Source organism: Streptomyces sp. NPDC002463, assembly GCF_042889835.1.
In the GTDB taxonomy this organism is placed as follows: Bacteria; Actinomycetota; Actinomycetes; order Streptomycetales; family Streptomycetaceae; genus Streptomyces; species Streptomyces nymphaeiformis.
In genome coordinates, this window is sequence record NZ_JBIARL010000005.1 from 339811 (window position 1) to 395429 (window position 55619).

55 protein-coding genes and 1 tRNA gene (1 of these 56 running past the window's edge) are annotated in these 55619 nt (G+C 71.9%); 25 read left to right on the forward strand and 31 right to left on the reverse strand.

The window, feature by feature from the left end; genetic code table 11:
* Nucleotides 1–2220, forward strand: partial view of a beta-glucosidase gene (locus ACFYX3_RS13735; RefSeq protein WP_389012255.1) — the 3' portion only. It extends 216 nt beyond the left edge of the window; the window shows 2220 of its 2436 coding nt (coding positions 217–2436); the start codon falls outside the window, past its left edge; its stop codon occupies nucleotides 2218–2220.
* Nucleotides 2221–2273: 53 nt separating this feature from the next.
* Here ACFYX3_RS13735 and ACFYX3_RS13740 read toward each other — a convergent pair whose 3' ends face one another.
* The gene (locus tag ACFYX3_RS13740; protein WP_376594104.1) at nucleotides 2274–3155 is read right to left on the reverse strand and encodes an SGNH/GDSL hydrolase family protein; all 882 of its coding nucleotides are present in this window, start codon (nucleotides 3153–3155) and stop codon (nucleotides 2274–2276) included.
* Nucleotides 3156–3415: 260 nt separating this feature from the next.
* Here ACFYX3_RS13740 and ACFYX3_RS13745 point away from each other — a divergent pair, with 260 nt between their 5' ends.
* Nucleotides 3416–3910, forward strand: coding sequence for a DUF3145 domain-containing protein (locus ACFYX3_RS13745; protein ID WP_376594102.1), 495 nt, complete (start codon nucleotides 3416–3418; stop codon nucleotides 3908–3910).
* 300 nt (nucleotides 3911–4210) lie between these two features.
* On the opposite strand, the gene fabF is transcribed toward ACFYX3_RS13745, so the two are convergent.
* The 5 genes from fabF to fasR form a co-directional block, all read right to left on the reverse strand.
* A complete protein-coding gene (gene fabF, locus ACFYX3_RS13750; RefSeq protein WP_376594738.1) occupies nucleotides 4211–5473 on the reverse strand; it encodes a beta-ketoacyl-ACP synthase II in 1263 nt (420 codons plus the stop codon).
* Nucleotides 5474–5567: 94 nt separating this feature from the next.
* Complete coding sequence (locus ACFYX3_RS13755; RefSeq protein WP_015033413.1) at nucleotides 5568–5816, reverse strand: acyl carrier protein; 249 nt, start codon at nucleotides 5814–5816, stop codon at nucleotides 5568–5570.
* A gap of 55 nt (nucleotides 5817–5871) precedes the next feature.
* Nucleotides 5872–6903, reverse strand: coding sequence for a ketoacyl-ACP synthase III (locus ACFYX3_RS13760; RefSeq protein WP_389012261.1), 1032 nt, complete (start codon nucleotides 6901–6903; stop codon nucleotides 5872–5874).
* A gap of 18 nt (nucleotides 6904–6921) precedes the next feature.
* Nucleotides 6922–7839 (reverse strand): ACP S-malonyltransferase, encoded by a 918-nt coding sequence (locus ACFYX3_RS13765; RefSeq protein WP_389012264.1) that lies wholly within the window; start codon nucleotides 7837–7839, stop codon nucleotides 6922–6924.
* Nucleotides 7840–7928: 89 nt separating this feature from the next.
* A complete protein-coding gene (gene fasR, locus ACFYX3_RS13770) occupies nucleotides 7929–9110 on the reverse strand; it encodes a fatty acid biosynthesis transcriptional regulator FasR (RefSeq protein WP_389012267.1) in 1182 nt (393 codons plus the stop codon).
* A 31-nt stretch (nucleotides 9111–9141) separates the two neighbouring features.
* On the opposite strand from fasR, the gene ACFYX3_RS13775 reads away from it, so the two are divergent.
* The gene (locus tag ACFYX3_RS13775) at nucleotides 9142–9858 is read left to right on the forward strand and encodes a pirin family protein (RefSeq protein ID WP_389012270.1); all 717 of its coding nucleotides are present in this window, start codon (nucleotides 9142–9144) and stop codon (nucleotides 9856–9858) included.
* Nucleotides 9859–9862: 4 nt separating this feature from the next.
* Here ACFYX3_RS13775 and ACFYX3_RS13780 read toward each other — a convergent pair whose 3' ends face one another.
* Nucleotides 9863–11035, reverse strand: a complete 1173-nt coding sequence (locus ACFYX3_RS13780; RefSeq protein ID WP_389012273.1) for an Ig-like domain-containing protein — start codon at nucleotides 11033–11035, stop codon at nucleotides 9863–9865.
* 211 nt (nucleotides 11036–11246) lie between these two features.
* On the opposite strand from ACFYX3_RS13780, the gene ACFYX3_RS13785 reads away from it, so the two are divergent.
* From ACFYX3_RS13785 to ACFYX3_RS13805, 5 genes are read left to right on the forward strand one after another with little or no spacing between them, the layout of a single operon-like run.
* Nucleotides 11247–12434, forward strand: coding sequence for a lipid II:glycine glycyltransferase FemX (locus ACFYX3_RS13785; RefSeq protein ID WP_389012275.1), 1188 nt, complete (start codon nucleotides 11247–11249; stop codon nucleotides 12432–12434).
* Entirely contained in the window at nucleotides 12431–14041 is a 1611-nt protein-coding gene (gene murJ / locus ACFYX3_RS13790) for a murein biosynthesis integral membrane protein MurJ (protein WP_389012277.1), read from the forward strand. Before ACFYX3_RS13785 ends, murJ begins: the two co-directional genes overlap by 4 nt.
* A 54-nt stretch (nucleotides 14042–14095) precedes the next feature.
* Nucleotides 14096–14779, forward strand: coding sequence for a response regulator transcription factor (locus ACFYX3_RS13795; RefSeq protein WP_116161187.1), 684 nt, complete (start codon nucleotides 14096–14098; stop codon nucleotides 14777–14779).
* Nucleotides 14780–14787: 8 nt separating this feature from the next.
* Nucleotides 14788–16290: an ATP-binding protein gene (locus tag ACFYX3_RS13800; RefSeq protein ID WP_389012279.1), complete on the forward strand. Its 1503-nt coding sequence runs from the start codon at nucleotides 14788–14790 to the stop codon at nucleotides 16288–16290.
* A complete protein-coding gene (locus tag ACFYX3_RS13805; RefSeq protein WP_389012282.1) occupies nucleotides 16287–16895 on the forward strand; it encodes a hypothetical protein in 609 nt (202 codons plus the stop codon). The genes ACFYX3_RS13800 and ACFYX3_RS13805 overlap by 4 nt, the downstream gene beginning before the upstream one ends.
* A 51-nt stretch (nucleotides 16896–16946) precedes the next feature.
* Here ACFYX3_RS13805 and ACFYX3_RS13810 read toward each other — a convergent pair whose 3' ends face one another.
* On the reverse strand, nucleotides 16947–17777 hold the full coding sequence (locus ACFYX3_RS13810; protein WP_389012284.1) for a serine hydrolase domain-containing protein: 831 nt from the start codon (nucleotides 17775–17777) through the stop codon (nucleotides 16947–16949).
* Nucleotides 17778–17829: 52 nt separating this feature from the next.
* Between ACFYX3_RS13810 and ACFYX3_RS13815 the strand changes: the two genes are divergently transcribed.
* Complete coding sequence (locus ACFYX3_RS13815) at nucleotides 17830–18249, forward strand: MerR family transcriptional regulator (protein WP_389012287.1); 420 nt, start codon at nucleotides 17830–17832, stop codon at nucleotides 18247–18249.
* Nucleotides 18246–19262: an aldo/keto reductase gene (locus ACFYX3_RS13820; protein WP_389012290.1), complete on the forward strand. Its 1017-nt coding sequence runs from the start codon at nucleotides 18246–18248 to the stop codon at nucleotides 19260–19262. The genes ACFYX3_RS13815 and ACFYX3_RS13820 overlap by 4 nt, the downstream gene beginning before the upstream one ends.
* Before the next feature lie 5 nt (nucleotides 19263–19267).
* Here ACFYX3_RS13820 and ACFYX3_RS13825 read toward each other — a convergent pair whose 3' ends face one another.
* From ACFYX3_RS13825 to ACFYX3_RS13855, 7 genes are all read right to left on the reverse strand, one after another.
* Nucleotides 19268–20464, reverse strand: a complete 1197-nt coding sequence (locus ACFYX3_RS13825) for an acyltransferase (RefSeq protein ID WP_389012293.1) — start codon at nucleotides 20462–20464, stop codon at nucleotides 19268–19270.
* Nucleotides 20461–21441 (reverse strand): alpha/beta hydrolase, encoded by a 981-nt coding sequence (locus ACFYX3_RS13830; RefSeq protein ID WP_376594724.1) that lies wholly within the window; start codon nucleotides 21439–21441, stop codon nucleotides 20461–20463. The genes ACFYX3_RS13825 and ACFYX3_RS13830 overlap by 4 nt, the downstream gene beginning before the upstream one ends.
* 157 nt (nucleotides 21442–21598) lie before the next feature.
* On the reverse strand, nucleotides 21599–22279 hold the full coding sequence (locus tag ACFYX3_RS13835) for a response regulator (protein WP_376594723.1): 681 nt from the start codon (nucleotides 22277–22279) through the stop codon (nucleotides 21599–21601).
* On the reverse strand, nucleotides 22276–23601 hold the full coding sequence (locus tag ACFYX3_RS13840) for a sensor histidine kinase (protein WP_389012297.1): 1326 nt from the start codon (nucleotides 23599–23601) through the stop codon (nucleotides 22276–22278). The genes ACFYX3_RS13835 and ACFYX3_RS13840 overlap by 4 nt, the downstream gene beginning before the upstream one ends.
* A gap of 417 nt (nucleotides 23602–24018) precedes the next feature.
* The gene (locus tag ACFYX3_RS13845) at nucleotides 24019–24939 is read right to left on the reverse strand and encodes a DUF4429 domain-containing protein (RefSeq protein WP_376589219.1); all 921 of its coding nucleotides are present in this window, start codon (nucleotides 24937–24939) and stop codon (nucleotides 24019–24021) included.
* 74 nt (nucleotides 24940–25013) lie between these two features.
* A complete protein-coding gene (locus ACFYX3_RS13850) occupies nucleotides 25014–26225 on the reverse strand; it encodes an alpha/beta hydrolase (protein ID WP_376589217.1) in 1212 nt (403 codons plus the stop codon).
* Between the two features lie 198 nt (nucleotides 26226–26423).
* Complete coding sequence (locus tag ACFYX3_RS13855; RefSeq protein WP_389012389.1) at nucleotides 26424–27053, reverse strand: TetR family transcriptional regulator; 630 nt, start codon at nucleotides 27051–27053, stop codon at nucleotides 26424–26426.
* Nucleotides 27054–27193: 140 nt separating this feature from the next.
* Here ACFYX3_RS13855 and ACFYX3_RS13860 point away from each other — a divergent pair, with 140 nt between their 5' ends.
* Together ACFYX3_RS13860 and ACFYX3_RS13865 are read left to right on the forward strand one after the other, a co-directional pair.
* On the forward strand, nucleotides 27194–28816 hold the full coding sequence (locus ACFYX3_RS13860; protein ID WP_389012307.1) for an MFS transporter: 1623 nt from the start codon (nucleotides 27194–27196) through the stop codon (nucleotides 28814–28816).
* Between the two features lie 141 nt (nucleotides 28817–28957).
* Nucleotides 28958–29353 (forward strand): peptidase inhibitor family I36 protein, encoded by a 396-nt coding sequence (locus ACFYX3_RS13865; RefSeq protein WP_389012310.1) that lies wholly within the window; start codon nucleotides 28958–28960, stop codon nucleotides 29351–29353.
* Here ACFYX3_RS13865 and ACFYX3_RS13870 read toward each other — a convergent pair.
* Entirely contained in the window at nucleotides 29334–30113 is a 780-nt protein-coding gene (locus tag ACFYX3_RS13870; protein WP_389012313.1) for a potassium channel family protein, read from the reverse strand. The two genes, ACFYX3_RS13865 and ACFYX3_RS13870, sit on opposite strands and share 20 nt — an antisense overlap.
* Before the next feature lie 259 nt (nucleotides 30114–30372).
* Nucleotides 30373–33105, reverse strand: a complete 2733-nt coding sequence (gene aceE / locus ACFYX3_RS13875; protein ID WP_389012316.1) for a pyruvate dehydrogenase (acetyl-transferring), homodimeric type — start codon at nucleotides 33103–33105, stop codon at nucleotides 30373–30375.
* A gap of 473 nt (nucleotides 33106–33578) precedes the next feature.
* Here aceE and ACFYX3_RS13880 point away from each other — a divergent pair, with 473 nt between their 5' ends.
* From ACFYX3_RS13880 to ACFYX3_RS13905, 6 genes are all read left to right on the forward strand, one after another.
* Nucleotides 33579–34001 carry a DUF3052 domain-containing protein gene (locus ACFYX3_RS13880; RefSeq protein ID WP_116161203.1) on the forward strand — a complete coding sequence of 141 codons (423 nt, stop codon included), beginning with the start codon at nucleotides 33579–33581 and terminating at the stop codon, nucleotides 33999–34001.
* Nucleotides 34002–34144: 143 nt separating this feature from the next.
* A complete protein-coding gene (locus ACFYX3_RS13885) occupies nucleotides 34145–34603 on the forward strand; it encodes a peroxiredoxin (protein ID WP_389012320.1) in 459 nt (152 codons plus the stop codon).
* 149 nt (nucleotides 34604–34752) lie between these two features.
* Complete coding sequence (locus tag ACFYX3_RS13890) at nucleotides 34753–35328, forward strand: TerD family protein (RefSeq protein ID WP_030495317.1); 576 nt, start codon at nucleotides 34753–34755, stop codon at nucleotides 35326–35328.
* Between the two features lie 82 nt (nucleotides 35329–35410).
* Nucleotides 35411–35986: a TerD family protein gene (locus ACFYX3_RS13895; protein ID WP_041129058.1), complete on the forward strand. Its 576-nt coding sequence runs from the start codon at nucleotides 35411–35413 to the stop codon at nucleotides 35984–35986.
* Nucleotides 35987–36014: 28 nt separating this feature from the next.
* Nucleotides 36015–37157 carry a DUF475 domain-containing protein gene (locus tag ACFYX3_RS13900; RefSeq protein WP_116161205.1) on the forward strand — a complete coding sequence of 381 codons (1143 nt, stop codon included), beginning with the start codon at nucleotides 36015–36017 and terminating at the stop codon, nucleotides 37155–37157.
* A 118-nt stretch (nucleotides 37158–37275) separates the two neighbouring features.
* A complete protein-coding gene (locus ACFYX3_RS13905) occupies nucleotides 37276–38013 on the forward strand; it encodes a Tellurium resistance (RefSeq protein ID WP_359517892.1) in 738 nt (245 codons plus the stop codon).
* A gap of 21 nt (nucleotides 38014–38034) precedes the next feature.
* On the opposite strand, the gene ACFYX3_RS13910 is transcribed toward ACFYX3_RS13905, so the two are convergent.
* Complete coding sequence (locus tag ACFYX3_RS13910; protein WP_389012392.1) at nucleotides 38035–38940, reverse strand: TerD family protein; 906 nt, start codon at nucleotides 38938–38940, stop codon at nucleotides 38035–38037.
* 176 nt (nucleotides 38941–39116) lie between these two features.
* Between ACFYX3_RS13910 and ACFYX3_RS13915 the strand changes: the two genes are divergently transcribed.
* The 3 genes from ACFYX3_RS13915 to ACFYX3_RS13925 are packed head-to-tail and all read left to right on the forward strand — an operon-like array spanning nucleotide 39117 to nucleotide 43786.
* The gene (locus tag ACFYX3_RS13915) at nucleotides 39117–40301 is read left to right on the forward strand and encodes an HpcH/HpaI aldolase/citrate lyase family protein (protein ID WP_389012324.1); all 1185 of its coding nucleotides are present in this window, start codon (nucleotides 39117–39119) and stop codon (nucleotides 40299–40301) included.
* Between the two features lie 18 nt (nucleotides 40302–40319).
* The gene (locus ACFYX3_RS13920; RefSeq protein ID WP_389012327.1) at nucleotides 40320–42956 is read left to right on the forward strand and encodes a phosphoribosyltransferase; all 2637 of its coding nucleotides are present in this window, start codon (nucleotides 40320–40322) and stop codon (nucleotides 42954–42956) included.
* Entirely contained in the window at nucleotides 42953–43786 is an 834-nt protein-coding gene (locus ACFYX3_RS13925; RefSeq protein ID WP_359517886.1) for an HAD family hydrolase, read from the forward strand. Before ACFYX3_RS13920 ends, ACFYX3_RS13925 begins: the two co-directional genes overlap by 4 nt.
* Here ACFYX3_RS13925 and ACFYX3_RS13930 read toward each other — a convergent pair.
* The 3 genes from ACFYX3_RS13930 to ACFYX3_RS13940 all read right to left on the reverse strand — a co-directional run bounded on the left by ACFYX3_RS13930 (nucleotide 43783) and on the right by ACFYX3_RS13940 (nucleotide 46431).
* Complete coding sequence (locus tag ACFYX3_RS13930; protein ID WP_116161209.1) at nucleotides 43783–43995, reverse strand: zinc ribbon domain-containing protein; 213 nt, start codon at nucleotides 43993–43995, stop codon at nucleotides 43783–43785. The genes ACFYX3_RS13925 and ACFYX3_RS13930 overlap by 4 nt on opposite strands.
* A gap of 245 nt (nucleotides 43996–44240) precedes the next feature.
* Entirely contained in the window at nucleotides 44241–45596 is a 1356-nt protein-coding gene (locus ACFYX3_RS13935; RefSeq protein ID WP_389012332.1) for a hypothetical protein, read from the reverse strand.
* A 79-nt stretch (nucleotides 45597–45675) separates the two neighbouring features.
* Nucleotides 45676–46431: a DUF4097 family beta strand repeat-containing protein gene (locus ACFYX3_RS13940; RefSeq protein WP_389012335.1), complete on the reverse strand. Its 756-nt coding sequence runs from the start codon at nucleotides 46429–46431 to the stop codon at nucleotides 45676–45678.
* A gap of 167 nt (nucleotides 46432–46598) precedes the next feature.
* Between ACFYX3_RS13940 and ACFYX3_RS13945 the strand changes: the two genes are divergently transcribed.
* A tRNA-Val gene (locus ACFYX3_RS13945) sits at nucleotides 46599–46673 on the forward strand.
* A gap of 100 nt (nucleotides 46674–46773) precedes the next feature.
* Here ACFYX3_RS13945 and ACFYX3_RS13950 read toward each other — a convergent pair.
* From ACFYX3_RS13950 to repSA, 3 genes are read right to left on the reverse strand one after another with little or no spacing between them, the layout of a single operon-like run.
* On the reverse strand, nucleotides 46774–47913 hold the full coding sequence (locus ACFYX3_RS13950; protein ID WP_389012338.1) for a tyrosine-type recombinase/integrase: 1140 nt from the start codon (nucleotides 47911–47913) through the stop codon (nucleotides 46774–46776).
* Nucleotides 47913–48122: an excisionase family DNA-binding protein gene (locus ACFYX3_RS13955; RefSeq protein ID WP_389012341.1), complete on the reverse strand. Its 210-nt coding sequence runs from the start codon at nucleotides 48120–48122 to the stop codon at nucleotides 47913–47915. The genes ACFYX3_RS13950 and ACFYX3_RS13955 overlap by 1 nt, the downstream gene beginning before the upstream one ends.
* Nucleotides 48119–49516 carry a replication initiator protein RepSA gene (repSA, locus tag ACFYX3_RS13960; RefSeq protein WP_389012344.1) on the reverse strand — a complete coding sequence of 466 codons (1398 nt, stop codon included), beginning with the start codon at nucleotides 49514–49516 and terminating at the stop codon, nucleotides 48119–48121. Before repSA ends, ACFYX3_RS13955 begins: the two co-directional genes overlap by 4 nt.
* Nucleotides 49517–49712: 196 nt before the next feature.
* Between repSA and ACFYX3_RS13965 the strand changes: the two genes are divergently transcribed.
* Nucleotides 49713–50027, forward strand: coding sequence for an Imm51 family immunity protein (locus ACFYX3_RS13965; protein ID WP_389012395.1), 315 nt, complete (start codon nucleotides 49713–49715; stop codon nucleotides 50025–50027).
* Here the strand turns inward: ACFYX3_RS13965 and ACFYX3_RS13970 are convergent.
* The 7 genes from ACFYX3_RS13970 to ACFYX3_RS14000 form a co-directional block, all read right to left on the reverse strand.
* Nucleotides 50024–50368 (reverse strand): SpdD-like protein, encoded by a 345-nt coding sequence (locus ACFYX3_RS13970; protein ID WP_389012347.1) that lies wholly within the window; start codon nucleotides 50366–50368, stop codon nucleotides 50024–50026. The two genes, ACFYX3_RS13965 and ACFYX3_RS13970, sit on opposite strands and share 4 nt — an antisense overlap.
* Nucleotides 50369–50379: 11 nt before the next feature.
* Nucleotides 50380–50538: a hypothetical protein gene (locus ACFYX3_RS13975; RefSeq protein ID WP_389012350.1), complete on the reverse strand. Its 159-nt coding sequence runs from the start codon at nucleotides 50536–50538 to the stop codon at nucleotides 50380–50382.
* A 19-nt stretch (nucleotides 50539–50557) separates the two neighbouring features.
* Entirely contained in the window at nucleotides 50558–50749 is a 192-nt protein-coding gene (locus tag ACFYX3_RS13980; RefSeq protein WP_240110302.1) for a mobile element transfer protein, read from the reverse strand.
* 14 nt (nucleotides 50750–50763) lie between these two features.
* Nucleotides 50764–51471 (reverse strand): DUF2637 domain-containing protein, encoded by a 708-nt coding sequence (locus ACFYX3_RS13985; RefSeq protein ID WP_389012354.1) that lies wholly within the window; start codon nucleotides 51469–51471, stop codon nucleotides 50764–50766.
* Between the two features lie 82 nt (nucleotides 51472–51553).
* Nucleotides 51554–52909, reverse strand: coding sequence for an FtsK/SpoIIIE domain-containing protein (locus ACFYX3_RS13990; RefSeq protein WP_389012357.1), 1356 nt, complete (start codon nucleotides 52907–52909; stop codon nucleotides 51554–51556).
* Nucleotides 52910–52912: 3 nt separating this feature from the next.
* The gene (locus ACFYX3_RS13995) at nucleotides 52913–53257 is read right to left on the reverse strand and encodes a hypothetical protein (protein ID WP_030688073.1); all 345 of its coding nucleotides are present in this window, start codon (nucleotides 53255–53257) and stop codon (nucleotides 52913–52915) included.
* Between the two features lie 138 nt (nucleotides 53258–53395).
* Nucleotides 53396–54193: a GntR family transcriptional regulator gene (locus tag ACFYX3_RS14000; protein ID WP_389012360.1), complete on the reverse strand. Its 798-nt coding sequence runs from the start codon at nucleotides 54191–54193 to the stop codon at nucleotides 53396–53398.
* Between ACFYX3_RS14000 and ACFYX3_RS14005 the strand changes: the two genes are divergently transcribed.
* Together ACFYX3_RS14005 and ACFYX3_RS14010 are read left to right on the forward strand one after the other, a co-directional pair.
* The gene (locus tag ACFYX3_RS14005) at nucleotides 54194–54664 is read left to right on the forward strand and encodes an NUDIX hydrolase (RefSeq protein WP_389012363.1); all 471 of its coding nucleotides are present in this window, start codon (nucleotides 54194–54196) and stop codon (nucleotides 54662–54664) included.
* The gene (locus ACFYX3_RS14010) at nucleotides 54661–55017 is read left to right on the forward strand and encodes a hypothetical protein (RefSeq protein WP_389012366.1); all 357 of its coding nucleotides are present in this window, start codon (nucleotides 54661–54663) and stop codon (nucleotides 55015–55017) included. Before ACFYX3_RS14005 ends, ACFYX3_RS14010 begins: the two co-directional genes overlap by 4 nt.
* Nucleotides 55018–55619: the final 602 nt, after the last annotated feature.

Here is a 55619-nt window from a genome sequence, read left to right on the forward strand (position 1 = left end):
CCGTCCCCGACCGCCCTGGCCGCCACCTGGGACCCCGCGCTGGCCCGCAGGGCCGGGCGCCTCCTCGCCCAGGAGGCCCGCCGCAAGGGTGTCCACGTCCTTCTCGCGCCCACGGTCAACCTGCACCGCACGCCCCTCGGCGGCCGCCACTTCGAGGCCTACAGCGAGGACCCCTACCTCACCGGCGCCATCGGCACCGGCTACGTCCAGGGCGTCCAGGACGGCGGCGTCGGCACCACCGTCAAGCACTTCGTCGCCAACGACGCCGAGACCGACCGCTTCACCGTCGACAACCGGATCGCCCCGCGCCCGCTCCGCGAGCTCTACCTCGCCCCCTTCGAGGCCATCGTCAGGAACGCCCACCCCTGGGGCATCATGACCGCCTACAACCAGGTCAACGGCGTGACGATGACCGAGCACCACGAGCTCGTGAACGAGGTCCTGCGCGGCGAGTGGGGCTTCGACGGCTACAACGTCTCCGACTGGATGGCCGCCCGCTCCACCACCGCCGACATCGCCGGCGGCCTCGACGTCGCCATGCCCGGCCCCGACACCGTCTACGGCCCGGCCCTCGCCGCCGCCGTCCGCGCCGGCGAGGTGGAGGAGTCCGCCGTCGACACCGCCGTGCGCAACGTCCTGAGGCTCGCCGCCCGCGTCGGCGCCCTCGAAGGCGCCCCGCCGGTCGTCACCGAGCACCCCGCCGCCATCGACGGCGACGCCCTCGCCCGCGAGATCGCCCACCGCGGCTTCGTCCTCGTACGCAACGAGAACGGCGCGCTGCCTTTGAAGAACGCCACCGTCGCCCTCTCCGGCGCCGCCGCCCGCGACGCCCGCGTCCTCGGCGGCGGCTCCGCCCAGGTCTTCCCCGACCACGTCGTCTCCCCGCTCGACGGCCTCACCGCCGCCCTGCCCGACGGTGCGCTCGCCTTCACGGTCGGCGCCGACCCCAGCGAGGAACTCGCCCCCGCCGACCAGGGCTTCACCCTCCGCGCCCGCTGCCGCGACGCCTCCGGCACCGTCATCGGCGAGGGCTCCCTGCCCAACGGCCAGGTCCAGTGGATCGGCGACGACCTCCCCGCCGGCGTCACCCACGAGGCCCTCGCCTCCATCGAGGTCATCGGCACCTTCACCCCGCGCGAGTCCGGCGAGCACGCCTTCGGCACCCGCGGCCTCGGCGCCTTCGCCCTCACCGTCGCCGGCGAGACCGTCTACGAGGGCACACAGGCCCTGGGCCCCGAGACCGACCCCTTCGAGGCCTTCTTCGGCTCCCCGGTCGAGCGCGGCAAGGTCGCGCTCACCGCCGGCGAGACCGTCGAGGTCTCCCTGCTGCACACCCTGGACAAGGAGTTCGCGGCCCCGCTGCCGGCCGTCATGTTCTCCTTCGTCCACCTCGCTCCCCGCCGTGACCCCGACGAACTGATCGCCGAGGCGGTCGAGGCCGCCCGCGCCGCCGACACCGCCGTCGTGGTCGTCGCCACCACCGAGCGCGTCGAGTCCGAGGGCTTCGACCGCAAGGACCTCGTCCTCCCCGGCCGCCAGGACGACCTCGTACGGGCCGTGGCCGCCGTCAACCCGAACACCGTCGTCGTCGTCAACGCCGGCTCCCCGGTCGAGCTGCCCTGGCGCGAGGACGTCGCCGCGATCCTGCTCAGCTGGTTCCCCGGCCAGGAGGGCGGCGCCGCCCTCGCCGACGTCCTCACCGGCGCCGAGGAGCCCGGCGGCCGCCTCCCCACCACCTGGCCCGTGACCCTCGCCGACGCCCCCGTCACCGAGGTCACCCCGACGGACGGCGAACTGCGCTACAGCGAGGGCGTCTTCATCGGCTACCGCGCCTGGGACAAGGCCGGCACCGTCCCCGCGTACCCCTTCGGCCACGGCCTCGGCTACACCACCTGGTCGTACGACACCCTGACCGCGACCCCGGACACGGTCACCGTCCGGATCACCAACACCGGCGACCGGCCCGGCCGCGAGACCGTCCAGATCTACCTGGCGCCCGTGGCGGACCGCGTCGAGCGCCCCGCCCGCTGGCTGGCCGCCTTCGCGAACGTCGAGGTCGCGCCCGGCGAGAGCGTCGAGACCGAGATCGCGCTGCCCCGCCGCGCCTTCGAGATCTGGGACGAGGAGAAGAACGACTGGACCCTCGTCACGGGCGCGTACGAGGTCGTCGCCGCCCACTCCCTGACGGACGGGCGCCTGACCACCACCCTGGAGGTCTGACCTCCCCCACGACCGGGCCCCGGGGTGGAACCTGACAACCGCCCCGGGGTCCCTCACTCCTTCGTGATCCGCCGGTACGCCAGCTCCGCGAGCCGCGCCTGCCCGTCCCTGCTCGGATGGAACCAGTCCCAGGGGCTCAGCTGCCCGCCGTCGAAGCGGAACCCGAAGACCGCCCCGCCGTCGTACCGGCAGCGCGCGTCCTTCGCGCAGACCTCCCCCAGGACCTCGTTGTACGCCACCACCCGGTCCCGCACCGCCGCCCGCCGCTTCTCGGCCGCCGGGCCCAGGTCCTCCGCGTCCGCCAGCATCGCCCCGCAGATCCCCAGCTTCCACACCTGGCGCCCCACCGGGCTCACCCGCCCCGTCGACCACAGGTGCTTCAGGTCCGGCACGCTCGCCACGTACACCTGCGCCTTCGGCGCGCCCGCCCGCAGCCGGGCGAGAGCCGACTCGAAGTCGGCACGGAAATCGGCCACCGGGGTCATCAGGTCCGGGGTGGGCCGGCAGGCGTCGTTCGCGCCCATCATCACCGTCACCAGCTCGGGCTTCTCCGCGGCCGCCCCGGCCATCTGCGCGGGCAGCTCCGCCATCCGGGCGCCCGTCCGGGCCAGGTTCCAGCTGCGGGTGGCCACCTTCTCGGGGCCGAGCAGCCGCAGCGCCAGGCTGTTGACGGCGGCGTCCGTCCCGGTCGCCCACGACACCTCCGGGCAGTCCGCCAGGACGGAGCACGCGTCGAAGGCGCGGGTCACGGAGTCGCCGACGGCCGCGACGGAGGCGGGGGAGACGTCCCAGAGCGGCTTCGGCCTCGGCGTGGCCGTCCTGACGGGAGGGGTCGCCTCCGGGTCTCCGGCCGTGCAGCCGGAGAGCGTCCCGCCGCACAGCAGCGCGGCCGTCGCGGCGGCGACAGCGGTACGGAATCGGCGTCGGCCGCGCATCCCCGGCCCCTCCTTCGGCGTCCTGGCGGGTGAAAGCTTCGTGTCCACCCGCCCCCGGACCGACCGTACGTCACACCGATGACGGCGCGGCACGGTAGCTTTTCCCCCGTCGAACCAGAGGTGTCTTCGCCGACCGGCTCCGGTAAATTACATCACGTCACATGCTGTCCCCTTTTCGAGGGTTTGCGGCGTTCTGCTCCTGATGCTGTTTACTGAGGCCGCTGGGAAAAGGCGAACCTCGTCCCACACTGGAGGTCCCGGTGACGACACGTGGAGTCCTGTACGTTCACTCCGCACCGCGCGCGATGTGCCCGCACGTCGAGTGGGCGGTCGCGGGTGTCCTCGGTGCGAGGGTCCAGCTCGACTGGATCCGCCAGCCGGCGTCCCCCGGCACCTGGAGAGCCGAGTTCTCCTGGCAGGGCCAGACCGGCACCGCCTCCAGACTCGCCTCCGCCCTGCGCGGCTGGCAGATGCTCCGCTTCGAGGTCACCGCGGAACCCTGCCCCACCGCCGAGGGCGAGCGCTACAGCGCCACCCCCGACCTGGGCATCTTCCACGCCGTCACCGGCATGCACGGGGACATCCTGATCCCCGAGGACCGGCTGAGGGCCGCCCTCGCGCGCTCCAAGGACGGCGAGACCCAGCTGGAGTCGGAGATCGCCAAGCTCCTCGGCAAGCCCTGGGACGACGAACTGGAACCCTTCCGCTACGCCGGCGAGGGCGCCCCCGTCCGCTGGCTCCACCAGGTGGTCTGACACGCCGAAGGCCCACCCCCGGTCAGGGGATGGGCCTTCGCACCGTGCCGGACTCCGTCCGGCGGGTGTGGTGGAGGCCCGCTCCCGTGCTGGGGGCGGGCCTCGTCGTTCGAGGGGGTGTCAGACCGTGCGGAATGCCAGGACGACGTTGTGGCCACCGAAGCCGAACGAGTTGGCCTCTTCCTCGTGCGTCCCTCGCGCCGCTTCGCGGGCTTCGGGGCGCTGTGCCGGACTCCGTCCGGCGGGTGTGGTGGAGGCCCGCTCCCGTGCTGGGGGCGGGCCTCGTCGTTGGAGGGGGTGTCAGACCGTGCGGAAGGCCAGGACCACGTTGTGGCCACCGAAGCCGAACGAGTTGTTGATCGCGGCGATCGTGCCCTGCGGGAGCTCGCGGGGCTCGTCGCGGACGATGTCCGCCTCGACGTCAGGGTCCAGGTCGTCGATGTTGATCGTCGGCGGGGCCAGGCGGTGGTGGAGCGCCAGGACCGTCGCGACGGTCTCGATGCCGCCCGCGCCACCGAGGAGGTGACCGGTCATCGACTTCGTCGCGGAGATCGCGACGTGGTCCAGGTCGTCGCCCAGGACCTTCCGCAGCGCCTTGATCTCGGCGACGTCGCCCTGCGGCGTCGACGTGGCGTGCGCGTTGAGGTGGACGACCTCGGACGGCTTGAGGTCCGTCGAGTCCAGCAGGTTCTGCATCGCGGCGGCGATGCCCCGGCCGGTCGGCTCGGGCTGCGCGATGTGGTGGCTGTCGGCCGACAGGCCCTGGCCGAGCACCTCGCAGTAGATGCGGGCGCCGCGCGCCTTCGCGTGCTCCTCGGACTCCAGGATCACGACGCCGGCGCCCTCGCCGAGCACGAAGCCGTCGCGGCCGGTGTCGTAGGGACGCGAGGCCTTCGTCGGCTCGTCGTTGCTCTTGGACATCGCCATCATGTTGGCGAAGGCGGCGATCGGCAGCGGGTGGATCGCGGCCTCGGTACCGCCGGCGACGACCACGTCGGCACGGCCGGTACGGATCATCTCGACGGCGTAGCCGATCGCCTCGGCACCCGACGCGCACGCGGAGACGGGGGTGTGGACGCCCGCCCGGGCGTTCACCTCCAGGCCCACGTTCGCGGAGGGGCTGTTGGGCATGAGCATGGGCACGGTGTGCGGGGAGACGCGGCGGACGCCCTTCTCCTTCAGCACGTCGTACTGGTCGAGCAGCGTGGTGACACCGCCGATGCCGGAGGCGATGACGGAGCCGAGCCGCTCGGGCGCGATGGTCTCGTCCTCGCCGGCGGGCGCGGTGTAGCCCGCGTCGGCCCAGGCCTCACGGGCCGCGATCAGCGCGAACTGCGCCGAGCGGTCCAGCTTGCGGGCGAGCGGGCGGGGCAGGACGTCGCCGGGGTCGACCGCGGCGAGGGCCGCGATCTGGACGGGCAGTTCGGCGAAGCGCTCGCCCTCCAGGGGCTTGACGCCGGAGCGCCCCGCGAGAAGACCTTCCCAGGTCGACGCGGAGTCGCCACCCAGCGGTGTGGTTGCGCCGATACCGGTGACGACCACGGTGCGATTGGTCGAGCTCACAGGAATTCGTTCTCCATGTGTGTGATGGTCGGAATACGGCGCCACCGCCGGGTGGCGGACCGAGTCAGTGTGGACCGAGTCGGCAGGGGCCGAATCAGGCCTGGTGCTTCAGGATGTAGTCGGCAGCGTCGCCAACCGTCTTGAGGTTCTTGACGTCCTCGTCCGGGATCTTGACGTCGAAGCGCTCTTCGGCGGCGACGACGACCTCGACCATGGAGAGCGAGTCGACGTCCAGGTCGTCGGTGAAGGACTTGTCCAGCTGGACGTCCTCGACCGGGATGCCGGCGATCTCGTTGACGATCTCGGCGAGGCCTTCGACGATCTGGTCCTGGGTGGCGGCCATGGTGGCGCTCCTTCTTGTGATTGCTTGGGTACGGGCTTCCGGAGAACCGGAGTGCCTAGGGGAGGGTAACGACCGTCGCGGCGAAGACGAGACCCGCCCCGAAGCCGATGATGAGCGCCGTGTCGCCGCTCTTCGCCTTCCCGGTCGCCAGGAGCCGCTCCATGGCGAGCGGAATCGAGGCGGCCGAGGTGTTGCCGGTGGTCTCCACGTCACGGGCGACCGTGACGTGCTCCGGCAGCTTCAGGGTCTTCACCATCGAGTCGATGATCCGCATGTTGGCCTGGTGCGGGATGAAGACGTCCAGGTCGTCCGCCGTGATGCCGGCGGCGTCCAGGGCCTGCTGGGCGACCTTCGCCATCTCGAAGACGGCCCAGCGGAAGACCGCCTGGCCCTCCTGCGTGATGGCGGGGAACTTGATCTCGCCCTGCTCGTTGACGGGCAGCTTCGAGACGTCGCCGACCTGGAACTCGTTCCACGGGACGGTCTGCTTGATCGTCTCGGACTTGTCGCCCTCGGAACCCCACACGGTGGGGCCGATGTGCGGCTCGTCCGAGGGGCCGACGACCACGGCGCCGGCGCCGTCGCCGAACAGGAAGGCCGTCGCGCGGTCCTCCAGATCCGTCAGGTCGCTGAGCCGCTCGACACCGATGACGAGGACGTACTCCGCGGAACCCTCGACGATCATGCCCTTGGCGAGCGTCAGGCCGTAGCCGAAGCCCGCGCAGCCTGCGGAGATGTCGAACGCGGCCGGCTTCCCGGCGCCGATCTTGTCGGCGATCTCGGTGGCGACGGCCGGGGTCTGCTTGAAGTGCGAGACCGTGGAGACGATCACGGCACCGATCTGCTCGGGGTTGATCCCGGCGTCGGCGATGGCCTTGCCCGAGGCCTCCACCGACATGGCGGCGACCGTCTCCTCCGGGGAGGCCCAGTGGCGGGTGGCGATGCCGGAGCGCGAGCGGATCCACTCGTCGGACGAGTCGATCTTCTCGAGGATCACCTCGTTCGGCACGACCCGGGTGGGGCGGTAGCCGCCGACACCGAGGATCCGCGCGTACGGGGCGCCCTTGCTGGGCTTGATCTTCGACATGTTTCTCGACACTCCTTGTCAGACGGCCGCGTGCTCGGCGATGAGCGTACGGGCCGCGTCGAGGTCGTCGGGAGTCTTGAGCGCGACCGTGGCCACGCCAGGCAGGGCCCGCTTGGCGATGCCGGTCAGCGTGCCGCCGGGGCACACCTCGATCAGCGCGGTCGCGCCGAGCTCCTGGAAGGTCTCCATGCACAGGTCCCAGCGGACCGGGTTCGCGACCTGGCCGACGAGGCGGGCCACGACCTCGGCGCCGTCGGTGACGACCTGCCCGTCCTTGTTGGAGACGTAGCGCGTGACCGGGGCGGCCGGGGACAGCTCCTGCGCCGCCTCCTCCAGCTTCGCCACGGCCGGGGCCATGTGGTGCGTGTGGAACGCGCCCGCGACCTTGAGCGCGACGACCCGGCGGACACCCTCGGGCTTGTCGGCCTCCAGGGCGGCCAGCTGCTCCAGCGTGCCGGCGGCCACGATCTGGCCGGCGCCGTTCACGTTGGCGGCCGTCAGGCCCAGCTTCTCCAGGTGCGGGACGGTGACCTCGGGGTCGCCGCCGAGCAGCGCCGACATGCCCGTCGCGGTGATCGCGGCGGCCTCGGCCATCGCGAGTCCGCGGGTACGGACGAGGCGCAGCGCGGCGGTGTCGTCGAGGACGCCCGCGAACGCGGCGGCGGTGAACTCGCCGACGCTGTGTCCGGCGACGACGCCGGGGGCGACGTCACCGAGCGCGGCCGCGGACAGCAGGCCGGCGGCGACGAGGAGGGGCTGTGCCACGGCGGTGTCGCGGATCTCGTCCGCGTCCGCCTTCGTCCCGTAATGGGCGAGGTCGAGCCCGATGGCGTCGGACCAGGCCGCGATGCGGTCGGAGGCGCCGGGAAGTTCGAGCCAGGGGGTCAGGAAGCCGGGCGTCTGGGCGCCTTGGCCGGGAGCGACGAGTACGAGCACCCTCACACTCTCTCTTGGGGACGGCTTCGAGCGCCCGTGGGGACAAGGACGAAGAACCGTCGGGGGAATTGTTGGTGTTCGACAAAAGTCTAGGACTGCGGATCTCCGTCGGCCAAGCGTCCCAGGATCAGGGCGATCCGCAGCGTGAACGCGGAGCGAACATCGGAGGGTGACCAGCCGGTGACGTCGGTCACACGTCGAAGCCGGTAGCGCACGGTGTTCGGGTGGACGAAGAGCATCCGGGCCGCGCCTTCCAGGCTGCTCGCCTGCTCCAGATAGACACTGAGAGTTTCGAGCAGCGCAGACCCGGCCTCCTCCAGCGGTCTGTAGATCTCCTCCACCAGCTGCTCGCGCGCCGAAGGGTCGGAGGCGATAGCGCGCTCCGGGAGGAGATCGTCCGCCAGGACCGGCCGGGGCGCGTCCTGCCAGGCCGAGCAGGCCTTGAGCCCGGCGGCCGCCGCCTGCGCGGACCGGGTCGCGGCGAGCAGGTCGGGGACGACGGGCCCGGCGACGACGGGCCCGGGCGCGTACGGCCCGATCAGCGCCTTCGCGACGGCGAGCGGATTGTCGTTCCCGCCGGCGATGACGACGAGCCGGTCGCCGAGGACGCCGGTGAGGACCTGGAGCTTGGCGTGCCGGGCGGCGCGGCGGATCGCCTCCACGGTCAGCTCGCTGTCGCCGTCGGGGGCGGTGCCGAGGACGACGCACACGTGGTCGGGCGAGTTCCAGCCGAGGGCTGCCGCACGGGACACGGCGCCCTCGTCGGCCTCCCCTGACAGCACCGCGTTGACGACGAGCGACTCCAGGCGCGCGTCCCAGGCGCCCCGGGCCTCGGCGGCCTGGGCGTACACCTGGGCGGTGGCGAACGCGATCTCCCGCGCGTACACGAGCAGCGCCTCGCGGAGCACGGACTCGTCGCCGGGGGCGGCGACCTCCTCGATCGCCGACTCCATGACCTCGATGGTCGTCCGGACCATCTCCACGGTCTGGCGCAGGGTGATCGCGCGGGTCAGCTCGCGGGGCGCCGTGCCGAAGACGTCGGTGGAGATGGCCTGCGGGGTCTCCGGGTGCCGGAACCACTCCGTGAACGCGGCGATGCCGGCCTGGGCGACCAGACCGATCCACGACCGGTTCTCGGGCGGCATCGCGCGGTACCACGGCAGCGTCTCGTCCATGCGGGCGATGGCGCCGGCGGCGAGCCGCCCGGACGACTGTTCGAGGCGCTTCAGGGTCGCGGCGTGCGGATGGGGGGCGTTCACGGGTTCAGGCACGGGGACAAGACTGCCTTATCGGGACGCCGGCATGCGGGGTCGGGGCGGTTTCGCCGGCGGCGAGGGCTACCGTGGCCCCGTGATACGCATCCAGCGCGCCGCCGAGCGGTACCCCGGGGGCGACCCGGAGGCCGGGATCCACACCCGGCACGCCCTGTCCTTCGGGCCGCACTACGACCCCGACAACCTCCGCTTCGGCGCGCTCCTCGCCGTCAACGAGGAGCGGCTCGCGCCGGGCGCCGGCTTCGACGAGCACCCCCACTCGCACACCGAGATCGTGACCTGGGTGGTGGAGGGCGAGCTGACCCACCACGACTCGACCGGACACACGACGGTCGTCCGCGCCGGCGACCTCCAGCACCTCGGCTCGGCGGCCGGGGTCCGCCACGTCGAACGCAACGACGCCGACGTCCCCCTCACCTTCGTCCAGATGTGGCTGGCCCCGCTGGAACCGGGCGGGGCCCCCTCGTACGAGGTGGTGCGCGGCCTCGGCGCCCCGTACGCCCTCCCGGCGGCGGACGCGGTCCTGCACGTCGAGCGCCTGACCGCGGGGGCCCGGGCCGCGCTCCCGGCCGCCGACCACGTGTACGCGCACGTGGTGCGGGGCGCGGTGCGGCTCGACGGCGAGGAGCTCGGCCCCGGCGACGCGGCCCGGATCACCGACAGCGGGGGACCCGAACTGACCGCCACGACCGACGCGGAGGTCCTGGTCTGGGAGATGCGGGACCGGCGCAAGGCCCTGGGCTGACCTTTCAGGCGAGCGCGCTCTTCGCCTTCCACGCCGACCAGGACAGGTTCCACGCCCCGTAGCCGTTGCCCTCCGCCACCGTGCCCTTCGTCTCGCGGCCCTTGATCTCGAAGGGGTCGCCGACGTTGACCGAGGCGTAGAAGGAGGCGGCGTTCTCGGTGCTCATGCCGATGCAGCCGGAACTGTGGTTGGCCTTGCCGAAGTACGCCGCGTTCCACGGGGCCGCGTGTGCGTACATGCCCGACCAGGTCAGCCGCATCGAGTAGTCGACGTCCTTGTTGTAGGCGTCGCCGAGGCCCACCGTCTCGGAGTTCATGTTGATGGTGCCCTCCTTCGCCATGAGCACGGCCGTGCCCCGCCAGGACCGCTTGTCGCCGCCGGGGGTGCCGCCGGAGACCGGGATCGTACGGACCGTCCGGCCGTCCCGCTCCACCCTCAACTGGTGGCTGTCGAGGTCGACCTTGACGATCTGCGCGGCGCCGATGGTGAAGCCGGTGCGGTAGTCCCGCACGAACCAGCCGCCGCCCGAGTCCGTGCCGTCGAGGTCCGCTTCGAGGGTGACCTTCGTGCCCGGCTTCCAGTACTCCCGGGGCCGCCAGTCGACCCGGTCCCGGCCCGAGTGGTCCTTGACCCAGCCCCAGGAGCCCTCGGTGCCGTTCGAGGTGGTGACCTTGAGCTGCTTCTCCACGTCCGCCTTCTTCGTCACCGGCAGGTCGAAGACGATGGACAGCGGCTGCGCGATGCCGACCGTGGTGTTCTTGCCGGGGGCCAGGGTCACCTTGTTGACCTTCTCGGGCTCCGGCGTGGAGAACGACGACCGCGTCGTCGACTCCTTGCCGTCGGCCGTACGGGACGTCACGTCGACCGTGTAGGAGGTGCCGGGCGCCGCCTTGCGGTCCGAGACCCAGCTCGCACCGCCCGCGCCCGTACGCCCCGCGAGGGTCCCGCCGTCGGCGTCCACGACCTTCACCGCCGTGAGCGTGCCGCCGGACGCGGTCACGGTGACCGGGCTGCCGGCCTCCTTCTTCGCGACCGTCACCTTCGCGGGCGGCGCCTGCGAGGCGTCGGCCCCCGCCCCCGACGAGCCGCCGTCCGCCGCCTGGGCCGTGCAGGCGGTGAGGGAGACGGCGAGCGCGACGGCCGCGAGAGCGGGACGGGATGTGCGTATCGGCAGCACGGAAGACCTCCGCGGTGTGAGGGAGAAAGGGTGGGATGTCCTGGACTGTAGGCCGCTTCCCCACCCCCTCGGGGGCCCGGACGCCTCTGTGACCGGGGCTGCGGCGGAACGGTCACCGTCCGGTCACAATCACCGCGCGGAGCCGTCGCATCCGGCTGTGAGCCTGCTGTGCGCCCCGACCACCGAGGGGCGGAACAAGGAGGCTCCCGTTGTGTCAGCGCTGCTCGTGACGGCCGCACCCACCGACCGCCGCGCCCCGGCAGGGCCGGTCAGGCTCGGGCCCGTGACCCCCGAGGCGTACCGCGCCTTCCTCGGTTCCCGTACCGGCGCGGACGGCCCCAGCTTCCTCCAACTCCCCTCCTGGGCCCAGGTGAAGGACGGCTGGAGCCACCAACTCGTCGGCTGGGGACGGGAGGGCGCCGAGCTCTCCGGCGTCGCGCTCGTCCTCCTCCGGCCCTTCCCCGGCACCCGCAAGTACTTCGCCTACCTGCCCGAAGGGCCCGTCGCCGACTGGGCCGACCCCGACCTGGACGGATGGCTCTCCCCGCTCCTCGGCCACCTCCGCTCCCTCGGCGCGTTCGCCGTCCGCATCGGGCCCGGGCCCGCCTACCGCCGGTGGAACGCCGCCACCGTCAAGGCCGCCACCGGGCCGGGACGCCGGCTCTCCGACGTCCTCGCCGACGAGGTCGACCCGCTGGGCACCGCCGTCGCCGAGCGGCTGCGCGCCCGCGGCTGGCGCAAGTGCGGCGGCGACTCCGAGGACGGCGCGGACGCCCAGCCCCGGCACGTCTTCCAGGTCCCGCTCACCGGCCGCAGCACCGACGACCTGTGGACCGGCCTCAACCAGGAGTGGCGGCGCAACGTCCGCAAGGCGCGCAAGTCCGGCGTCGAGGTCGTCGTCGGATCCGCCGCCGACCTGCCCGAGTTCTACCGGCTCCTCCGCATCACCGAGGAACGCGACGGATTCCGCCTCGGCCGCTCCCTCGCGTACTACGAGCGCCAGTACGCCGTCCTCAACGCCGAGCAGCCCGGCCGCATGAAGCTCTACCTCGCCCGCCACGAGGGCGAGATCCTCGCCGCGCACACCATGCTCGCCGTCGGCGGCCGCGTCTGGTACCAGACCGGCGCCTCCGCCGACCACCGCCGCGAGGTCCGGCCCTCCAACGCCCTCCAGTGGCGCATGATGCTCGACGCCCACGCCCTCGGCGCCGACGTCTACGACCTGCGCGGGGTACCCTCCACCCTCGATCCGGACGACCGCGCCCACGGGCTCCTGCGCTGGAAGCTCGGCACGGGCGGACAGGTCGTCGAGACGCTGGGGGAGTGGGAGATTCCGATGCAGGGCACGACCAACGGGGCGCTGTACCGCGCCTTCCAGGCCTATCTGGCCCGCCGATGACGGCGACGCTCACCGCCGCACCGACCCGGCGGAAACCCTCCGCCATCCGCAGCGGCGCCCTGATGGCCGCCGGCTCGCTCGTCTCCCGCGCCACCGGCTTCGTACGGGCCGCCGTCGTCGCCGCCGCACTCGGCGCGGGCTACGTCGCCGACGGGTACGCGGTCGGCAACTCCGTCCCCACCATCGTCTACATGCTGCTCCTCGGCGGCGCCCTCAACGCCGTCTTCGTCCCCGAACTGGTCAAGGCGGCCAAGGAACACGAGGACGGCGGCGTCGCCTACACCGACCGGCTCCTCACCCTCAGCGGCCTCGCCCTCGGCGTCCTCACGGCGGCCGCCGTGCTCGCCGCGCCGCTCATCGTCGACACGTACACCGACTACACGGGCGCGCAGCGGGAGATGACGATCGCCTTCGCGCGCGCGTGCCTGCCGCAGATCTTCTTCCTCGGCCTCTTCACCCTGCTCGGACAGGTCCTCAACGCCCGCGGCCGGTTCGGCGCCATGATGTGGACCCCCGTCCTCAACAACGTCGTCGCCGTCACCGTCTTCGGCCTCTTCCTGGCCGTCGGTGACGGCGGGGAACTCACCCCCGGGGAGACCGCCCTCCTCGGCTGGGGCACCACCGCCGGCATCGCCGTCCAGGCCCTCGCCCTGCTGCCCTCGCTGCGCGCCGCCGGCTTCCGCTGGCGGCCCCGCTTCGACTGGCGCGGCAGCGGCCTCGCCGCCCCGCTGCGCTCGGCGGGCTGGCTCGTCCTGCTCGTCCTCACCAACCAGGGCGCGTACTGGGTGACCACGAAGCTCGCCACCTCGGCGGGCGCGGACCCGACGGTCAGCGGCGGAGGCCTCGCCGCGTACAACAACGCCTATCTCCTCTGGACCGTCCCGCACGGCATCATCACCGTCTCCCTCGTCACCGCGCTGGTGCCCCGGATGAGCGGCGCCGCCGCCGACGGCGACTTCGCCGGCGTCCGACGGGACGTCTCCTACGCGCTGCGCACCAGCGCGGCCGCCGTCGTCCCCGCCGCCTGCGCCCTCCTCGCCCTCGCCGTCCCCCTCATGACGGTGGTCTTCGGGTACGGGGCGACCACCGGCGACGACGTCCGCGCGATGTCCTGGACGCTGATGGCCTTCGCGCCCGGCCTGGTCGCCCTCTCCGGCCAGTACGTGTGCACCCGCGCCTTCTACGCACTGCGCGACACCCGCACCCCGTTCCTGCTGAACCTGACCATCGCGGGCCTGAACGCGGCCCTGTCCCTGGCCGCCTACCACTACCTCCCCACCCGCTGGGCGGTCACGGGCATGGCGGCGGCGTACTCGCTCGCGCTGTGGGCGGGCTGGGCGGTCACGGCGTACGGCCTGCGCCGCCGCCTCGGAAGGGGGACGGGCGAGGCGGCCTCGTCCCTGACACGGATGCTGATCGCCGCGGTACCGGCCGCGGGATACGGGCTGTTCGCCGCCGACGGCGCGATGGCGGCCGGGCCGGTCGTCGCGGGCCTGGCGGGCGCCGCGACGATCCTCGCGGTCTTCGTCGCCCTGTCCCGCCCCCTGCGCCTCACGGAACTCCAGACCCTCCTCGCCTCCGCGACGAACCGCCTCCGCCGCACCTGAACGAACGCAGCAGGCCCCCGCCGGGCCCGCCCCCGACCTTGGGATACTCCACACATGCCCCGCGTGCTGCTGATAGAAGACGACCCCTCCGTCCGCGAAGGCGTCGAGCTCGGCCTCCGCCGTCGCGGGCACGACGTCCGCACCGCCCCCACCGGCGAGGCGGGGCTCGCCGCGCTCGGCGAGTTCCGGCCCGACCTGCTGCTCCTGGACCTGATGCTGCCCGGCATGAACGGCGTCCAGGTCTGCCGCCGGGTCCGCGAGAGCAGTCAGCTCCCGATCATCATGCTGACCGCGCGGGGAGACGACTTCGACGTCGTCGTCGGCCTGGAGGCCGGCGCCGACGACTACATCGTCAAGCCCGCCCGCACCGAGGTCATCGAAGCCCGGATACGGGCCGTGCTGCGGCGCATCGAGGAGCCCGGAACCGGCCGGTCCGCCGTCGAGTTCCACGGGGAGCTCGCCATCGACCGCGCGGGCCTGACCGTGGCCAAGGCGGGCGAGCGCCTCGCCCTCGCCCCCTCCGAGCTGAAGCTGCTGCTGCACCTCACGGCCGCACCCGAGCAGGTCTTCAGCCGGCAGCAGCTCCTCGAACACGTCTGGGAGCACAGCTACCACGGGGACGCCCGGCTCGTGGACGCCTGCGTCCGCCGGCTGCGGAACAAGATCGAGGACACCCCGGGCGAACCCCGGTACATCCAGACCCTGCGGGGCTTCGGCTACCGCTTCGGCCCGCTGTGAAGGCCTGCGTGAGCCCGGAGCCGGGCACGGAGCCGGACACCGGGCCGCCGCCGTCGAGGAGCCGCAGGGCCCGAGGACCCCGCCTGCACCCCTTCGGCCTGCGCACCCGCCTCGTCCTCGCCTTCCTCCTCGTCGCGGCCGTCGGCTGCGGCACCACCGCCGCGCTCACCTACCGCGCCGCCCGCAACGCCATCCTGGAGCAGACCCAGGACACCGCCGTCTCCGCCTTCCGCGACCAGGTCGACCCGCTGGTCATCAGCCTGCCCGTCGACGCCGACAACCTGCGGTCGGTGGTCCTCTCCATCGCCCGCCAGGGCAAGCCGCGCCCCTGGCGGGTCTACGCCGAGTACGGGACCGTCCGCGTCTCCTCCACCGACCGCCCCACCTCCTCCGTCATCACCCCCGAGCTGCGGGCCCGCGCGCAGGCCCGGCAGGCGACCCCGCACGGCAGCTTCCAGCGGGTCGTGAAGAACGGCAAGCCGTACCTGACGATGGCCGTCCCCGCCGTGTTCCGCACCCACGTGACCGAGGGGAGGGCCCAGCCCACCGGCCTCGTCTTCTACGCCGTCATGGAGCTCGACGACGAGGAGGCCAACATCGAGGCCATGGTGAGCGCCGCCCGCGACGGCGCCCTCCCGGCCCTCGCCGTGGCCCTGATCCCCGCGCTCATCGCCTCGCGCGGCGTGCTCCGCCCCGTACGCGAACTGCGGCGCGCCGCCCACAGCATGGGCCGGGGCCGGCTCGACACCCGCATCCACGCGAAGGGCAGCGACGAACTCGCCGACCTCGCCCGCACGTTCAACGAGTCCGCCGCCGAGCTGGAACGTTCCGTCGCGGAACTCCGCAACGCCGAGGCCCGCGCCCGCCGCTTCGCCTCCGACGTCTCGCACGAGCTGCGCACCCCGCTCGCCGGGATGCTCGCGGTCACCGAGGTCCTCGACGAGGACGCCGGGAGCCTCGACAGCGACACCGCCCGCGCCGTCCGGCTCATCAGCGCCGAGACGGGGAAGCTCGCCGTGCTCGTCGAGGACCTGATGGAGATCTCCCGCTTCGACGCGCGGGCCGCCGAGCTCCACACCGACGAGGTCGACGCCGCCGACTGCGTCCGCAAGACCCTCCAGCACCGGCACTGGACGGACCCCGAGCAGGTCGTGCCGTACCTTGAGGAGGGGATCAGGGCGCGGCTCGACCCGCGCCGTTTCGACGTCGTCGTCGCCAACCTCGTCGGCAACGCGCTGCGGCACGGGGCGGCGCCGGTGACGGTCAGGCTGTACGCGGAGGGGGACGAGCTGGTGACGGAGGTCGCCGACCGGGGGCCGGGCATCCACCCGGACGTCCTGCCGCACGTCTTCGACCGCTTCTACAAGGCGGACCAGGCCAGGACCCGCTCGGCGGGCAGCGGCCTCGGCCTCGCGATCACCCTGGAGAACGTCCGCCTCCACGGCGGCACGGTCCACGCCGCCAACCACCCGGCGGGCGGCGCGGTCTTCACCGTACGGATGCCGCTGTGAGGCGCGGGACGGCGGTCGTCGTCGCCCTGCTCGGCACCGTCCTGCTCGCCGCCTGCGGCATCCAGCAGAGCGACGTCGTCGAGGCGGGCGGCGCCGCGACCGTCGCCGTCGCCCCCGCGCCCGAGTTCCGCATGGTGCTGTACTTCCTCGGGCCCGACGGCCGGCCGGCCCCGGTGGTCCGCGAGGTCGGGCCGCCGGTCCCCGACCCGACGTTCGCCGCGGGCGGCTCCGAGTGGGCCGAGGACCTGAAGCCCGGGGGACTCGGCTCCGGGGCCGGGCACGGCACCTCCGGCGTCCGGGTCCTCCCCGACAAGGTGCTCGCCGCGCTGATCGCCGGCCCGGCCGGCGCCGACACCGCGGCGGGCCTGACCACGGACCTGCCCGCGTCCGCGGAGTCGCCGCACGCCGAGGTGCTCAAGGGCCTGACCCCGGAGGGCCGCCACAGCGTCCGGCTCCGGCTGCCGTTCCCCGTCGGGGACCTGTCGGACGCGGCCGTCCAGCAGCTGGTCTGCACGACCGCGTACGCCCAGGACGGCGGAGGCAGGGTCGACGTGAGCCTCATGGGCCCCGACGGCACGCTCCCGGCGACCCGCTGCGAGACCTGAGGCCCGTCGGGGCCGGCGTGCCCGCAGGTCCGCGAGGACCGCGCCCTCGCGTCAGCGCGCCCGCAGGTCCGCGAGCACCGCGTCCGTGAACGGCGGCCACGCCTCGATCGCCCACGGCCCGAAGGGCCGGTCGGTCAGGGCGACGCACGCGGCCCTCGCGTCCGGGTCGATCCACAGAAACGTTCCGGCCTGCCCGAAGTGCCCGAAGGTGCGCGGCGAGGAGCTCGCGCCCGTCCAGTGCGGGGACTTGCCGTCGCGGATCTCGAAGCCGAGCCCCCAGTCGTTCGGCCTCTGGTGCCCGTAGCCGGGCAGGATGCCGGTCAGACCGGGGTACGTGACGGTCATCGCGTCCAGGACGGTCCGCGCGTCGAGCAGCCGCGGCACCTGCACCTCGGCGGCGAACCGCACGAGGTCGTCGACGGTCGACACGCCGTCCTTCGCCGGCGAGCCCTCCAGGGTCGTCGACGTCATGCCGAGGGGCTCCAGGACCGCCTGGTGCAGATACTCGGCGAAGGGGATGTCGGTGGCCTTGGCGACGTGGTCGCCGAGGACCTCGAAGCCGGCGTTGGAGTAGATCCGGCGGGTGCCCGGCGCGGCCATGACCCGGTTCTCGTCGAAGGCGAGCCCCGAGGTGTGGGCGAGGAGGTGGCGGACGGTCGCGCCCTCGGGCCCGGCCGGCTCGTCGAGGTCGATCGCCCCCTCCTCGTACGCGACGAGGACGGCGTACGCCGCGAGCGGCTTGGTGACGGAGGCGAGCGGGAAGCGCTGCCCGGTGGGGCCGTGGGACCCGGCCAGGGTGCCGTCCGCGCGGACGACGGCGGCGGCCGCGGTGGGGACGGGCCAGTTCTCGATCGACGCCAGGCTCGGCAAGCTGCTGTGCATGGGCCCGAGCCTACTTGCTTCGAGTGCACTCGAACGTTTTAGCGTGGGGCCCATGAGCGTGACCGAGAGCATCGCGAGCACGACAGGCCTTACGGGGAAGGACCGTTACACCATCAGCGAGGTGGCCGCCCTGACCGGGCTCACCGCGCACACCCTGCGCTGGTACGAGCGGATCGGACTGCTGCCGCAGGTCGACCGGTCGCACACGGGACAGCGCCGCTTCACCGAGCGGGACCTGCACTGGCTGACCTTCGTCGGCAAACTGCGGCTGACCGGAATGCCGGTCGCCGACATGGTCAGGTACGCCGAGCTGATGCGCGAGGGCGACCACACCCGGGACGAGCGGCGGGAGCTCCTGGAGGCCACCCGGCGCGACGTCCTCACCCGCATCGCCGAGCTCCAGGACACGCTCGCCGTGCTCGACATCAAGATCGGCCATTACGGGACCGCAAGCGGAGGAACATCTTCATGACCAGGATCGACACCGTACGACTCGGCGGCCAGGACGGACCGGAGATCGGCGTCCAGGGCTTCGGCGCCATGGGCATCAGCGAGTTCTACGGCGACACCGACGAGGCCGCCGCCCGCGACACCCTCGACGCGGCCCTGGAGGCCGGCGTCACCCTGATCGACACGGCCGACATCTACGGCAGCGGCGCCAACGAGGAGTTCCTCGCCCCGTTCCTCGCCGCCCACCGCGACGAGGTCACCCTCGCCACCAAGTTCGCCATAGAGCGCCGCGCCGACGACCCCACGTACCGCGGCGTCCGCAACGACCCGGCGTACGTCAAGAAGGCCGCCGAGGACAGCCTGCGCCGCCTCGGCATCGAGACCATCGACCTCTACTACATGCACCGCCGCGACCCGGAGATCCCCTTCGCCGAATCCGTCGGCGCCATGGCCGAGCTGGTCCAGGAGGGCAAGGTCCGCTTCCTGGGCCTGAGCGAGGTCACCGGGCCCGAACTGCGCGAGGCCCACGCCGTGCACCCGATCACCGCCCTCCAGTCGGAGTGGTCGCTCTTCTCCCGGGACGTGGAGCGCAGCGCCGTCGGCGCCGCCGCCGAGCTCGGCGTGACCTTCGTGCCGTACTCGCCGCTCGGCCGGGGCTTCCTGACCGGGGCGTTCGCCGACGCGGGCAAGGAGCTGTCGGGCGGCGACTTCCGCCAGTACCAGCCCCGGTTCACCGGCGAGAACGCCGAGCGGAACGCCGCCCTCCTCGACCCGGTCCGGAAGATCGCCGCCGCCCACGGCGCGACCCCGGCCCAGATCGCCCTCGCCTGGGTGCAGCAGCGCGCCGCCGTGCACGGCCTGACGGTCGTCCCCATCCCCGGCACCCGCAAGCGCTCCCGCCTCCTGGAGAACGCCGCCGCCACCCGTATCACCCTGACCGCCGCCGAACTCGCCGAACTGGAGCCGATCGCCGGCCTGGTGGCGGGCGACCGCTACCCGGACATGCGCTTCACGTCGGTGGACCGCGAGGTCTGAGCGGCTCACGCGAGCCCCAGGGCGAAGACCGCGAAACCCGCCGCGAAGAGACCCGCCAGGACGCGGCGGGCCGGGCCGGTCTTCGCCCACGGGGACTCGAAGACCCGCGCGTACCGGCCGATCAGGACGAGCAGGCCGGCGAAGACCGGCATCCAGGCCAGGCGGGCGAGGATCCAGCCGGCCGAGTCCGGCGCGCCCACCAGACCCGCGACCTCGCCGGCGTACGAGGCGGGGATCGCGGCGGTCAGCATCGCCGTCTGGTGCCAGCACAGGATCGTCATCGCGGACAGGTTGACCACGACGACCGGCGCCCACAGCGCGGGCCGCCTCAGGAGCGCGCCGAGCCGGTCCCGGAGCAGGATCGCCGCACCGCTCTGCGCGGCGGCGAGGGCGAGGACGAGCAGCGACGGCGGATGCGAGTTGGTGCGGGCCTCGCCGGGGACGCCGACCATCGACGCCGGGTAGCCGAAGACCAGCAGGAGCGCGGCGAACAGCGCTGCGCCGCCGAGCAGCAGCCCCCACGCGTGGCGCCGGCCGACCCGGCCCTCGCCCCACGAGACGCCGAGCTGATACGCGAACAGCCAGCCGGGCAGGATGTTCAGGAGGCTCAGCCAGGACGGCACGGCGTCGGCGTACGGCCCGTACCGCAGGAAGTCGACGACGGCGACCGAGCCGAGCAGCGGCGCCGCGGCCCAGACCCCGAGGCGGCGGGCCGCCCGCACGCACAGCGGGGTCAGCGCGGTGACCACCGTGTACACCCCGACGAACCACAGCGGCTGGATCACCAGCGTGGACGCCGTCCGCAGCGTGTCCACGGGCACCCCGAGACCGAAGTGCAGCACGGGCAGCAGCGCCGCCCACACGGCGGTGACCCCGAGCACCGGACGCCCGAGCCGGGCGAGCCGGCCGCCGAGCCACGCGCGCGTGGAGCCCGTGTGACGCCGGTACGAAAGCACCGACGCGTACCCGCCGACGAGGAAGAAGATCCCCAGCATCTGCAGGACCCAGCTGACCGGCGCGAGACCGGAGAAGGTGCCCAGCGGGCTCGCGTTGTGGATCGCGCCGTCGGAGGAGAGCGTGAAGCCGCCGAGCAGCCAGTGCCCGGTCGGCACGGCGAGCAGGGCGAGGGCGCGGAGCCCGTCGATCGCCCGGTCGCGGTGGGCGGGCGTGGAGGCCTCGATCTTCCGGATCAGGGTCTTCATCGGACGTCCCCCTCGGCGATCGCGGCGAACGCACGGAGGGAGGAGGTGCCCGGCGCGAAGTAGCCGCCGTGCCCGCTTGCGTCCTCGGCCGGGATCCGGCGCGCCCCGAAGGCCGGGTCGGTGGGGTCGGCACCGTGCCCGAGGCCGCCGAACTCGACGTTCGGGACCCGGTCGATCCAGTCCGTGGGATCCTTCGCCGCCCAGACGCGGGCGGAGGTCCCGAGCTCGGAGACGTTCTCGGCGCGCATCCCGGGAGAGCCGAAGACCACCAGGTCCTTGGCCTTCAGCCGGTGGGCGGCGAGGCCGCAGACCACCGAGCCGTAGCTGTGGCAGAAGACGGACGGCTCGGCCGCGCCCACGGCCGCGAGCCCGTCCGTGAACCGGGTCAGCCGGTCCGCCCCCGCCTCGGCGAGCCGGCCGGTGGCCGCGTCCAGGCCGACCCCGACCGGGGTGGTGTACCCGGCCCAGGCGACCACGGCCGTACGCCCGCCGGTCGCCCGGCGCAGCTCGCTCGCCATGTCCGCGAGCGGCTCGACGTGGTCCGCGTCGACGTCGGAGCCGGGCACGATCACGGCCACGTGCTCGGCCCGCGCCAGGTCCCCGTAGACCAGGGCCACCTGTCCCCGGCCGCGCGGATCGTGGGCCAGGACCCGGGCCCCGCCGAACTCCCCGTGCGTGGAGCGGGCATTGGCCTCGTACCGCAGCTCCAGGGGCGCCCCGTCGAGGTTCCCGACGACCGTCGGGTGCGTCCGGGCCAGCTCTTCCCGTCGTACGGGACTCAGCCCGGCGAAGAACCGCGCGATCTCGGCCGGCCCCGTCCGCTCCGGGTCGGGCAGCCCCGCGGCCCGCCACCCCGCAGTCCCGACCGGGGCCCCGGTCACGGCCTCCTGGGTGTTCCCGGACGCCCAGCCGGCCGTCCCGGCGATCACGCCGGTCACCGCGGCGGCGGTGATCAGGGTCCTCGTGAAGCGGCGCATCGGCCCGCCCTCCCTCGCTCTCGTCGTTGGCGAGAGGAAGGTAGGAAGACGAGGGGTGACGGGACGTCACACCGAGGAGCCAACTCCCGTCTGATACCGGGGTAGGGGGTGGAGGAGCAGCCGGCACCAGGCGAGAGGTGGGGTTTTCCCCCGGGTGTCAGTGGGTGCCGGGGGTCACCAGACCCGACTCGTAGGCGAAGACGACCGCCTGCGCCCGGTCGCGCAGGTCCAGCTTGGCGAGGACGCGGCCGATGTGGGTCTTCACCGTCTGCTCGGCGAGGACCAGGCTCTCCGCGATCTCCTGGTTGGACAGGCCGCGGGCGATCAGCTCCAGGACCTCCGTCTCGCGGGGGGTGAGCCCGTTCAGGCGCAGCGCCGTGGCGTCCCGGCGGGGTGCGGGGCGCGAGGCGGCGAAGTCGGCGATGAGGCGGCGGGTCACGGACGGCGCGAGGAGGGCCTCGCCGGCCGCCACCACCCGTACGGCCGCGATGAGATCGGCCGGCGGCGCGTCCTTGAGGAGGAAGCCGGACGCGCCCGCGCGCAGCGCCTCGTACACGTAGTCGTCGACGTCGAAGGTGGTCAGCATCAGCACCTTCGGCCGGTGCGTGACGCCGACGGGCGGCTGCAGGATCTCCCGGGCGGCGGCGAGCCCGTCCAGCTCCGGCATCCGCACGTCCATCAGGACCACGTCCGGGTGCGCCGAGCGTGCCACCTCCACTCCCTGCCGTCCGTCCGGCGCCTCGCCGACCACGTCGATGTCGGGCTGCGCGGCGAGCAGCGCGGCGAAACCGGCCCGCACCATGGCCTGGTCGTCGACGATGATCACGCGGATGGTCACTCGGTGTCCTTCGTACGCAGGGGAAGCCTGGCCGCGACCCGGAAGCCGCCGTCCGGCAGCGGCCCGGTGTCCAGCGAGCCGCCCGTCAACCGTACGCGCTCCCGCATGCCGACGAGCCCGTGCCCGGTGCCGGGAACGCCGCGCTCGACGGAGGAACGCTCCTCCAGGGACGGCCCGTTGACGACGAGGACCGTCAGCCACCCGTCCTCGGCCCGGACCGACACGCGGGTCGAGGCCCCGGGCGCGTGGCGCACGACGTTGGCCAGGGCCTCCTGCACGATCCGGTACGCGGACAGGTCCACCGCCTGCGGCACCTCGCCGAGGTCGGCGGCGAGCCGCAGTTCGGCCGGCACGCCCGCGCGTACGGTCGCCTCGACGAGCTGCTGGACCCGGTCGAGTCCCGGCTGCGGGGCCCGCTCGCCCTCGCTGCCGTCGCTGCGGAGGACCGAGAGCAGCCGGCGCATCTCGGCCAGCGACTCGCGCGCGCTCGCCGCGATCGAGGTGAACTCCTCGCGGGCCGCGTCGGGGAGTTCGGGGATGCGGTACGGGGCCGAGTCCGCCTGCACGGTGATGACGGACATGTGGTGGGCGACGACGTCGTGCAGCTCGCGCGCGATCCTGGCCCGCTCCTCGAGGAGGGTCCGGCGTGCCCGCTCGGCCTCGTTGATGGTCTCCTGCTCGGCGAGGCGGCGCTGGGCGTCGCTGCGGGCGCGGATAGCCGACGTGAGGAGCAGCAGCACGCCGCTGAGCACGAGCAGGAGGGTGTGGATGCTGGTGAACCCGGCGGGCCGGAAGGCCTCCAGGGCGTAACCGGCCACGCCGGTCGCCAGCCACACCCCGAACAGCGCCCGACGGGACTCGCGAAGCCCGAGCGCGACCATGAGGGCGCAGTAGCCGACGAGGACGGGCGGGGGCCAGGGCCAGTACTCCGCGCGGGTCCCGTCCCCCGAGAGCAGCACGAGCGCGCCGAGCACATCGGCGGCGAACACGATCCACCAGGCCTGGAGGGGCCGGGCGACGGCGAGCAGCAGCGGCAGCGTCTGCGCGGTGCCGACAGCCCCGGCGAGGGCGCCGTTGACGCCGTAGTCGTTGATGAGCAGGACGATCGTGGAGGGCAGGAGCGCGCCGACGAACGCGAAGGCGACGGCGTACGGCAACAGCCGCACCCACCGCTTCGCGGCCCCCGCGAGCAACGGCGCCCCCGGCGTGGCGGGCGTGGTGAGCGCAACCCCCACCCCCTGAAACGCCTCACGCACGCGCGCGAAGCGACGAACGACGGGGGGATGAACGATGGACGGCTCGTGCCGCGATTCGATACCCATGAGGATCCCCAGCCTAGGCAGGGCCTCTACGCCGGGGCGTCATACCGAGGGGCTGATACCGGGGTATGACCCCGCGCTGTGGGCATGCGTTCCGCCGGGGCGGTGCCCACCCCGTCGTGGGCGGCGCTTCCGTGCCTCGTTGTGCCCACCCGTTCCGCCGGGGCGGAACGGGTGGGCACGACGGACCCGCGCCCTGCAGGCGCCAGAGGCTCCCGAGCCTGGACCCGCACCCTGTGCACAGCACCCTGGTGGTGCGGGTCAGGGCGCGGGACGCGGAGGCGCCGCTGGGGGCGCCGTCCCGTGTGCCCACCCTCCCCCGAGCTCTCGGCTTCGCTCGAGCAGGGGGGACCCCCTCGCCCTGCGGGACGATTGCCCGCACGGGGCGTGGGCGCGGGCCCCGCGCCCGGGACCGCACCCTCAGAGCTCCGCCAGGAGTTCCGCCTTCTTCGCCGAGAACTCCGCATCCGTGACCAGCCCCGCCTGATGCAGCTCCCCCAGGTGCCGAATCCTTTCAGCCACCGCCCCCGGATCCCGTCTCTCCGCACCCCGCACCCCCGCGGGCACGGGCGCGCGGTCCCTGCCCCGTACCGCCGCGAGGACCGCCGCCGCGAACGTGAGGGACTCGTACACCGGCCCGTACCGGCCGAAGACGACGCACGCCGGGTCCTCGTCGGGCTGGAAGTCCCGGGACCCGCCGCCCCGCGGCACGAGCCGCAGGTACCCGTCGACGCCGTCCGGCGAGCGCCACTCGACCCCGCAGAGGTCCCGTACGGGAAAGACCTGGTCGCCGGCCTTCCACTTCTCGGAGGACGCCCCCGTCCAGGACCAGCGGAAGGCGACCTCGGAGGTCCCGTCGAAGCTGGCCCTCCCGTCGTACGCCTTGAAGGACTGCGGCCCGGGCGGCGGCGCCACCAGGAACCGCTCGGCGGGTGCGAAGACCCCCGAGCTCCCGTCGTCCGCCCCGTCCGCCCCGTATCCGGAGGCCCCCGCGGCCCCCGGGCGCGACGCGAGGAGCGCCCGCAGCTCGTCCCGGTACTGCTCGGCGAGCGTCTCGCGTTCCGCCGGGAGCACCAGGCGGTACGGATCGCTGCCCTCCTTGAGCTGCCCCGCGGCCGCCTCCATCAGCGGATCGGCGCCCGGCCTCGGCACGGCGTGCAGCACGACGGTGCCCCGCTTGCCGGGCGCGAGCGTCACCGACGCCAGCGCCTCGTGCGGTACGCGTCTCTCACGCAGCGCGCTGAACAGCTTCGGCGTGCGGATCCCCCGGTCGAAGCGGATGACGAGGGCGTCGCTCTCGAGCTCCCAGGTGGCATGAATTCCGGCCAGCACATCACCCATGCGCCTCATCGTAAGCGGCGTGTGCCCTTGCGTCGCCCCTGTGAAAGGTCCCGAAATTACGTGATCTACGCGCGTCAGAGCCCTTCCGTGCCGGATATTCCGTCGTGGCAAGCGCTGTCGGCACGTGCGCAGACCAGTCGCGGGTACGCCCCGACGCCTATCGCGGCGAAGTTGCCGAGGCTCTGCGTACCCGGCTCGAAATAGCCGCTGTGGCCGAGCGCCCCACGAGCGGAGAGCAGCCTCGCGCCGAACTCGGGCGCGACCGGGTCCGCGCCGTGCCCGACCCCGCCGACCTCCAGGTGCGGCACGTCCGCTATCCAGTCGTCGGCGTCCCGCATGGCCCACACGCGCGCGTGGCTGCCGAGGTCGGCGGCCCGATCGACCCGCATGCCGGGGCTTCCGGCCACGGCGAGGTCGGTCACCCGGGCGGGCAACCGGGGCGCGGCGACCCCGCAGAGCACGGAGCCGTAGCTGTGGCAGAAGAGCGCCACGCGCGCGCGTGGGGGCAGCGACTCGGTGAGCCCTATCAGGCGTATGGCTCCCTCCGCGGCCAGCCGGCCGGTCACCGCGTCGACGCCGATTCCGACGGGCGCGGTGTAGTCGGCCCAGGCGATCACCGCCACGCGCGCGCGTGGCGAGGTCCGCCGCTCGGCCGCGTAGAGGGCCTCGGCCATGCCGGCGGGGGCGCGGTACCGGCCGTTGGTCTTCTGGAAGGTGAGCAGGTTGGTGTCGACGCCGGGCACGATCACCGAGACGCGCCGGGCGTGCTCCAGGTCCCCGAGGACCTCGGCGGCCCGCCCTGAACCGGTCGGGTCGAAGGCCAGGACCTGCCGGCCGGGCCGCATCAGGGAGGCGAAGCGGTCGACGCGGCGCCGGGCCTCGTGCCGGCCCTCGGGGGAGAGCCTGGTGTCGTCGACCCTGCCCCGCTCGGTGGCGTAAGCGCGCGCGAGGGTGAACCGGTTGGCGCGGTAGCGCAGGGAGACCGGGGCGCCGTTGAGGTTGCCGACGACGAGCGGGTGTCGGGCGGCGAGCCGTGCGCCGCCCGCCGGGCCGAGCCGGGCGAAGAACGCGGCGATGGTACGGGCCGGGGCGTCCGGGTCGGGCAGCGGACGGTGGTCGATCCGGTCCTTCGCCCAGGCGGCGAGCGCGGACTCGCGGGAGGGCCACGGCTCGGGCCGGTGGTGGATGGTGGTCCACCCGGTGATCGAGAGGAGCACGAACACGACGGCGAGCGCGAGGAGCGCGCGCGTGGCGACGAAGGCGGGCGAGGCGTCGACGGAGGTCACGGGCGGCCACCCTACGGGGCCCGGCGCACTGCTCTCGACCAGGTGGGTCCCTTACCCGGGGTCCGGGCGCCGCCTCCGTATGCCTCGCCTCGGTCAGCCCTGCTTCCGCCTGTCCCGCCTCGGTCAGTCCCGCCTCGGTCAGCCCCGCCTCGGTCAGCCCCGCCTCTGCCGGTCCCGCCTCTGCCGGTCCCGCCTCCGTCAGTCCCGCCAGCGCGGCGCGAGCGCGGGGCCGAGCTGGTCGAGGTACCGCTCGGTGAGCGCGCGGATGGCCTCCAGGCTCCCGTCCGTACCCCGGCCCCACATCTGCCCGGCCACCCGCATCACCCCGCTGAACGCGGCCACCGCGATCCGGGGGCGCGGGTCCTCGTCGACGTCGAGGCCCTCGCGCGCGGCGATGATCCGGGCGATGGTCTCCTCCATCTCGGTGGAGCGGCGCAGATGGACGGCGAGCAGTGCGGGCGTCGACTCGATCATCCGGTACGTGCGCAGGTGCAGGTCGACCGGGACGACCTCTTCGATCGCCTCGCCGATGGTGTCCCAGGCGCTCAGGACGGCGTTGCGCATCGCGTCCATCGGGGGCTCGTCCGGAGGCCGCTGCCCGAGGGCGTGCACGTAACGCTCCTCGGCCATCTGCTGGACGGCGAAGACGGCCTCCTCCTTGGAGGAGAAGTACCGGAAGAAGGTGCGCTGGGAGACCTCCACGGCGTCGACGATCTCGTCGACGGTGGTCGCCTCGTAACCGTGGCGGGTGAAGAGCTCCAGAGCGACCCGGATCAGCGCGTCGCGCGTGCGCTGCTTCTTCCGCTCGCGCAGTCCGGGCGCAGGCACGGGCGCGGACACGGGCACGGTCACGTCGGGGTCCTCTTTTCCGGCATTTCGTCCTGCTCAGCGTACCTGTGAGCTACGTGACAGTTACCGACGCATGAATCGCTTTGTCAATTGTCAGTGGCTGTCATTAGCCTCGTTCCATGACTAGTCAGACCACCGTGGAAAAGGCCCCGCAGGGTCAGGGGGACACCCGGGAACCCGTACCGGTCCCGGCGAAGGGACTGCGCGGCCACCCGTGGCTGACGCTCTTCGGCGTCGCAGTGGGCGTGATGATGGTCGCGCTCGACGGCACGATCGTCGCCATCGCCAACCCCGCCATCAAGGACGACCTCGGCGCCACCCTCGCCCAGGTCCAGTGGATCACCAACGGCTACCTGCTCGCGCTCGCCGTCGCCCTGATCACCGCCGGCAAGCTCGGTGACCGCTTCGGCCACCGGCAGACCTTCCTCATCGGCATCGCGGGCTTCGCCGGCGCCTCCGGCGCGATCGGCCTGTCGCACTCCATCGGCGCCGTGATCGCGTTCCGCGTCCTGCAGGGCCTCTTCGGCGCCCTGCTGATGCCGGCCGCGCTCGGCCTGCTGCGCGCCACCTTCCCCGCCGAGAAGCTGAACATGGCGATCGGCATCTGGGGCATGGTCATCGGCGCGTCCACGGCCGGCGGTCCGATCCTCGGCGGCTTCCTCGTGGAGCACGTCAGCTGGCAGTCCGTCTTCTTCATCAACGTGCCGGTGGGCGTCGTCGCGCTCGTCCTCGGCCTGCTCATCCTCAAGGACCACCGCGCCGAGAACGCGCCGCGCTCCTTCGACCTCCTCGGCATCCTGCTGCTCTCCGGCGCCATGGCCTCCCTCGTCTGGAGCCTCATCAAGGCCGGCGAGTCCTGGGGCTGGTCCAGCGGCAAGACCTGGGGCTGCCTGATCGGAGCGCTGTTCCTGTTCGCGGTCTTCGCCTTCTGGGAGACCAAGGTCAAGGAGCCGCTGATCCCGCTGGCCATGTTCCGTTCCGTGCCGCTCTCGGCCGGCGTGGTCCTCATGGTCCTGATGGCCTTCGCCTTCATGGGCGGCCTCTTCTTCGTGACCTTCTACCTCCAGGGCGTGAAGGGGCTCGGCCCGGTCGACGCCGGTCTGCGCCTTCTGCCGCTGACCGCGATGATGATCGTCTCCTCGCCGCTGGCCGGCGCGCTGATCACCAAGTTCGGGCCGCGCGTGCCGCTCGTCGGCGGCATGGTCTGCACGGCCGTCGCGATGTTCGGCATGATCACGCTCACCAGTGGCACCAGCACCCTCACCATGTCCCTCTGGTTCGCTCTCCTCGGCCTGGGCCTCGCCCCGGTCATGGTCGGTGCGACCGAGGTCATCGTCGGCAACGCGCCGCTCGAGCTGTCCGGCGTGGCCGGCGGTCTGCAGCAGGCCGCCATGCAGGTCGGCGGCGCGCTCGGCACGGCGGTGCTCGGCGCCGTCATGTCCTCGAAGGTCGCCGACTCCTTCGCGGGCAACTGGAAGGAGGCCGGCATCCCGGTCCCGGCCGACCCGCGCCTCGAGCAGGCCGCCGAGTTCGGCATGGCCCCGCCGGAGCTGGCCCACGCGCCGGGGATGACCCCCGGTCTCCTCCAGCAGATCACCGGGGTCATCCACGACACCTTCCTCGACGGCATGGGCCTGGCCTTCACCGTCGCCGGCGGCGTCGCGGTCGTCGCGGCCCTGGTCGCCACGCTCACCAAGCGCGGTGAGAACGCGGAGGCCGGAGGCATGGGCGGCCACATCTGACGGCTCGCCCGTCAGGGCCGTCAGGGTTCCCGTAGGGGGCCGTCACCCGTTCGCATGAACGGGGGCGGCCCCTCTTCCCTTGCCGGGAGCCCTCCGCCATTCTCGTGATTACAGAGAGTGACGAAACGGGGGTTCATCAGCATGTACAAGAAGAAAGTCCTCACCGGTACGGCCATCACGGCCCTCCTCCTGACCGCCCTGACGGCGACGGCGGCGGCGACAGCCGCACCGGCCGCCGCGCCGTCCGGGACCGTGCTCGGCGCCTGTGGGCCAGGACGGCTCTGCCTCTGGCCCAAGTCCGACTTCAAGGGCAGGCCGTGGACGCACGAGCTGGCGACGACCGACATCGACAGCTGCGTCGCCCTGCCGCCGGGCACCTCGGCCCAGTCCCTCGCGAACCGCACGGGCCGGCCGGTCACCACGTACCAGTCGGCCGAGTGCGCGGAGACGGGGGAGTTCGAGACGTACCCGGGGCGGGGGACCTGGGTGCCGCAGACGGCCTACGAGGTCAGAGCGTTCAAGCTGTGGGAGCGGTAGGCGAGGGGACCTCCTGGGGCCCGCTCGGTCCCGGAGGGGCGGAGAGCCGGGCCACCTCGGCGCGGAGCTCCCGGACCTCCAGGGTGAGCGCCTCCAGGAGCTCCGTCTGCCGGCGCTCCACGGCGTCGTCCCGGTCGAAGCGGGAGATGAACCAGGCCGCGATGTTCGCCGTGACGACACCGAGCAGGGCGATGCCGGAGAGCATCAGGCCCACCGCGAGGATCCGGCCGAGACCCGTGGTCGGGGCGTGGTCGCCGTAGCCGACGGTGGTCATCGTGGTGAACGACCACCACACCGCGTCCCCGAGCGTCTTGATGTTGCCGTTCGGGGCGTCCCGCTCCACGTGCAGCACGGCCAGCGAGCCGAACATCATCAGCCCGACCACCGCGCCCGCCACATACGTGGTGAGCGTTATCTGCGGGGCCATCCGGGCCCGCCGGCCCACGAGGAGGAGCGTGGAGACGACCCGCAGCAGCCGCAGCGGCTGCACCATCGGCAGTATCACCGCGAGCAGGTCGAGCAGATGGCCGCGCACGAAGCACCGGCGGTCCGGGGCGAGCGCGAGACGGACGAGGTAGTCGAGGGCGAAGGCACCCCAGACGGTCCACTCGACGTGGGTGCACAGCCGGTGCACCCACGGATCGGCGCCGGGAGCCACGATCGGTACCGCGTAGGCGATGCCGAACGCGACGGCGAGCACGAGGAGCGGTGTCTGGGTGCGCTCTTCCCAGCGAACCTTCTTGACGGGCATGACCGGCATCGTAAGGAATGCCGAAGGGCGGCGGGGCCGAGTCCCACCGCCCTCACCAGCCCAAACGAGCCACGGGCGCCACCGAGGCCACCGGGGCCACGGGGGCCACCGGAGCCACAGAGGCCTCCGGAGCCGCAGGGGTCGCCGGGGCCACCGACGCCTCCGGTGCCGCCGGCCGCCGGAGCCACCGGGTCACCAGGGCGACCGGTGGCTCACGAGCGGACAGGGCCTCCGCGACTATCGGCTGCCGACAGGCGCCGACAGGCGGTCAGGCGTCGCCGCCCGCCGCGCCCGGGTCGGCGGCCTCCACGTCGAGCAGCTGGTAGCGGTCCACGGCCTGCTTCAGGGCCGAGCGCTCGACCTTGCCCTCGCGGGCGAGTTCGGTCAGCACGGCGAGCACGATCGACTGCGCGTCGATGTGGAAGTAGCGGCGGGCCGCACCGCGCGTGTCCGCGAAGCCGAAGCCGTCCGCGCCCAGCGAGGTGTACCGGCCGGGCACCCAGCGGGAGATCTGGTCCGGCACCGACCGCATCCAGTCCGAGACCGCGACGAACGGGCCCTGGGCGCCCTGGAGCTTGCGCGTCACGTACGGGACGCGCTGCTCCTCGTCCGGGTGGAGCAGGTTGTGCTCCTCGACGGCCACGGCCTCGCGGCGCAGCTCGGTCCAGGAGGTCGCGGACCAGACGTCGGCCTTGACGTTCCACTCCTCGGCGAGGATCCGCTGCGCCTCGATCGCCCACGGCACGGCGACGCCCGAGGCCATGATCTGCGCCGGGATCGTGCCCGCCTCGCCGGCCTTCAGGCGGTGGATGCCCTGGAGGATGCCGTCGACGTCCACGTTCTCGGGCTCGGCCGGGTGCTGGATCGGCTCGTTGTAGACCGTCAGGTAGTAGAAGACGTCCTCGGACTCGGGGCCGTACATCCGCCGCAGACCGTCCTTGACGATGTGCGCGATCTCGAAGCCGTACGCCGGGTCGTAGGCGATGCAGGCCGGGTTGGTGGAGGCGAGGAGGTGGGAGTGGCCGTCCGCGTGCTGGAGGCCCTCGCCGGTCAGCGTCGTCCGGCCGGCCGTGGCGCCGAGCACGAAGCCGCGGGCCAGCTGGTCGGACATCTGCCAGAACTGGTCGCCGGTCCGCTGGAAACCGAACATCGAGTAGAAGACGTACACCGGGATCAGCGGCTCGCCGTGCGTGGCGTACGCGGAGCCGGCGGCGATCAGCGAGGCCGTGCAGCCGGCCTCGGAGATGCCGTCGTGCAGCATCTGGCCGGTCGGCGACTCCTTGTACGCGAGGAGGAGCTCGCGGTCCACCGCCTCGTACTGCTGGCCCAGCGGGTTGTAGATCTTGGCGCTCGGGAAGAACGCGTCCATGCCGAAGGTGCGGTACTCGTCGGGGGCGATCAGCACGAAGCGCTTGCCGATCTCCTTGTCCCGCATGAGGTCCTTCAGGATGCGGACGAAGGCCATCGTGGTGGCGATCGACTGCTGCCCGGAGCCCTTCTTGGCGGCGGCGTAGGTCTTGTCGTCGGGGAGGGGCAGCGGCTTCGCCCGCACGATCCGGGTCGGGACGTACCCGCCCAGCGCCTTGCGGCGGTCGTGCATGTACTGGATCTCCTCGGAGTTCCGGCCCGGGTGGTAGTACGGCGGGAGGCCGTCCTCCAGCTGCCGGTCCGTCACCGGGATGTGCAGCCGGTCGCGGAAGCGCTTGAGGTCGTCGACCGTCAGCTTCTTCATCTGGTGGGTCGCGTTGCGGCCCTCGAAGTTCGGGCCCAGCGTCCAGCCCTTGACGGTCTGGGCGAGGATCACGGTCGGCTGGCCGGCATGGGCCTTCGCCGCCGCGTAGGCCGCGTAGATCTTCTTGTGGTCGTGGCCGCCGCGGCCGAGGTGCAGGACCTGCTGGTCCGTCATGCCCTCGACCATGGCCCGCAGCCGGTGGTCGTCGCCGAAGAAGTGGTCCCGGATGTAGCCGCCGGTCTCCGTGGCGTACGTCTGGAACTGGCCGTCCGGGGTGGTGTTCAGCTTGTTGACCAGGATGCCGTCGCGGTCCTGCGCGAGCAGCGGGTCCCAGGAGCGGTCCCAGATCAGCTTGATGACGTTCCAGCCGTTGCCCCGGAAGATCGACTCCAGCTCCTGGATGATCTTGCCGTTGCCGCGGACCGGGCCGTCGAGCCGCTGGAGGTTGCAGTTGACGACGAAGGTGAGGTTGTCCAGACCCTCGCGGGCGGCGATGGACAGCTGGCCGAGGGACTCGACCTCGTCCATCTCGCCGTCGCCGAGGAACGCCCAGACGTGCGACATGGAGGTGTCGGCGATGCCGCGCGCCTCCATGTACCGGTTCATCCGCGCCTGGTAGATCGCGCCGAGCGGGCCGAGGCCCATCGACACGGTCGGGAACTCCCAGAAGTCCGGCATCAGCCGCGGGTGCGGGTACGACGAAAGACCGTTCGGGAACTTCGACTTCTCCTGGCGGAAGGCGTCGAGCTGGGTCTCGTTCAGCCGGTCGAGGAGGTACGCGCGGGCGTAGATGCCGGGGGAGGCGTGCCCCTGGAAGAAGATCTGGTCGCCGCCGTCGCCCTCGTCCTTGCCGCGGAAGAAGTGGTTGAAGCCGACGTCGTACAGGGAGGCGGAGGAGGCGAAGGTCGCGATGTGACCGCCGACGCCGATGCCCGGGCGCTGGGCGCGCGAGACCATCACGGCCGCGTTCCACCGGGTGGCGTTGAGGACCTTGCGCTCGATCTCCTCGTTGCCGGGGAAGAACGGCTCGTCCCTGGTGGCGATGGTGTTGACGTAGTCCGTGCTGCGCATCTCGGGCACGGCCACGCGCTTCTCGCGGGCCCGCTCGATCAGACGGAGCATGAGGTAGCGGGCCCGCTCACGGCCCCGCTCGTCGACGGCCGCGTCGAGGGAGTCGAGCCATTCCTGGGTCTCTTCCGGGTCGAAATCCGGGACCTGGCTGGGAAGGCCGCCAATGATGATCGGGTTGCGATCGGATCCGGGAGCCACGCTCTTCCTTCGCTGTTCGGTAGTGCCCACGGGGCCACGGAGTGGTCGGGATGTCCATCGTGTACCCCGCCGACGCCAGACGTCACATTTACCGAGGGGTAACCCCCGGGGGGTCCCCAGGGCCCGTCTCGGGGCCTGTCTTTCGGATGTCTCCAGCGGTCTGGGTGCGGTCGGGTAGAGGTCCGGTGTGGTCAAATCGCAACCTTACGCTCAACCCGCGCATGCGTTTCGTCCGGGCGTTCGGCAGACTGAAACCGCAGAAGTCAGTAAACCGGGACGAACCATGTGTGCCTGATCACGGAGGAGGGACCGGCGGTGCCGGAAGTTGCGGCGAGACGGCCCCAAACGTCACCGTTTCGGCGGTCTCGGCGGCCGGGTACTTGCGCGATCCGCCCCGGCACGTGTGGACTACGGCCAGCGCCGCGCGCATACGCGTGGCCCACAGCATTTTCCGAATGAGCAGGAGGCAAGCCGTGAGCGCGACCGCGGACCACGCGGAGGAGCGGACCAACCCGGCAGCGAGGCTGGGGTTCGAGCCCGGACAGGTGGTCCAGGAGATCGGCTACGACGACGACGTCGACCAGGATCTCCGTGAAGGCATCGAGTCCGTGATCGGACAGGACCTCGTGGACGAGGACTACGACGACGTCGCCGACGCCGTCGTGCTCTGGTTCCGTGACGAGGACGGCGACCTCACCGACGCCCTGGTGGACTCCATCGGTCTTCTGGAGGACGGCGGCAACATCTGGCTGCTGACCCCGAAGACCGGCCGCGACGGATACATCGAGCCGTCCGACATCAACGATGCCGCGCAGACAGCGGGTCTCTCCCAGACCAAGAGCATCAGCGTCGCCAAGGACTGGTCGGGCACCCGCCTGGCCGCCCCCAAGCGCTGATCACCACGCTGCGAGAAGCCCCCGCCGGTCCCCCGGCGGGGGCTTTCGTGCGCAGGCGTAGGGTGGGATCGACCCGGGTTCACCGATACGGCCCAAGGCGACACGGCCAAGGCCCGGGCCCCGTCGGAAGGGACGCGTACGCGATGGCGATCGAGGTCGGCACCAAGGCCCCGGAGTTCGAGCTCAAGGACAACCACGGCCGGACCGTGCGGCTCTCCGACTTCCGCGGCGAGCAGAACGTGGTGCTGCTCTTCTATCCGTTCGCCTTCACCGGCGTCTGCACCGGCGAACTCCGCGAGCTGCGCGACAACCTGCCGGCGTTCGTCAACGAAGACACCAGGCTCCTCGCCGTCTCCAACGACTCCATCCACACCCTCCGCGTCTTCGGCGACCAGGAGGACCTGGAGTTCCCGCTGCTCTCCGACTTCTGGCCGCACGGCGAGGTCTCCCGGGCGTACGGCGTCTTCGACGAGGAGAAGGGCTGCGCGGTCCGCGGCACCTTCGTCATCGACAAGGAGGGCGTCGTCCGCTGGACCGTCGTGAACGCCCTGTCGGACGCCCGCGACCTCGGCGACTACCTCAAGGCGCTCGACGCCCTCTGAGCGCCTTGGGAGCGAAACGGGGCCGACACCCTCGGAATCACCGGGCGAATCGACTGTTTCGACCGGGAACCCGTCACTAGGATCCAGTCGTTGATCCGATGCCAACGCACGACTGGGGGCGCTGCCCCTGGAAACCTATGGAGGGACTCGTGGGAGTCAGCCTCAGCAAGGGCGGCAACGTCTCGCTGACCAAGGAGGCCCCTGGCCTCACCGCCGTGACCGTCGGTCTGGGCTGGGACGTCCGCACCACCACCGGTACGGACTTCGACCTCGACGCCAGCGCCATCCTGGTGAGCGAGGCCGGCAAGGTCCGCAACGACCAGGACTTCGTCTTCTTCAACAACCTGAAGAGCGCCGACGGCTCGGTCGAGCACACCGGTGACAACCTCACCGGTGAGGGCGAGGGCGACGACGAGCAGGTCAAGGTCAACCTGGCCGGTGTGCCGGCCGACGTGGCCAAGATCGTCTTCCCGGTCTCGATCTACGACGCCGAGAACCGCCAGCAGTCCTTCGGTCAGGTGCGCAACGCTTTCATCCGCGTCGTGAACCAGGCCGGCGGCGCCGAGATCGCCCGGTACGACCTCTCCGAGGACGCCTCGACCGAGACCGCCATGGTCTTCGGCGAGCTGTACCGCCACGGTGCGGAGTGGAAGTTCCGTGCCGTCGGCCAGGGGTACGCCTCGGGTCTGCGCGGCATCGCGCAGGACTTCGGCGTCAACGTCTGAGTCGAACCGTTCGAACCGTCCGGCGCCGCACCTCCCGTGCGGCGCCGGACGTGCCTCATCACCACCGGGGAGGAACCGAATCATGGGCGTCACGCTCGCCAAGGGAGGCAACGTCTCCCTCTCCAAAGCCGCACCCAACCTGACCCAGGTCCTCGTGGGGCTCGGCTGGGACGCGCGCTCCACCACCGGAGCCCCCTTCGACCTCGACGCCAGCGCCCTGCTGTGCCAGGCCGGCCGGGTGCTCGGGGACGAGTACTTCGTCTTCTACAACCAGCTCCGCAGCCCCGAGGGCTCCGTCGAACACACCGGCGACAACCTCACCGGCGAGGGTGACGGGGACGACGAGTCCCTCATCGTGGACCTCACCAAGGTGCCGGCCCACTGCGACAAGATCGTCTTCCCGGTGTCGATCCACGACGCCGACAACCGCGGTCAGAGCTTCGGCCAGGTCAGCAACGCCTTCATCCGCGTCGTCAACCAGCTCGACGGCCAGGAGCTCGCCCGCTACGACCTCTCGGAGGACGCCTCCACCGAGACGGCGATGATCTTCGGTGAGCTCTACCGCTACAACGGCGAATGGAAGTTCCGTGCGGTGGGACAGGGGTACGCGTCCGGGCTTCGGGGCATCGCTCTAGACTTCGGGGTCAACGTTTCGTAAAGCCTGTAATTTCACGATGGGGTAGACAGTGATTCTGAAAACCTTCGGCTGGTCGTTCGCGATCACTGTGATCGGCCTGGCCGTGGCGGTGCTCTACGGGGGGTGGGAGGCGTTCGGGATCGTCGCGATCCTCTGCGTCCTCGAGATCTCCCTGTCGTTCGACAACGCGGTGGTCAACGCCGGAATCCTGAAGAAGATGAATGCCTTCTGGCAGAAGATCTTCCTCACGATCGGCGTGATCATCGCCGTCTTCGGCATGCGCCTCGTCTTCCCCGTCGTGATCGTCGCGATCAGCGCGAAGATCGGCCCCATCGAAGCCGTCGATCTCGCGCTGAACGACGCCGACCGCTACCAGCAGCTGGTCACCGACGCACACCCGTCGATCGCCGCCTTCGGTGGCATGTTCCTGCTGATGATCTTCCTCGACTTCATCTTCGAGGAGCGTGACATCCAGTGGCTGCGCTGGATCGAGCGCCCGCTGGCCAAGCTCGGCAAGGTCGACATGCTGTCGGTCTGCATCGCCCTCGTCGTCCTGCTCATCACCTCGATGACCTTCGCGACCCACGCCCACCAGCACGGCGGCGCGCACGTCGACAAGGCGCAGACGGTCCTGATCTCCGGCATCGCCGGCCTCATCACGTACCTCGTCGTCGGCGGTCTCTCCGGCTACTTCGAGAACAAGCTGGAGGAGGAAGAGGAGGCCGAGCAGGAGGCCGAGGAAGAGGCCAAGCGCACGGGCAAGAAGGTCTCCGTCGTCCAGCTCGCCGGCAAGGCCGCCTTCTTCATGTTCCTCTACCTCGAGGTCCTCGACGCCTCCTTCTCCTTCGACGGTGTCATCGGCGCCTTCGCCATCACCAACGACATCGTCCTGATGGCGCTCGGCCTGGGCGTCGGCGCCATGTACGTCCGTTCGCTGACGGTCTACCTGGTCCGCCAGGGCACCCTCGACGACTACGTCTACCTGGAGCACGGCGCCCACTACGCGATCGGCGCCCTGGCCGTGGTCCTCATGATCACCATCCAGTACGAGATCCCCGAGATCGTCACCGGCGGCATCGGCGTCGCGCTCATCGGCTGGTCCTTCTGGTCCTCCGTCCGCCGCAACAAGCGGCTCGCGGCGGCCGAGGGCGGCTCCGCGAACGACAAGACCGAGGTGCCGTCAGGGGTGTGACACCCCCGGCAGCGAGGAATGCTTCACTGCGGGGCGGCCGGTGCATCCGGCCGCCCCGCAGGCATGTGCGCGGCGCCGACGGCCGCGGTGTTGACGACCAGTGGGGGGTGAAGGCGACATGGCCTTCTGGGACAACCTGTTTCCGGGGAGGGCGGCGCAGTTCGACTCGGGCAGCGCCGCGTCGAACGCGATCGATCTGACGAAACGGCGCCCGACCGTCTCGCTCACCAAACAGGGCGCCGCCACCGGCAACCTCCGGGTGAACCTCTCCTGGCGGATGCGCACCTCCGACATCGAGGGCCGCTCCCGCCAGAGCGGACGGCTGCTGCGGAACCCCGCGCAGCTCTTCAAGCCCGAGGTCGTCCAGGCCCACACCCAGGGCATGGTCAACGTCGACCTCGACCTGGGCTGCCTCTACGAGCTCGCCGACGGCAGCAAGGGGGTCGTGCAGCCGCTCGGCGGCTTCTTCGGCGACCTGAACGCCGCCCCGTACGTGAAGCTGAGCGGAGACGACCGCTTCGGCGGCTCCTCGGGCGAGACGATCTTCGTCAACCTGGACCACCGGGACGACTTCAAGCGGCTGCTGTTCTTCGCCTACATCTACGACCAGACGCCGGCCTTCGACCGTACGCACGCCAAGGTCACGCTCTACCCGAGCAACGGTCCCCGGATCGAGATCGAGCTCGACGAGCGCGCCCCGCAGGCCCGCTCCTGCGCCGTCTTCTCCATGGAGAACGTCAAGGGCGAGCTGACCGTCCGACGCGAGGTGCGGTTCGTGTACGGCTTCCAGGCCGAACTGGACCGGTTGTACGGCTGGGGACTCCAGTGGGGCCGCGGCTACAAGACCAAGGCGTGAGCCCTGCCGCGGCCCCCGGTGTCACTGCCGGCTGAACTGGGGCCCCATCGGCGGCATGCGGAACTCCGGCGCCGGGTTCTGCTCGGCGGCGGCCACCGGCTGCGGGTAGCCGTACGAGGGGGCCGGGGCGTTCACGGGCTGCTGGGGGTAGCCGTACGCCGGGGCGGGCGCGTTCACCGGCTGCTGCGGGTAGCCGTAGGCGGGCGCGCGGTCCGGCATGGGCGGCACGGTCGGCTGCGGCGGCACCGGGGTATGGACCACGGTCCGATCGAGGTCGGGGTCGTGGGAGCCGGTGGCGGGAGAACCGGTGACCGCCCCGGCCTCGGGGAAGACCGGGCCCTGTGCGTCCTGGGCGGCGTCCTGCGCCGCGGCGTCCTCGTCGACCGAGATGCCGAAGTCCGTGGCGAGGCCGACAAGACCCGTCGGGTAGCCCTGGCCCACCGCGCGGAACTTCCAGCCGTCCCCGCGCCGGTACAGCTCGCCGCAGATGACCGCCGTCTCCTCGCCGGTCTCCGCCGTCACGTCGAACAGGGCCATCGGCTCGCGCTCCGCCCCGGCCACCGCGTCGTACAGCAGGATCTGCAGGTCGGAGACGGACCGGAAGGTGCCGCCGTCGGAGGAAGCCGCGATCACCACCCGGTCGACGGACACGTCGAGCCCGGCGAGATCGGCCTCCACGGTGTCCGTCAGGCCCTCGGCGACCCGCTTCTTCGGCAGCCGTCGCACCAGGCCCGAGGGGTGGCGCGGCTGGTTGTAGAAGACGAAGTCCTCGTCGGACCGCACGCGCCCGGACGGCCCGAGGAGCAGGGCGGAGGCATCCACGTCGGGGACCCCGGGGCCCGGGGTCCAGCGGAGCACGGCCCGTACGGCCGCGGTGTCGAGAGGGACGTTGGAGCCCTTCAGCATCGCGTGCGTCATGACCGCAATCCTGCCCTCCCGCCCGACCCGCGGACAACGCGGGGGCACCACCGATACCGGAACGGTGTGACGGATGCCGTCGAGTTACCTGAATTTCATGCGCCGAGGGAACTAAGGACACCCATACATACGTACTATTACCGGCCACATGTCATCAGGGCCGGAGAGGCAGACGGGGGACTTACATGCGTCATTTCGGGCACATCCCGGCCGCTGTGCAGGCCGGGCTGTTCCACCGGGAGCCGGCCGAGTTCACGGCCGACTCGCCCGCCGGCACGCTCGCCGTGGCCCTGGGCGCCACGCTCTACAGCCCCGCCACCCGCCCCCGGCTGGCCGACGCCGTACGCAAGCAGGCCCGGCGCGGAGTGGTCTCCATGGTGCTCTGCCTGGAGGATTCCATCAGCGACGCCGAGGTCGAGGCGGGCGAGGCCAACCTCGTCCGGACCTTCGCCGACCTCGCCGCCGGGACCGTGACGGACACCGACACCGCCACGGACCTGCCCCTGCTCTTCATCCGGGTCCGCGAACCGCGCCAGATCACCGACCTCGTCGACCGCCTCGGCGCGACCGTCGCCCTGCTGTCCGGATTCGTACTCCCCAAGTTCACCGAGACCCGAGGCCGCGCCTTCCTCGAAGCGCTCACCCAGGCCGAGCGGACGAGCGGCAGGCGCCTCTTCGCCATGCCCGTCCTCGAGTCCCCCGAGCTCCTCCACCTGGAGACCCGGGCCGAGACCCTCGCCGGGATCGCCTCGATCACCGACAAGCACCGCGACCGCGTCCTCGCCCTCCGCCTCGGCGTCACGGACTTCTGCTCCGCCTACGGGCTGCGCCGCTCGCCCGACATGACCGCGTACGACATCAAGATCGTCGCGAACGTCATCGCCGACGTCGTCAACGTCCTCGGCCGCTCCGACGGCACCGGCTTCACCGTCACCGGGCCCGTCTGGGAGTACTTCCGGCAGGGCGAGCGCATGTTCAAGCCACAGCTGCGCCGCAGCCCCTTCCTCGAAGGCCGCGCCGAGGACCTGCGCACCGCCCTCATCGAGCACGACCTCGACGGCCTGCTCCGCGAGATCGAACTCGACCGGGCCAACGGCCTGCTCGGCAAGACCTGCATCCACCCCACCCACGTGGTGCCGGTGCACGCCCTCTCCGTCGTCAGCCACGAGGAGTGGAGCGACGCCCAGGACATCCTGCGGCCCGAGCGGGACGGCGGCGGAGTCCTCCGCTCCGCCTACACGAACAAGATGAACGAGGTGAAGCCGCATCGCGCGTGGGCCGAGCGCATCCTCCTGCGCGCCGAGGTCTTCGGCGTCGCCAAGGAGGACGTCGGCTTCGTGGAGCTGCTCACCGCCGGCCTGGCCGGCTGACGAAGGGACGTCGACGACGTGGTGTGGACCGGAACGTGGGTCGCGGAGCGACTGGGCGTCGAACTGATCGGCGACGAGGAGCTGCCGGCCCTGTTGGGCCTCGCACTGCGCCGCAACCCCAAGCGGGCGCACCTGCTGGTCTCCAGCGTGCTCGGCAAGCACGTGCCGCAGCGCCCGGCCGTCGTGTACGGCTCCGGCCTCGCGCTCGGCCGGCGCGTCCGCGAGCTCCTCGGCGACGAGGAGGCCGCCCGGTCCGTCGTCCTCGGCTACGCGGAGACCGCCACCGCCCTCGGGCACGCCGTCGCCGACGGCCTCGGCCTCGCCCCGTACCTCCACTCCACCCGCCGCCCGGTGGCAGGCGTCGCCCGCGCCGGCGGCTTCGAGGAGTCCCACTCCCACGCCACCTCGCACCTCCTGCTGCCCGAGGACCCCAAGCTCCTCGCGGGCGACGGGCCGCTCGTCCTCGTCGACGACGAGTTCTCGACGGGCAACACGGTCCTCAACACCATCCGCGCCCTGCACGAGCGCTACCCGCGCGACCGGTACGTCGTCGTGGCCCTCGTCGACATGCGCTCCGCCGCCGACCTCGGCCGCCTGGACGCCTTCGCGACGGAGATCGGCGCCCGCGTCGACCTGATCGCCGGCGCGGCCGGCACGGTCCGCCTCCCGGACGGCGTCCTGGAGAAGGGCCAGGCCCTGGTGGCGGAACACGAGCGCGCGACCCCGGTGCCGCACCCCCGCGCACCGCGGGAGGCACCCGTACGGGTGGACCTCGACTGGCCCGCGGAACTCCCCGACGGCGGCCGCCACGGCTTCACGCCCGAACACCGGGACCACCTGGAGGAGGCCCTGCCGGGTATGGCGGGGAGACTGGCGGAGGCGCTGGGGGGCGGGCCCGACACCCTGGGACAGGCCCGGGAAACGCCTGCTGCGCGTGGCGAGGCCGAGCAGGCCGAGCTGCCCGAGCAGACCCTGAACCGTCCTGCCGCGCAGGCCGGGCAGGCCTCGGCCCGTCCTGCCGCGCAGGGTGGGACCCAGCAGGCCGAGCAGGCCGCGCAGGCCGAGCAGGCCCCGGACAGTCCCGCCACGCCGCCCGCAGGGCCCCGGCCCCGGCCCCGGATCCTCGTCCTCGGCTTCGAGGAGCTGATGTACGCGCCGCTGCGTCTCGGCACCGCCCTGGAGGACGCCGGTCACGACGTCCGCTACTCCACCACCACCCGCTCGCCCGTCCTCGCCGTCGACGACCCCGGCTACGCCATCCGCACCCGGCTCGTCTTCCCCGCCCACGACGCCCCCGCCGACGGACCCGGCGAGCGCTACGCGTACAACGTCGCGGGCGCAGGCTTCGACGCCGGCGTCCTCGTCGTCGACTCCGCCGCCGACACCCCGGCCCTGCACGCCCAGGACGGCCTGCTCGCCCAGCTCACCGCGCACATCCCGCGCGTCGTGCTCGCGGTGATCCCGTCCTACACACCCACGGACTCCGTCACCGAAGCTCCCGAAAGGAGCTCCATGCTGCCCGAGCCCCTCCGCGGCCCCGCCTTCTCCTCGTACGCACCCGAAGAGGTCGGCTGGCTGCTCCAGGACCTCTCGGACGTCGAACTCGAGGCCCCCACCGAGGAACGGGAGGAGGCCATCCAGAGCGGCGGCGCGCACTACGCCGAGTCGCTCCCCGTCGAGTACCAGCCCAGCGAGCGCTACCAGGAGCTCTTCCAGGCCGCCCTGGAGAGCTCCGCCGCCCGGATGGCGCGCGCCGTCGGCACGGTCACCGAGACCGTCCTCGCCGAGCGCTCCGCCCGCCCGGTCCTGGTCTCCCTCGCGCGGGCCGGCACCCCGGTCGGCGTCCTCATGCGCCGCTGGGCGCAGGCCCGCCACGGCCTCGACCTCCCGCACTACGCCGTCTCCATCGTGCGCGGCCGCGGCATCGACGCCAACGCGCTGCGCTGGCTCGCCGCCCACCACGACCCGGCCGACGTCGTGTTCGTCGACGGCTGGACCGGAAAGGGCGCCATCACCCGCGAACTCGCTGAGGCGATCAAGGAGTTCGAGGGCTTCGACCCGGAGATCGCGGTCCTCGCCGACCCGGGCTCCTGCGTCCGCACGTACGGCACCCGCGAGGACTTCCTCATCCCCTCCGCGTGCCTCAACTCCACGGTCTCCGGCCTGATATCGCGTACGGTCCTCCGTTCCGACCTCGTCGGACCGAACGACTTCCACGGCGCCAAGTTCTATCGCGAACTGGCCGACGCCGACGTCTCCGTGGCCTTCCTCGACGCCGTGGCGGCCCGCTTCGACGAGGTCGCCGCGACCGTCGACGCCGACGTGAAGGAGCTGCTCGCCGCCGACCGCACCCCCACCTGGGAGGGCTGGGCGGCCGTCGAGCGGATCAGCGAGGAGTACGGCATCCACGACGTCAACCTGGTCAAACCGGGCGTCGGCGAGACCACCCGTGTCCTGCTCCGCCGCGTCCCCTGGAAGATCCTCGCCAAGCGGGGCGCCGAGGCCGACCTCGCGCACGTCCGGCTGCTCGCGGAGCAGCGCGGCGTACCGGTCGAGGTCGTCGACGAACTCCCGTACAGCTGCGTGGGCCTGATCCACCCTCAGTACACGAGGGGTGCGACGGGCGCGGACGGAAAGGCGGTGGTGTCCCAGTGAGTACGTCCACGAGCACGTCCAGGGGCAAGACCCTGGTCGCGAGCGACCTCGACCGCACCCTCATCTACTCGACCGCGGCCCTCGCCCTCGGCATGCCGGACGCCCAGGCGCCCCGGCTGCTGTGCGTCGAGGTCCACGAGTCCAAGCCGCTCTCGTACATGACCGAGGACGCGGCCGAGCTCCTGGCGCGGCTGACCGCCGAGACCGTCTTCGTCCCCACGACCACGCGGACGCGCAAGCAGTACCAGCGCATCCAGCTTCCGGGCACCGCACCGGCATACGCGATCTGCGCCAACGGCGGGCACATCCTCGTGGACGGCGTCTCCGACCGCGACTGGCACGAGTCCGTGCTGCGCAGGCTGGCCGACGAGTGCGCCCCGCTCTCCGAGATCCGCGCCTACCTCACCGCCACGACGGACCTGTCCTGGGTGCGCAAGCACCGGGTGGCGGAGGACCTCTTCGCGTACCTCGTCGTCGAGCGGGAGCGGCTCCCCGAGGACTGGCTGGACCGCTTCGGCGGCTGGGCGGGCGAGCGCGGCTGGACCGTGTCGCTCCAGGGCCGCAAGGTGTACGCCGTGCCGAAGCCGCTCACCAAGAGCGCGGCCGTCCGCGAGGTCGCCCGCCGCACGGGCGCGACGCTCACCCTGGCGGCCGGGGACTCCCTCCTCGACGCCGACCTGCTGCTCGCCGCGGACCGGGCCTGGCGCCCGGGCCACGGCGAGCTCGCCGACAGCGACTGGACGGCGCCCCACCTCGACGTCCTCGCGGAGCGAGGGGTGGCGGCGGGGGAGGAGATCCTGCGCCGCTTCAGGGCGGCGGCAGCGTCCTAGCCGCAGCAGCCCCCACCGCAGCAACCGCCGCCGCCACCGCCCTGCGCGGGGGCGGCGGAGCTGCTTCCGCCGACGGCGACGGCCGACAGCAGCTTCACGGTGTCGTCGTGCCCGGCGGGGCAGGAGGCGGGAGCGGAGGACTCGGCCATGGGACGGCTGAGCTCGAAGGTGTCGCCACAGGTGCGGCAGCGGTATTCGTAACGAGGCATGGGAACAGGCTAGCGGCGGGAGGAGCGGGGGAGCAGGGTCGGCGCGGGGCCGAAGGCCGCAGGAACCGCCCGGGCGAGCACCGGCGGCGCGACACCAGGTCACGGAGGGGCGACCGCTCCCAGGGCCCGGCAAGGCGACGGCCCTCGGCATCAGGCCCGGCATCGACCGACCATCTCCGCGACGGCCCTGCCCCGGCCCCGCCGTCAGCCCCCCCAGCCCGCCCTCGACCGGCTCCCGGAGGCCCTCAGTGCCCGGCGCCCCGCTCCTCCCGGATGAGGCCGACGACATGGGCGGCCGAGGCGCGGACGGCCTCCAGCTCGGTCAGGAAGTGCCAGTAGTCCGGGTGGCGGCCCTCAAGGGAGCCGACGGCCCGGTCGAGCCGGCCGACGGCCTCGTCCAGGGGCCGGGCGTGGCGCGGATCGGGCGTGTTCCGCCCGGCCATCGCGAGGCGCTGGGCGTCCCGTACGGCGAACCGCGTGCGGTCGATCTCCGCGGTGGGGTCCTTCGCGACGGCGTCCAGGCGGCGCAGCCGGTCCCCGGCTGCGGAGACGGCCTCGTCGGTCGAGTCGAGGAGCGCGCGGGCCGTGGAGAGCAGCGAGGTCGCGTCGGGCCAGCGCTGCTCGGCCCGTGCGTTCCCGGCCTCGGCGAGCCGCTCCCCGGCCTGGCGGAGGCTCGCGACGGCCTGCTCGGGCACGTGCTGGAGGTCCTGCCAGCAGGCGGCGGAGTACCGCCGGCGCAGCTCGGAGAGGACGGGCTCGACCCCTCCGGCGCGGGTGGTGAGGGCCTCGGCGCGGGTACGCAGCGACACGAGGCGCTTGTCGATCTCGGCGGCCCGCTCGGGCAGCCGCTCGGCCTCGGCCCGTACGGCCTCGGCGTCCCGCAGCACCCGGTCGGCGCGCTGGAGCGTCTCGGGGACGCCGTGGCGCCCCGCGCCCTCGTTGAGGCGGGTCAGCTCGGGCCCGAGCGCGGCGAGCCGAGCGGCGAGGTCATCGGCGCGCAGCCCACGCTCCCGTACGGCATCCAGGGCGCCGCTCGCGCCCCGCAGCGCCTGCCGGGCCCGCTCGACGGCGGGCGCGAGCCGGGCGAGCTGGGTCTCGGCGCGCCCGAGGAGCGGAGCGAGGCCTTCCTCGAACCGGTCCAACTCGCCCTTGACGCGATCGAGCTCCTCCTTGGCCCGGGCCAACTCGGAGCGGGCGCGTGAGGCGGTGGCGGCATCCAACTCGTCCCGATCAAGATCATGTGCATCGACGGCACCGATGTACACATGACTGACCTCGTCGATCCGCCGCCCGAGCGCCTCGAACCCGTCGACGGCGCGACGCGCCTCGGGGGAGCTGTCCACGGCGGTGATGGTCTCGATGGAGATGCGGAGCCCGCGCTGGGCGGTGTCGAGCTCGTAGAAGGAGGCCGCGGCGGCGTCCTTGGCGGCCTGGGCCTCGGCCCGCTGCCCTTCCCCGCGCCCACCGAACCAGCGGCGGGTCCCGCCGCCCGCGAAGGCCTGCGGAAGGAGCGCGCCCACGAGCAGGGGCAGCGCGAGCGCCAGCCGGAACGCGGAGGAACCCCTGGGCGCCGATGTGCCCCTAGCGTCGCTCTCCGCCACGTACTACTCCCCGTGCTGTGTCCGCCGTGCCCGGTCAGGCTTCATTCTCCCACCCGGTAATGACGAACACACGGCCGTATCAGTTCACCGTACGGACGACGACATCCCCGTTGTCGCTGCGAAGACTCACGACGTGCCCACTGCCGTCACGACGCGGTACATCGACACGCACGTCACCGTTCCCGCTGTCGGCGGAGGCGACGTACTCGGCCTTCGGCAGCGCCACGGTGACGTCCCCGTTGTCGGTGACGACGTCGACCTTGCGGGGAACGGCACCGAGGGTGATGTCGACGTCCCCGTTGTCGCCCCGCACCGTGACCTCGGCCGAGGTCACGGACCCCTCGACGGTCACATCCCCGTTCCGACTCCCGAGATCGAGCACCCCGCCGACGTTCCGTACCTGCACGTCCCCGTTGTCGGAGCGCACCTTGAGAGGCGTGGTGAACCCCTCGGCGGTCACGCCCCCGTTGTCGTCGTCGACGGTGACGGCGACCCCGCGGGGCACCTGGATCCGGTGCACGGCCGAACAGCTGGCCGCGACGGCATCACATTCCACCCGCAGGGTCAGCCGCCCGTCGACCAGCTTCCAGCTGGCCTCGGGCCCGGACCCCATGAAGACCCACCCGTCGACCTGCCGCTCCACCCGCACACCGTCGACATCGGCGGGCGTGATCACAAGCCGGGAGTTGTCCGAGTCGACGGTGAGCGCGTCCCCGCCGAACGCGAACGTCTTCCGCTCCACCGGCGCCTCCTCGGGCTCGGCCGCACACCCCGCGAGCGCGAGCACGACGACACAGGAAAGGAGCAGCGCACGGGACGTGCGGCGTACGGCCATGACGACGAAACCCCCAGAAGCGACACCTAAGATCCCCCCGAACCTAGAACCCCACCACCCCCCACCACGATCCGGCGACCCACCGCCCCGGAGGTGGGGCTACCCCCCCGGACCCCATCCATTTGCGGCACCCACCCACCGGCCATGTAGGCTGTTGCCTCCTCCACGGGTGCGTAGCTCAGGGGTAGAGCGCTGCTCTTACAAAGCAGATGTCGGCGGTTCGAAACCGTCCGCGCCCACCAGTAGGTAGCACGACAAAGGCCCAGGTCACCGGTACTGAACCGGGAGCCTGGGCCTTGTCCGTTCCCCGGCCGGGAAGGCGGGGGAGGGGCGTCGTGCCAGTTACGTGCCAGATGGATCGTCGCCGGACTCCGCTGGCCGGACCTTCCTGATCTGCTCGTCGACGTGGGCGGCGATGGCGTGGTCACGCCCGTTCACCAGGTGCTGATAGATCAGCGCGGCTCGCACCGACGAGTGCCCCATCCGCTGCATCAGCTCACGCGTCGTGGCACCGCCGGTCGCGGCGAGGGTGTTCCCCGTGTGGCGCAGATCGTGGAAATGGGCGTCTCGGAGGCCGGTCGTCTTCAGGGCCCGAAGCCACAGCCGCCGGAAGTTGTTTCGGCGAAGCTGCCCGCCGCGTTCTCCGGTGAAGACCAGCCCGGTCCGGCCCGGCTCGGCGTAGACGGCGAGATGAGTGGCCAGGCTCTCCGCCAGCGAGGCCGGGAAGGCGACGGTGCGTACACCGGCCGCGCTCTTGGGCGTCTTGATCAGAATGCCGTCGGTACGGGTCTCGGCCAGAGAACGTCGTACGGCGACGGTTCGGCGGTCGAGGTCGACGTCATGGCGCTGAAGCGCGGCGAGCTCGCCGAAGCGGAGACCGGTGAAGGCTGCCAGCAGGATGAACACCCGGAAGCGCGCCGGCACGGCGTCGGCGAGCTGGAAGACCTCGGCGATTTCGAGGAACGGTCGCTCGGCTGTCTTGGCCGCGCCGGCGCCCTTGATACGGCAGGGATTGCGCTGGATCAGCTCGTCGTCGACCGCGGTGTTCATGATGGCTCGGAGGATCTGGTACGCCTTGGCGACCGTCGGCTCACCGACACCCGACTCCAGGAGGCCGGCACGCCAGCGGCGGATCTGGGGTGTGGTGACCTCACTCAGGACCACGTCCGCGAAGGTCGGCAGGATGTGGAGGCGTAGGGCGCTGCCGTTGCGCTCGCGAGTGGTCGCCGCGTAGTCGCGTTCCTTGAACCAGGCGTCGGCGTACACCCCGAAGAGAACCTTGTCGTCCGGGTCCTTCCATTTGCCGTCGAGGATCTCCGCTTCCTTGCGGACGAGCCACCGATCGGCATCGGTCTGCGAGGCGAACGTCTCGGGGGCCGATCGCGTCATCCCGTCCGGCCCCTGATAACGAGCCTGGAACCGTCCTGACGGCAGCTTGCGCACTGCGCCGAAGCGGCGACGCTTGCCTTTGCTGTTCGCCATTAGGCCACCGCCGCGAATCGGCGACGAGTGCTGATCGGCTGGACGGTGTGGGCGACGACGAATTCCTCCAAGGCCCGCTCAGGAATGCGGACATGCCGTCCCACCTTGACGAAGACGATCCGGCGCTCGGCGATGAGCCGACGCGGAAACCTCTCAGTGGTGCCGAGGAGTTCGGCGGCCTGGCCCACGGTCAGCAGTCGGTCGGTCATGCGCTTGCTCCTTCCAGGGCGAGTTGGTCGCGTAGGGCTTCGCGGGCGGTCTCGCGGTTGAGCTGGATGTCCCGGGCGATGGAGGCGGCGAGGGCGGCCTCGCCGGGGGAGTGGCCCTGGCCGGCGTACGTCCAGGAGGTGAGGACGAGGACGGTGTCCGGCTCGATGTCGTCGAGGCCGCGGGCGGCGCGTTCTTGGGTGGCGCGGTAGTCGGCGCGGGTCTGGCGCAGTTCGCCCAGGGTGGTGGAGTACTGCCGGGACTTGGTGGAGAAGTGGCCCCGGAAGCCGAGCATGTGGGCCCAGGCGAGGAGCCGGCGGTCGGGGTACAGCGGTTCGAGGTCGAAGCAGGCTTCGACGAGGCGGCGGGTGTGGTCGGGGACGCCGAGGAGGACCAGGGCCTCACGGTTGCCGATGCGGCGGTCGAGGCTGCCGGTGGTTTCGGCGGCCTTGGTGGAGTACTTGGCGATGTAGGAGGCGACGGCCTGTTCGGTGATGTCGGAGCCGTCGCCGAAGGCTTTGACGGGGCGGATGTCGAGCTGGGCGCCCCAGCGGAGGCGGCGTAACGGCTGATCGCCAGCGGCGGGGACGGTGACGGTCGTATACGCGTGGGTGGCGGCGGCGCGGATAGCCTCGGTGAGGCGCTCGGTGGTCGCCCATGAAGGAGGCGGCGAGTCGGGACCGTCCGGGCCATCGATGCGGACGACGGCGTGGAAGTGGACGGCGCCCCGCTTCTGGAACTCGGCGACCTTCCCGTACGAGATCCGGGCGACCTCCTTCAGCTCCCTCTGCGAGAGGCCAGCTGTGGCGGCGATCTCCCGGCGGAGGCGAGTCGTGAAGCGCTGCCAGAGCTGCCCGGCGTGGTTGTTGAAGAGGACGGCGGCGGCGTAGTCGTACGAGTCGGGATCGAGCGGCGTGCCGAGGGCGGCGTCGTCCTCGGTGTGGCGGACGCCGCAGCGACAGGGCCGGGTGCCGGGACGGTTGTGGACAGGGCCGAAGGATGGGGCCGTGAGGGTGAGGAAGACCCGGGGGTGCTCGCGGACCGTGGCGGGGATGTCCCGGGCGTTGTCTCCGGCGAGGCCGGCGCGGATGAGGTGGAAGGTGTCGCCCGCGTAGGTCCACGCGCAGGCGGGGCAGCGGGAGGCGCGGCGGTTGCCGCAGGCGATCCGGAGCCGTGCGCCCGGTTCGGTGTCGGTGGAGTACCGGTGGAGGGTCTCCCCGGTGGCCTTGTCCCGGGTGAGGGTCCAGCCCTGGAGGTGGATGGGGTGGGAGCAGCCGCCGGTGCGGTGGATCTGCTCCTTCCAGCGGTCGAAGCCGGGGGACCCGGCCACCCGGAGCACGTCGCTCAGGGTGGCGGTGTCGAACCCCGCTGACGAGGCGGCTGGGACGGTCATCATGGAGAGCTTCCTTCTGGTTCTGCGAGCTGGGTAGGGGCGGGGCTTCCGGGCGGCGGAGACTTGGCGGTTGAGCCGCCCGGAAGCTGGCTAGTGCGGTGACCGGAGAGGCCCACCGGACCGGCAGAGGGAGGGACCGGATGAGGCGGCCCGAGGGATCGGCAGCTCTGTCAGAGGGCGGTGCGAGGATCACGCCGTGATGATCAACCTGCATGACTTCGACGGCGAGCACTCGCTGACCTTGAACGCTGGCGGCTTGGCTGCCGATGACGCCGTAGCTGCCGCCGGACACGAGCCGAACGGGTACTTCTGGGAAGGTCTCGTGCAGTTCGCTTGGCCGGACATTGCCGAGGACCTCGACTTCGACAGCGAGGGCGGCATGTTCTGCGCGGTCGGGAGTCCGAGCGACCTCGCACGACTCAAGGCTGCCCTTGGAGCCGTCATCACGAGCCCTGAGGCAGTCCGCGACATCATTGCCCGTGCGGAGGCATCGGGCTTCGAGTTCGACGACTAGCGCTGTCGGCGCTGGCCGTTGAGGAGCGAGCGCAGGACGACGGCGCAGACGGCGACCGACGCGGCGCTGATGGCGACGGCGAGGAGCATGGAGACCAGGACCGTGCCGACGACGAGGACGGTTCCGGCGCCGCCGACAACGACGACAGCCAGGCCAGCCGGGGTGAGGCGCGGGGCCGAGGACGGCGCCAGGACGGGTGCAGGGGCCGGGGCGTGGTGGTGGTTGCAGGCCGCCGCGTCGGCGGTGCGGCGGGGCGCGATGTCGGCGGTGACGGTCGGTTGGACGAGCGGGGTGACGAGGCCGGTCGGAAGCGGGTTGACCGGGATGCGCGGCTGGAACATGACGGTTCTCCCTACTTGTTGATCGTGTTGTCGATGAGCGGGGCGAGGACGCTGTCGGCGAGGAGGTAGCCGCCGAGGAGGATCACGGCGACGAGCCACCAGGGCGGGCGGATGAGCTTGATACCGAGGCCGCCGACGGCGATCAGGGCGAGCCAGAGCGGGACGTCCATGACGCGGACTCCTTCGAGGTCAGCGGGGCTTGCAGCGGTGCGTGCGGGCGGCGAGCTGGGCGGCCGAGGAGCTGGAGTACTCGGTGGACCAGCCGCAGCCGTCGGACGTGCACACGGCGGCGTACTTGGTGCGGCCGTGGCGGTCGCGGTGGGTGCCGATCTGCACCGGACCGATCCGCATCACGGAGTGGAAGTGGTCGCGAGCGGCCATGGGAGGGTCTCTTTTCAGGCGAGCTGGGCGGCGATGGCAGCAGCCATCAGGGGCGGGACGCCGAGGCGAGCGCGCAGGGTGTCGGCGTCGATCGGGTAGCCGGTGCGGGCGCGGTAGTCGTCGGCGACTTTCCGGGCGTGAGTAACGAGGGCCGGCGGTACGGCCACGGGGGCGGGTTCGGGCTCCGGTGCGGGTTCCGGTTCCGGTTCCGGTTCCGGGGAGGGGAGGGCCGGTGCGGCGGCGATCTCCGGCTCCGGCTCGGCTACGTCATCCCGCTCGATGACCGCCTCCACGGCCGGGGCCTGCTCGGTGGCCGTGTCGGGTTCAGCTGGCTTGGCGACCGTCGGATGCCCGGGGGAGTGGACGAGGAGGGTGCCGCCGAGAAACGCGAGGGCGGGCCAGCCCGCGACGAGGATGCGCAGCCAGGCGGGAACGTGGCCGAGGTCGAGGAGCCCGGCGGTGGCGACGTTCGCACCGAGCGACGCGGCCAGGGCGACCATGAACCACGTCCAGGCTGAGCGGACAGGCGCACCGGCGGCCCGCGAGGTCCGCAGCCGATGCCAGGCGGCGACGAGCAGGAGGTCTACGGAGACCGGGTAGGCCCACGCTTTCCAACCGGACTGTCCGGCAGCCGCAGCCAGGTCGTGGAGATGAGCGAAGGACAGAGCGCCGGCGATCGCGGCTTGTACGAGGACGGCGTCCGGTCGGCGGATGGGACGCATCGGGGGTCCTCCTTCCGGTTTCGGGCATGGGCGGGGTAGGGGCCTGGCGTGAAGCGGTCACGCAGCCGTGGAGCGAGGGGATTCAGGCGATCGCGGGAGCCGTGACGGTCGAGGGCGCCGCGGCTTTGCCCAGGGGCGGCAGGACGGGCCGGAAGGCGTCCAGCGCAGGGATCTCGGGCGTGCGGTGGGCGTGGGAGTTCGCGATGTTCACGGCCCGCCGGAGCGTGAGGTGGGGAGTGCGGATGCGGACCCACCCACCGGAGGAGTCGCCCGCGACGGCGGTGCCGGGCCGGTCGGTGCGGATCTGGACCGTGGCGAGCACGGCATCCGGGGCGATGTCGCCGAAGGCCATGTTGGCGGAGGTCTCGTCGTTGACGCGGTGGGCGGTGCGACCGGTGAGCTGGGCGCGAAGCATGGTGATGCCCTTGCCGAGCTCGGAGCCGAAGCGCTGCCCACAGATCTCCAGGTAGATGCCGGCGGCGCGGCCAAGCTGGGAGAGCCGGACGAGGGAGGTGATGATCCGATCCCGCCGCTTCTCTTCGTCCTTCGTGGCGTAGAGGGCGAGTTCGGCGACCTCATCGACCAGGAGCACGATCGGGGTCGGTCGCAGGTGATCGGGCAGGTCCCAGATGTCGGCGGTGATCTCCGCATCCGGCAGGTCTGCACTCAATCTCTGCTCGCGGCGAATCAGTTGGTAGACGTCTTCCATGTGCTCGACCAAGGCGTCGAGAAGATTGGCGGCGGCGTCAGGGTTGTCAGCCAGGGCAGTGAACCGCCGGGCAAGCGGGGCAAGTTCAACGCCCTGCTTGCAGTCGATCCCGACCACGGCGACGTCCAGCGCGGCGAGCGCGGCAACAAGGTTGCGTTGATAGACGGACTTCCCGGACTGGGTGGCGCCGACGTTCAGCGCGTGTGGGGTCTGGCGGTAGTCGCGGTAGTAGACCTCTCCGTCCTCCCGCATGGCGACCGGAACTCGCATCACCCCAACACGGGCCGCCGCGGGCATCTGAACGCGCTTGAGCACGTCGTAGCCGGTCATCCGCAGCTCGACCACGCTGGAGCGGATCTCCCGGGCGGTGACGTTCTGCATGACAAACGAGTGCCGGAGCCGGTCCGAGGCGGCGGAGAAGTCGAACGCGTCCTGACCGGGGCGCAGTTTTACCCGCAGTACGAGCCCGGTACGTGTCGGCCGCAGCCGCAGGATCCGGGGTGCCCGCGACTCGGGGATGGGCTGGCCGGTCATCCGGGCCAGCGCCAGGCGCCAGCGCGAGGGCGGGACGGTCAGCCCGCACGCGTCCATGACCGACGCGTACCGGGCGAGGATCCGGACCACGGCGAAGACGACGCCGAAGGTCATCCAATACCAGGCCGGACGCTGCCACCGCAGCAGCAGCGCGGCCGTGGCGACCAGCGCGAGGGTGACCGTTAAGGCGGTCATGGGTCAGCCGACCTTCGCGGCGGCGAGCGAGGTGACGGCCACGGCGCGGAAGCTGATGCCGTGGCGCTTCTGGCCGTTGAACTCGTTCTCCCAAGGCCGGGCGACGACCCCGGTCAGGGCGACCGGGGTGCCCATGGACAGCTCCTCGGAGATGCCGGTCTTGGGCACGGTCAGGTTGAGGATCTCGGCGTTGCCATCCATGACGAACATGACGTCGACCGTCATCAGCGGGGCACCGGTGTCCCGGTCGGTGGCGATCTCGCCGGTCTGACGGTTGGCGATCTTCGGGGCCGGGGGCTGGGCCACCATCACCATCGCGGCGGAGGTGTCGACGGGGATCTGACGCACAGTGGATCACTCCTCTATAGAGGTTGGGCTCCTTCACTCCTGTATAGGAGTGACATGAAGAAGAGTGCACCACTCCTGTACATGAGTCAACCCGCCACGGAAAGAAACCGCAGCGGGTTGAGGGGAGTTGAGCGAGCGTCAGTCGGTCGCGGGGATCCGGTACTGGAAGACGAACTGGTCAGCGGCCATGAGGGTGTCGCAGACCTCCACGACCCGCCCCTTCTTGGTCACCGCGTCCCGCACCAGCTGAATCACGGGGGCGCCGGGACTCAGAGCCAACTCGGACGCCTCCGCCTTCGCGGCCGGCCGAGCCTGAAGCGTCTCCACGAACTCGGCGAAGCTGTGGCCGTGGTCTTCGAGCCGGGCGTAGATGCCACCGGGGCCCGGGTTCTCGGCGAACAGCTCGGGGATGTCCTTCACCACGTCCCACGGCAGGTACGACGAGGCGGTCTCGACGGGGGTCCCGTTCCGGAAGTACAGCCGGCGCCGCGCGAGCACCTGCGTTCCCACGTCGACGCCAAGCCGCTCAGCGATGTCCGCCGGCGCTTCCATGGGCCCGATGTAGAGGACGCTCACCTTCGCGGTGGCGCCGGACTGCTCGGACTCGGCGAGGTAGGCAGCCTTGCCGCCCCGCCGATGAGAAGCGCGGAACCGATCCGAAGATCGAAGCCGTACAGGAGGCCGGTCCTTCACAATCGAGCCCTTGCCGTGCCGGGTCTCGACGAGCCCACTGGCCCGCACCTCGACCATGGCCTTCCGAATAGTCCCCCCAGCAACCCCGTACCGCTCGACCAGCTCCGACTCACTCGGAACCATGTCGCCGGCCTTGAGGACGCCGGACCGGATCTGCTGGACGATCTCGTCCGCGATCTGCACGTACCGAGGTACGGCCCTGCCAGCTCCTGCTGGAGTTCTCACAGTCCTACCCACTCTCATATGCTCCTGTACATGAGTAGTGGGAGCGCGGGAACAAAGTCAACGCCGTTGCATTCCGTGTCCGTGGCTGGAGCGGTAGTGCGCGAAGACGGCCGCCTCCTGGCGATCCGCCGAGCGGACAACGGCACGTGGGAGCTCCCGGGTGGAGTCCTTGAACTCACCGAGGCACCGGAAGCGGGCGTCGCCCGCGAGGTCCTGGAGGAGACGGGCATCCATGTCGAGGTGGACGAGCTGACGGGCGTCTACAAGAACACCACCCGCGGCATCGTCGCCCTGGTCTTCCGCTGCAAGCCCTCAGGCGGCACCGAACGAACCTCGGACGAGTCGACCGCGGTCGACTGGCTGACGCCGGCCGAGGTCGAGGAGCGCATGGCCGAGGTCTACGCGATCCGCCTCCTGGACGCCCTAGACGGAAACGGCCCCCACATCCGCAGTCACGATGGCCGGCACCTCTTGGAGAAGTCCGCATGACGGAGCCGAAGCAGGTGAGCGAGTTCGAGAACGTCTATGACTTCCTGGACCGGGTCCGCCTGCATCCCGAAGGATGGGTTCGCCACGGTTCTCTGACGCACCTGGGCGCCATGCTTGCCGGTTACCGAGTGGCCATGGCGGTGTACAACGCCGAAGAGGACTTCCCCTTCTGGACTCCAGGTGACATAGCACCCTTCGACACCTGGCTCGGCCAGCGCAACGGCCACCTCTCTCCCTTGGGCTGGGCGGTAGAGATCGAACGCGAAGCCGAGACCACCAACACGCCAGCCGTTGAGCTGTTCTTCACCCTGCTCGACCAGTTCCAAGCTGAGCGCCAGACGCCGCTGCGGTAAGACTTTCTCTACTTCATCAAGGCACCCGCCGCGCACGGCGCGGCGCGCGCGGCCCGTCGCCCGGGCCTGCGCTCCTGTCTGCGCCCCGCTCCAGCCCGGCCGCCGTCCGCACGCCTGACAGCTCGGGTTGATGGGTGACGAACCCACGCGGCCGAAGCGGTACGCGAGTGCGGCTCAAGACGATGCCTCCGGCGGGGGCGCTCAGACTCCGGGATGGCAGGGGCCTGTGCGCGGGTGCCGGCCGGTGGGGTGTGGCGGTGGGGACTCCCATCCCGTCTGCCGTCGACCCAGGCAGAGCCGAGCAGACACGGCACCGGGCGTCCAGGTCGTTCGTACAGTGGCGCGCTCCACCTGGACGCCCGGCACCGCGCCCGCTCCACGTACGTGTGGGTCGACGGCAGACGGGATGGGAGCAGTGGTGTGGCGCGGACTGGTCAGTCGCTCTGGTTCGGCCTCCTAGTACTGCAGCCGCAGTTGCCGTGGTCCGCGACTACCCGGCCAATCGGGCTAGTACTGCAGCCGCAGTTGCCGTGGTCCGCGACTACCCGGCCAATCGGGCTAGCCTGTTAACCCGCTGGATCAGGTTGTTGCTGCACACGCTC

What these genes read in the sequence shown, in the direction of transcription:
- ACFYX3_RS13840 (WP_389012297.1), bottom strand. Translation starts at nt 23,601, where the DNA reads ATGGGTATCGAATCGCGGCACGAGCCGTCCATCGTTCATCCCCCCGTC.
- ACFYX3_RS13740 (WP_376594104.1), bottom strand. Translation starts at nt 3,155, where the DNA reads ATGCGCGGCCGACGCCGATTCCGTACCGCTGTCGCCGCCGCGACGGCC.
- ACFYX3_RS13975 (WP_389012350.1), bottom strand. Translation starts at nt 50,538, where the DNA reads ATGGACGTCCCGCTCTGGCTCGCCCTGATCGCCGTCGGCGGCCTCGGT.
- murJ (WP_389012277.1), top strand. Translation starts at nt 12,431, where the DNA reads ATGACGGCGACGCTCACCGCCGCACCGACCCGGCGGAAACCCTCCGCC.
- ACFYX3_RS13980 (WP_240110302.1), bottom strand. Translation starts at nt 50,749, where the DNA reads ATGGCCGCTCGCGACCACTTCCACTCCGTGATGCGGATCGGTCCGGTG.
- ACFYX3_RS13830 (WP_376594724.1), bottom strand. Translation starts at nt 21,441, where the DNA reads ATGCGCCGCTTCACGAGGACCCTGATCACCGCCGCCGCGGTGACCGGC.
- ACFYX3_RS13940 (WP_389012335.1), bottom strand. Translation starts at nt 46,431, where the DNA reads ATGGCCGTACGCCGCACGTCCCGTGCGCTGCTCCTTTCCTGTGTCGTC.
- repSA (WP_389012344.1), bottom strand. Translation starts at nt 49,516, where the DNA reads ATGATGACCGTCCCAGCCGCCTCGTCAGCGGGGTTCGACACCGCCACC.
- ACFYX3_RS13985 (WP_389012354.1), bottom strand. Translation starts at nt 51,471, where the DNA reads ATGCGTCCCATCCGCCGACCGGACGCCGTCCTCGTACAAGCCGCGATC.
- ACFYX3_RS13820 (WP_389012290.1), top strand. Translation starts at nt 18,246, where the DNA reads ATGACCAGGATCGACACCGTACGACTCGGCGGCCAGGACGGACCGGAG.
- ACFYX3_RS13885 (WP_389012320.1), top strand. Translation starts at nt 34,145, where the DNA reads ATGGCGATCGAGGTCGGCACCAAGGCCCCGGAGTTCGAGCTCAAGGAC.
- ACFYX3_RS13755 (WP_015033413.1), bottom strand. Translation starts at nt 5,816, where the DNA reads ATGGCCGCCACCCAGGACCAGATCGTCGAAGGCCTCGCCGAGATCGTC.
- ACFYX3_RS13955 (WP_389012341.1), bottom strand. Translation starts at nt 48,122, where the DNA reads ATGACCGACCGACTGCTGACCGTGGGCCAGGCCGCCGAACTCCTCGGC.
- ACFYX3_RS14010 (WP_389012366.1), top strand. Translation starts at nt 54,661, where the DNA reads ATGACGGAGCCGAAGCAGGTGAGCGAGTTCGAGAACGTCTATGACTTC.
- ACFYX3_RS13815 (WP_389012287.1), top strand. Translation starts at nt 17,830, where the DNA reads ATGAGCGTGACCGAGAGCATCGCGAGCACGACAGGCCTTACGGGGAAG.
- ACFYX3_RS13950 (WP_389012338.1), bottom strand. Translation starts at nt 47,913, where the DNA reads ATGGCGAACAGCAAAGGCAAGCGTCGCCGCTTCGGCGCAGTGCGCAAG.
- ACFYX3_RS13965 (WP_389012395.1), top strand. Translation starts at nt 49,713, where the DNA reads ATGATCAACCTGCATGACTTCGACGGCGAGCACTCGCTGACCTTGAAC.
- ACFYX3_RS13990 (WP_389012357.1), bottom strand. Translation starts at nt 52,909, where the DNA reads ATGACCGCCTTAACGGTCACCCTCGCGCTGGTCGCCACGGCCGCGCTG.
- ACFYX3_RS13895 (WP_041129058.1), top strand. Translation starts at nt 35,411, where the DNA reads ATGGGCGTCACGCTCGCCAAGGGAGGCAACGTCTCCCTCTCCAAAGCC.
- ACFYX3_RS13775 (WP_389012270.1), top strand. Translation starts at nt 9,142, where the DNA reads ATGCGGGGTCGGGGCGGTTTCGCCGGCGGCGAGGGCTACCGTGGCCCC.
- ACFYX3_RS13825 (WP_389012293.1), bottom strand. Translation starts at nt 20,464, where the DNA reads ATGAAGACCCTGATCCGGAAGATCGAGGCCTCCACGCCCGCCCACCGC.
- ACFYX3_RS13970 (WP_389012347.1), bottom strand. Translation starts at nt 50,368, where the DNA reads ATGTTCCAGCCGCGCATCCCGGTCAACCCGCTTCCGACCGGCCTCGTC.
- ACFYX3_RS13915 (WP_389012324.1), top strand. Translation starts at nt 39,117, where the DNA reads ATGCGTCATTTCGGGCACATCCCGGCCGCTGTGCAGGCCGGGCTGTTC.
- ACFYX3_RS13845 (WP_376589219.1), bottom strand. Translation starts at nt 24,939, where the DNA reads ATGGGTGATGTGCTGGCCGGAATTCATGCCACCTGGGAGCTCGAGAGC.
- ACFYX3_RS14005 (WP_389012363.1), top strand. Translation starts at nt 54,194, where the DNA reads ATGCTCCTGTACATGAGTAGTGGGAGCGCGGGAACAAAGTCAACGCCG.
- ACFYX3_RS13905 (WP_359517892.1), top strand. Translation starts at nt 37,276, where the DNA reads ATGGCCTTCTGGGACAACCTGTTTCCGGGGAGGGCGGCGCAGTTCGAC.
- ACFYX3_RS14000 (WP_389012360.1), bottom strand. Translation starts at nt 54,193, where the DNA reads ATGAGAGTGGGTAGGACTGTGAGAACTCCAGCAGGAGCTGGCAGGGCC.
- ACFYX3_RS13930 (WP_116161209.1), bottom strand. Translation starts at nt 43,995, where the DNA reads ATGCCTCGTTACGAATACCGCTGCCGCACCTGTGGCGACACCTTCGAG.
- ACFYX3_RS13760 (WP_389012261.1), bottom strand. Translation starts at nt 6,903, where the DNA reads ATGTCGAAGATCAAGCCCAGCAAGGGCGCCCCGTACGCGCGGATCCTC.
- ACFYX3_RS13860 (WP_389012307.1), top strand. Translation starts at nt 27,194, where the DNA reads ATGACTAGTCAGACCACCGTGGAAAAGGCCCCGCAGGGTCAGGGGGAC.
- ACFYX3_RS13795 (WP_116161187.1), top strand. Translation starts at nt 14,096, where the DNA reads ATGCCCCGCGTGCTGCTGATAGAAGACGACCCCTCCGTCCGCGAAGGC.
- ACFYX3_RS13870 (WP_389012313.1), bottom strand. Translation starts at nt 30,113, where the DNA reads ATGCCGGTCATGCCCGTCAAGAAGGTTCGCTGGGAAGAGCGCACCCAG.
- ACFYX3_RS13865 (WP_389012310.1), top strand. Translation starts at nt 28,958, where the DNA reads ATGTACAAGAAGAAAGTCCTCACCGGTACGGCCATCACGGCCCTCCTC.
- ACFYX3_RS13810 (WP_389012284.1), bottom strand. Translation starts at nt 17,777, where the DNA reads ATGCACAGCAGCTTGCCGAGCCTGGCGTCGATCGAGAACTGGCCCGTC.